The following is a 57,671-nucleotide window of genomic DNA, read 5'->3' as shown; positions in this document are numbered from 1 at the left end:
CCAGGTCTTGAAGAGTTGTATTTTGTCACAAATAACAGCAGCGACTTTGCGGTGAGCAAAAAAAATAAGCACCAGCTGGCCACAAATCTCATAGATGAAGTCAAGCTAATCAACAACAATCTTTCGGTGCATTTGGTTAATACCCTCGACGAATTCATTGCAAAGCTAGACCTAACACGACCTTCAACGGCAGAAGGAGCAGAGAATGCCCGGGACGCCAAATTCGATACCGATCTTGCAAACGCTATCGAGCGAGCAGCGGACGACGTGCTGTGGAGCGACTTCGATGTCCTATTGGAGGTTGCAGAAGCACTTGATGTCCAATTCCCCGAGTGGTTTGAGAGTCCAAAGATTGCGCATTTGGAGATCGACTTCGACACGCTGACCTATACAGAATCTGAAATCGGTGACTCCACGGATACGGTTCTGATTTGCGAAGTTGAGGCAGAAATTTCCGCTGAAAGTCCCGTATACAAAGGCGAGATGCACTCGATCCCGAACGAATACTGGGTTTCTGATGGCGACATGAACGACCACTACGGAGAGGTTCAGACCTCAGTGCACGGGAAGCTTCAGTTCAATGCTCTGGCGTCCCTAGATGGCTCTATTAGTTCTTGCACACTCATCGGACTCCTCCCTTCGCGATGAGAAATCGTTCCGATAGCTTTCAAGGAGCTGCAGTTGCCACGGATGTAGGGTGCACTCATGAAATAGTCGCCTATCTTGGTGGCCTCAGCGTAGGTGGCCGGTGGACTCAGGAGCACCAGGCCGCTTATGCGATGCTGCTGCCTGAGTCCACGGAGTACGAGTGGCATTCTCCCCACTTCGAAAACTGATCATGACTCCGGTAGCCTGCCCGCACCTCGGCGCTTAGCGTCAACTTGTCGGGGCCGGATTTTCCCCGTCGTCTTCCATGACTTTGACGCTGACGATGCGCATGATGCCGTCGGTTCCTCGCTGGTATTGGATGGAGCCGATGTCCTCAGCAGCAACGTTCCGGCAAAGATCAATAATACTTTCAACGGGAAAGAAGTAGAGATGCTTGTGGCGTTCGTTTTCTGAGGCGACGAACGCGCCGTCAAACAGGTCAGTATCTTCGGTTGCGCTGAGAAACCAGACGAAAGAGTGGATGAGTTGGTTGCACAGGTGTGGGATGGTGATGTGATCATCTACCCCATGCTCCAAGTCGTAGTGCTCCCATATCTTGTGTCGGTTCCAAAGGTCGGGAACGGATCCAATGAGTTTGTGCCGGATGACTGGGACTTTGGTCTTCGCCAAGTCGTCAGAAATTTTGCGGGCTTCGTTCAACCTCCGGATGGCGTAGGCACTCGTCATGAAGTCGCGTTCGACCAAAAAGCTGCTGCGTTCGGTCCACCGCTGTTGCTTGGACTTCTTTTCCAGCCGGTCGGCTACGCGCCAAAGTTCCTCGCGCCACGGGATCGAGTCAGAAATCATTCACTGGCGCCAAGTCTGCCGAAGTTCCATCCGAAATGCGCAGAAGGTCAGCGGCAAGCATGAAGCTCCAGATCACGCACTGCTCAGCTTCAGCAGCGGTGACATCACTGTGTACGCCTTTGTTCGCCATGGAGTCAAGATTGGTGATGCGCTTCCCATAGCTCGCTAGGGTGTCACCCATGACCTTGCCCTGTAGGCGTTTGCCGAGTTTCTCCTTAGCAAACTGTATTAACCGATTGCGGTATGCGTTGACACTCCCCCTTTTCAGCAGCGCGAGCTCCCCCTTTTGGTGTCACAAAAAAGAATTTCGATCTTGTTCAAGATAATGGCCAGGCCGTTCATGCAATCAAAGTAGCCCAACGGTCCCGGCCCAAGGGCTGTCTATCGGACTCCTACGGCCGGACCTCGTTGCAAACGATACTTAACGTCACCACAGGCCAGGGCCTGATGCCCGAGATCCCGCTGTTATCGGAACCCCAAAAAGCGTCTCATTCAAAAAAATCGTGAGCTCCAACGGGGTGGATGCAGGCAACCTGAATTCGCATCCAGGCCATAGCGCCGCACGAAGCGGTTGAGCTACCTTGCCTTCGTTGGGGACGCGAGGACCGCCCACGAAGGGGTAATAGAGCGCGCCTTGAATGGAGGTAAAGCTACCGCCAATCCTAGTGATTATGCAGCTTCCCGACTTGAATCATTGAATTTCTCCGCCTAATATATCGTTTTGCCTCTTCGTAGTCCTACGTTTCGGCGCAGATCCGCCAGGGATAGGTCGAGTCTGCCCAAGAATTGCGTGACGCGCAGCACTAGCACGAAGTGATGACTTCAGATCTGAAGTATTCCGCTGGCAGCCTCGCGGTGTGCCCGCCGGTTTCATGCCGTTCCCATAGCAGAGCTCGCCAACCTTCATCTGAGATCTCAAGGAGCTTGTTTGTGGCGGGGCGCCAGACTGCGTATCCACCAAGGTCCAACGGGTCTCTACTGACGAACCCAAACGCTAGTAGCGCATTGCTTGTTCTCAAGTCCCAGAGTCGAGCTGTGCCATCGTCCCCCGCCGTAGCAAGCAGGATCCCATCCGGGGAAAACGCGGCCGAACGAACCCCGCCTGTGTGGCCAATAAGGGCCACTCGCTCTGTCCCGGTGTCCGCCTCCCACAGCCGGACCGTGCCGTCGTCTCCTGCTGAGATCAACGTGGTCCCATCCGGGGAAAACGCGGCCGAACGAACCCCGCCTGTGTGGCCAATAAGGGCCACTCGCTCTGTCCCGGTGTCCGCCTCCCACAGCCGGACCGTGCCGTCGTCTCCTGCTGAGATCAACGTGGTCCCATCCGGGGAAAACGCGGCCGAACGAACCCAGCCAGTATGGCCAACAAAGACCCTGCGCTCCACCCCGGTGTCCGCCTCCCACAGCCGGACCGTGCCGTCATTCCCGGCCGTGGCCAACAAAGCCCCATTAGGGGAAAACGCGGCCGAACGAACCCAGCCAGTATGGCCAACAAAGACCCTTCGCTCCACCCCGGTGTCCGCCTCCCACAGCCGGACCGTGCCGTCTTCCCCAGCCGTGACCAGCAAAGCCCCGTCAGGGGAGAATCCTGCGGAAAGGACTCCGCTGGCATGGCCAATGAGGACGGTTCGCTTCGCCCCGGTGTCCGCCTCCCACAGCCGGACCGTGTCATCGTCCCCAGCCGTGACCAACAAAGCCCCATCTGGGGAAAACACGGCCGATCGAACCCACCCGGTATAGCCAGTGAGGACGGTTCGCTCCACCCCAGTATCGGTCTCCCAAAGTCGGGCAGTACCATCGTCCCCGGCCGTGGCCAACAGAGCGCCATCCGGGGAAAACACGGCCGAAAGCACCCAGCCCCCGTGTCCAATAAGTACGGTTCGCTCCACCCCATTTCCAGTCTCCCAAAGTCGGGCAGTACCGTCGTCCCCGGCCGTGGCCAACAGAGCGCCATCCGGGGAAAACACGGCCGAAAGTACCCAGCCCCCGTGTCCAATAAGTACGGTTCGCACCGCCCCTGTGCGGGTTTCGAGAAGCCGAACTATGCCATCGTCCCCTGCCGTGGCCAGCAGTGACCCATCAGGGGAAAACACGACCGAGCGAACCGCACCAATGTGGCCTTCGAAGACGGTTCGCTCCGCCCCTGTGCGGGTTTCGAGAAGCCGAACTGTGCCATCGTCCCCGGCCGTGGCCACCAGTGACCCATCAGGGGAAAAAACCGCCGAACGAACCCACCCGATGTGGCCCTCGAAGGCTGTTCGCTCCGCCCCGGAGCCGACCTCCCACAGCCGGACCGTTCCATCGTCCCCAGCCGTGGCTAGCAGTGACCCATCAGGGGAAAAAACGACCGAGCGAACCGTACCAGTGTGGCCTTCGAAGACGGTTCGCTCCGCCCCTGTGCGGGTTTCGAGAAGCCGAACTGTGCCATCATTCCCAGCCGTTGCCACCAGTGACCCATCAGGGGAAAACACCGCCGAACGAACCCACCCGGTGTGGCCCTCGAAGACTGTTCGCTCCGCCCCGGAGCCGACCTCCCACAGCCGGACCGTTCCATCATTCCCAGCCGTGGCCACCAGTGACCCATCAGGGGAAAACACCGCCGAACGAACCCACCCGGTGTGGCCCTCGGAGACTGTTCGCTCCGCCCCGGAGCCGACCTCCCACAGCCGGACCGTTCCATCGTTACCGGCAGTGGCCAATACAGTCCCATCTGGGGAAAACACGGCCAAGTTCGAATGGATCGCGTTCCAGCGGAGGCGATCCGAAGGCAATTGTGCTGCCGGAAATCGTGCAGGGGCTGCCAAGAAAGATGGGTTTGGATCGAGACACCGTAGCTGCTGGGCTCCTCGGATGTCCGAATCGTCAAACTCAGTGACCGTGAGAATGCAGTCACGAAACACTGTACTGACTAGGTCCGCAGCGACAAAGCGTGTCGAGTTGAGGGAGCATCTAAGGAAGTAGGCCTGAAACAGGTTGGCACCCTGAAAGTCCGCTCCGTCGAGATTCGCATTGTACAGTGCTGCATGTCGAAGCGACGCGCCTCGGAACTGCGCTCCGGACAGATCGAGGGGTGAGTGGAAAGTGCCAAATGCTGGGATCTTCAGGTTATCAAGTTGTGCCCCTCTCATGTCCAATCCGCGCAGGACTGGGACCGGCCATCCACGACCAATGGCTCTCACCGCGTAGGCCAGTAAGTTCTCACTGGCCTGGACCCGGTACGGTGCTGACCACGATGCAAGAGTGGTCAAGAGCTTGGGTTGCCTAGCCTCTGCCAGTAGTTGGCCGATGAAGTCGAGGGTCGCATAGCTCAGAGTTGGGAGCGCCCAATGTTCGGGGCGATTACTCCGGATTGCTTCTACGAGGTGCATGGCAAGGAAGTACTCCTGCAACGAGGTATGGGCAAAACGAAAAGTACTGCTTTCGTTTACGTCCGTTCGGGTGAGGAAAGTGGCAGCACGCAAGTCCTCCTCCAACCGATCTGGGTGGAAGTGTTCATATCGGCTTCGTAGTCCGGGCTCCAAGTCGAGCCATTCCCGGAACCACCGTTCAATGACACGGATAGGCAGGGATGTTTCGCGTTCCGCCCACATACGGGCTGCCAGCGTGGCAGTAAACATCTGCTTATCTTCGGCCCTAATCTGGTGCTTGCCGTCGTCACGCTCCAACCATGCATTTGCCGTACGTCTATACAGGGACACGCCGTACACCGTTTTGCCGGCTGCGCGGTCCAATTCGATCTCGGGCAGAAAGCGGGCGACGAGAGACAGCGTGTAAGGGCGCCGGGTGAGTTCGTCAAGGCCGTGGATACTGTGAATCGTCTCGAGAATCTTGTTCAAGTCCTGACCGGGGAAAACAGTACTGAGATAAGTGCGAACCTCTCCATCTTCGAAAGGGCGAAGAATTAGGACGCTGGAGGAGTCAGCCTGCATGTGCCCAGGTGGGCGGTGACCCGTGAAGTGGTTAAGCTGGTTGCTCAGCGTCCGGAAGTACTCGGTCCGGCAGGAGACCATTATCTTCAGACGGCCGCAACGTGCATCCCCAAGTCGCGGGGCCAGGCTGAGGAGAGTGCGGGTGAAGGTCTGCCCGTCACCAGCGGAGAGCTTCACCAGCACCTCGTCCAAACCGTCGAAAATCACGACCGCGGGTTGGCTGATCCAGCTCTCGAAATTCTCCATGGTGTATGCAGGAAGGTCGCCGTTCGGCCAGCTTCGCTTCATCACTTCAGTCACGATCTGGTCCAACGTAGGGACGCCGTGCTCAAGGCCAGTCACTTCTCGCAGGTCCAAGTACAACGACAGGGGTATCGTCGGGTCTTTGGGCCGGAGTTTGCGCAGGTGGCGCGCGAATCTCTGTAAGGTGACGGTCTTGCCCATGCCGTACTCCCCCAACAGGGCGAACGCGCTGGAGGAGGCTGGGGCATGGGCCCACGCCAGCAGGTGGTCCATGACGTCCACGCTGCCGGCTGTCCGAGTTGGCGCTGTGTCGCCGTCCACAGGACGACTGGTGTGGTCCCACGGTTAGGCACCCAAGGGCCGTCTGCGTCTATGAAGGGCGGCAGCCGAGGGGGTCCCACTGGCGCTGGGCGCCGAGCGTCGAGATTCGGCTGGTACAGCCCTTCCCCATCTAGGGCCATGTGCACGACGAGTGCAGCGTGCTTAGCGGCAAGTTTCTGATCACGCTCTTTCGACTCAGCGCCCTTGTTCCCATCTCCAAAGTCGCAGACCGCCTTGACAATAATCCAATGGACGTCGTGGAAAAGGGCCGATTCGTGCAGGCCACGCCCCTCCATCTCACCACCGATGACCTCGGTCCCAGCCAACTCGATCAAACTCTGGCGATAGTCAATGTTGTCGATCAGAGCGTTACCGGACAGGAGCACTCCCTCCTGTATCTTCGGGAAACCATCACTGCCGTCAGGCAAATACACGTGCTTCAGCCCGTTGAAGCGATCAACCAGCAAGGGCGATGCGGTGGGGTATGCCCTCGTGGAATGACAACGCCCAACTTGTTCACCTTCCGGAGTTCGTAGTCGTTGACAGCCGCGCTGACCAAGACGTCTCCAATGCTTTGCTTTTGCTCGTCTACTCCGAAAGCGATGCCGACGCCTATCAGGGCTTTGGGCGAGAATAGCCGAATGGATTCTTCCGCAGCCTGTTGGGCCGCCGCGCTTCCCTGGCGTGAGATACGCAGCATGACTCGGGCTCCACCGTGGCGGCCTAACTCGAAGTATGGACTCGCCGTAGCCACTGGCACCCGCTGATTTTGCACAAATTCTTTGAAGACGGCCTGAGTCTCGTGCTGGTTGAATGTCAACAGCATGATCACGGGGTCCCCCGTCACGGGGCCCTGCTGATCCACGACCAATCGCTCAGGGTGAATACTGTTCTGGTTTTCGCAATGCGATGGTCCCGGCATTTGTGAAGAGCCCTGGAACCAGACCCAGCGACTGATTACGCCAGCATTCTTGTACGCGGTGATGCGCGCCGTCAACTGCACACCAGAGCTTTCCGCTGCATCGTTGATCACTTGAACCAATTGACTTATCAAGTTGTCCGCCGCAGCATCGTCATGAAGTGGAAACAGCTCGGACTCCAGCGTCGAAACGCGCACCCTACCCTTTTCGTCGATCAGCTTCAGAAGCTGCCCGACCAAGCTTTGGTACTTGTCGTGCAAACTGATGTGACCGAACACGCGGAGCGTACTGTAGCGGTCGAGGTGTTGCTGCATGAAGGACTCCTTTAGGTCTTTTGAGCCTAGGCCCTCACTAAGGGTCGAACAATGGGCTAGACCAAAAAGCCGACTCGGCCACTCACGATTCAAATCCTGACTATCGGGCTGCACCGCGCACGGCCGACCTGCCGCACGTCAGCTCCAGTTCTCCATTGGATGATGGGTCCGATAAGTTTCGACATCTAAAGACAATTTTCTGTCCTGATGGAACAATCGACACATGAAGGTCATCATTTTCCTAGACGTCGATGGAGTCATAGATCCGCGGATACTTCGAGGTGGTTCAAACTATGGTGATGAGTTAGAGTTCGTCGTAGATTCTAGAATTGCTGAGTCCATACAAAGAATATCGAAGGCCGCTGACATCGTCTGGCTGACGGCGTGGCCATATGACCAAGTTGCGAGTCTTGGTGCCCAAATGGGAGTTGAAAGTCGAATAATTTCACTTGGAAGCCAAAATATTTATCATTCCAATACCGCAATTAAGTCCAATGAAATTAGCAGCTGGCTGAACAGAAGATGGGTAATGGAAAGACTATACTGGGATGCTATTGTATGGGTAGACGATGAATTAGGGCCCAAGGAAGCGAACTGGGCCGAATTTCAGATTCAGCCAACCTTACTAGTCCCGATTAGACCAAAGAGCGGCCTAGCAATCAAGCATGTCCAAAATATTCTCGAATTCTGCGCAGGATTCAAGTGAAATGGTAGCTAGAATGATTCATAACACCGTTTTAATAAAAACTACCAATCAACTGAGGTGGTAATTTCCGTGGAATATTATTTATATCGCAGTTCCACAAAAATTGACATGCTATATTCTCAGGTACCAGTGAAAATGCTGAAAAAAGTATCTACCGAGCTTAAACTGGATCTCAAATTGGCCTCATTATTAATAAAGAACAACGATATAACTGATTCAGAATATGCGAAAATAGTAATCGTTCGTGATGTGCTTACAAAAACCGGAACTGTCGGGACCATCCAGTTTCCGCAGACGTACGTGTCGGGTGACGAACTCGCTCAGTGGGCCTTGGTGGCCGGAGGAACAGTGATCTGGCTTGTCAAACGGGGTGCAACCCTGCTGGTAATGACCGGATCTGCCCAGTTTTTGGTCGGTGATAGACGGCCGGAACAAGAATTTGGCCTCCACTCATATGCATGGTCCGCGCTAAATAGAATGATGGAAGATCTGGACGTGACTTATGAAGGAGATCCAAGCAGCACGTCCAGAATGCTTGCGGGGGTTGCCCATGCCCAACGGCTATTGGCGCCGTTTCAACAGCGTATCTCCTTCCTAGCTGTCGCTCAGCAAGTTGTATTTCGAAAGTCAGCGGCGAATAAATCCCAACAATATTGGGATTCCTTCCCAAATATTGACTCGATCATATTGGGATCCCCTATTTATGTGTCTCTCGGCAGCACAAATGCCATTTGAGCAAGAGAGCAATTGAGCTCTACCTTGCTGTTACGCGTCGCCATTCTCTGGCGATGCATTAGTCATTGTGGGTGACGATGTTGCCACATTGGTTGGGGGTTCGTTGGCGACGTCATCGTGACGACCAGGCCTCTCATTCTGGTTGGCCTTGAGGCGTGCCGCGGCTATGTCGTCAAAGTGAATCTGTTCGGCCGTTCCGTGGTGGAGTGACTCGTCCGTTGCGGGTGGTCGATGTTCAACACGAGGTGGCCCCTTCCCAAGGACTCTGGATATGGGTCACAGTTGTTAGTGGCGGATCCCTACACCTACATGTCAGGCTGGGAAGATATCCAGTCCCGCTTCATCGCTCAGTCCAGGCTGCTTCGGATGCCGGCATGGCTCAAACCAATACTGCCTCGCACATATTTCACATCCTCGCCGGTCCGCGGCGGCACCGCATTGGGCGCTCGTTCCACATGCATAACTGCGTCACCGATTCCGTCGTGGCACGCCATGGCGAAATGAGTATCCATGGCCAGCGGTGAGACACATCGCCAAGGCCTACGGAATCTTAAGATGGCACGCCCGCCCTGCCTCACGATCAACATAACTAACCACATTGGATCCTACGCGCCTCTCATCAGCATTCGGCCGTTTCCTTGCAACCAGCGATCTACCTTGGGCGACCACAACGGAGCTCAGATCGCCGCGAATAATGCCGTGTCTCCCGACCCAACCGTAGTCGACGGCCTCTCAATCTGGGGCACCTGGCATCGCCTAGGTCCAAGTCAGAGGCGTAAAATGGTAGGAGAGGACAATGGCCCGCACCGCCTGAAGGTGGATCACTAATGAACCTGTTCACGCAGCTATTCGCAGTCGAAGCCCAAATGATGTCAAGGGACCCTGAGGAGGAACTCCCCTTTTACTCCCCCTTTTCAACCAAGAACTACGGCAATGCACGACATGCCACGGCCTTCGAAAACTATGAAGTACCGCGGAAACACGACGATTTTGGCAGTCAACGACAACAGGTAGAATCCAGGCGGCTAGATTCTCTTGGCCGCCGATTCGATTCCGGCCCGGGGTGTTAGCGGCCATGAAAAACTGCCCATAGGCGGCCACGAAAGTGCCCACTGCTGGCCAGCAGAAATGCCCATTGGTGGCCATGAGATCTGCCCACTCTTTTTACTAGCCTCGTCGTGTTCTTAACGGCGGGAGCCCCTTCCTGGGGTTTGATGTCGGTGTCTAGTCGCACCAAACCACACCAGGAAGAGGCTCTGTATGAAGTCTGACGGAGAAATCATGGAAATTCTTGAAGCGTACGATCTTACGAAGTCGTTTCGCGCCGCGGCAGTCCTCGCGGGTTGTTCGCACCACACCGTAGCCAAGCACGTCGCCGCCCGCACTGCCGGCAAGCCTTTGGCGGAACCAGTATCCAGGGAAAAGATCACTGATGAGTACCTGCCCAAGATCGAGGAACTCGTAGAAAAGACGCGTGGCCGGATCCGGGCTGATGTCGCCCACCAGAAACTGGTAGGCATGGGTTTCGAAGGGTCGGAGCGTTCCACCCGCCGCGCGATAGCCCAAGTCAAAGACGCGTGGAAGCTCGGCCGGGTACGCGTGCACCGCCCCTGGATCACAGAACCTGGCGGCTGGCTACAGTACGATTTCGGCGACGGCCCCTCCATCGATGGTGTGAAGACGGTGTTGTTCGTGGCGTGGCTGGCCTGGTCACGATTCCGGATCGTCATCGCGCTACGGGACCGGACAGCACCATCTGTGTTCGCTGCTCTCGATCGCTGTTTCCGCATTATTGGCGGGGCTCCGGTTTATATCCTCACTGACAACGAGAAGACGGTAACTGTCTCCCACGTGGCCGGGGTACCGGTGAGAAACCTGCAAACCGTGGATTTCGCCCGCTACTACGGGGTGACCGTGTTGACGTGTCAGCCGGCGGATCCTGCTTCCAAGGGCGGGGTGGAGAACGCGGTAAAGGTCGCTAAGGCTGACATCGTGCCCAAGGACACGAACCTGCGCGAGGCGTATGGTTCCTTCGCTGAGGTGGAGGCCGCGTGTGAGGAGTTCATGGCCCACATCAATGCTCGTGAGCACCGCAGCACCAAGCGTAAACCGGCGTTGATGCTTGCTGAGGAGGTGTTGCGCCTGCATCGGGTTCCCGATGACGCCCACACGGTCTCTTTTGGATTAGCACGCACCGTGCCACCGAACACGCCCATGGTCACGTTCAACAACGCCATGTATTCCGTGCCGTCCCACCTGTTGGGGCAGCGGGTGTTCGTTCGTTCCCACGGGGCTGGCCCGGATGAAAAGGTCGTCATCGTGCACCACGGCGTGAATGGCCCGGTGGAAGTCGCCCGCCACGGCAGTGCCAGACCAGGGAGCCCTGCAATCAATGACGATCACTTTCCCGGGTATGTGGAAAGGATCCCGGGCGATTACACACCCAGGGCCCGTACCGGGGCCGAGGCGGAGTTCCTGGCCATCGGTGGTGGTGCCGTTACCTGGCTCAAGGAAGCAGCCGCGGTTGGCACTCAACGGATCAACGTGAAAATGGCTGAGGCTGTTTCTCTGGCGAAGATCGCCGGTGTCATTGATGTTGACCGGGCCCTAGGGACTGCGGCGATTCATGGACGGTTCGCCCATGGAGATCTTTCCTCAATCCTGCAAGCAGGACGGGCCAACATCACCACCCACACCGCGAACGAGGGCACCTCCCTGACTCAGGGCACCGGCGCTTGGGCCGCGATCACCACAACAACCGCCACCGTCAGTGAGGTAAAGCAGTGAACCCGATCAACACCACCGCCCCGGCACTGCCACAGGACCTCGAGGCGATGATGCGTTCCTTGAAGATGCCCCACGCCCGCACCTTGGCGCCGGAACTCATCGCTACCGCCCGTGCCCAGCGCTGGGAACCAGTAGAGGTCATCAAAGCCCTCTTTGCCGAGGAAATCCGTGGCAGGGCCGCCTCGATGCTCGCCACCCGGCGCAAGGCGGCCGGGTTCCCGACCGGGAAAACTTTCGATGTGTGGGACCCGGCCGCTTCCTCGATCCCGGCCCCGACTCAGCAAGCCCTGCGGACTCTGGAATGGATTAGGCGTGGGGAAAACCTTGTCGTTTGCGGGCCCTCCGGTACCGGGAAAACGTTCTTCCTCGAGGCCCTGGGCCAGCAAGCCGTCGAAGAAGGTTTACGTGTGGTGTGGTTCCGGCTCGAGGACCTCGGTCAGCTCATCCGCGCCCACCGCACCGATGACAGTGTCACTAGAGCTATCACCCGGGTGCTGCGCGCTGATTTGGTGGTGGTTGACGATATTGGTTTGTTGCCCGTGGGTACTGATGCTTCCGAGGGACTTTACCGGGTCGTGGATGCCGCCTACGAGAAACGCTCCATCGCGATCTCTTCCAATCTGCACCCGGCCGGCTTCGACGAGCTCATGCCTAAAACCCTGGCGACAGCGACAGTTGACCGGCTCCTGCACCATGCCCATGTCTGCCAGACCAGTGGTGACTCCGTCAGGCTCACCCAAGCCCTGGCGGGGAAGGGAGTAACGAAACTGAGCTAAAACACTGGATCGGAATGGCCAACCACAAATCTAAAGTTGTGGGCAGATCTCATGGCCATATCCGGGCACTTTTGCTGGCCACCAGCGGGCAGAAAACCTGACCGCTGGTGGGCAGAAACTCATGGCCCTTGACACCGGGGCACAAAAGGGCCTCTGACCTGCGGTTATGCCCTGCAGAGTAGAGGATGTTGGATGCCGATTCCCCTGCCACTCCCCCAATTCAGCAAAGTTTTCTTCCAAGTTCACTCCCCCTTTCAGTACAACGAACTCCCCTTTTTGGTACCGAGACAATAAATTCGGGTAATCCGAGATGGTCGGTGGGCCGTTCAGGCAGTCAAAGTAGGCAAGTGCCCCTGCCCCAATCGCTGTCCCTCGAGTAGCTACGGCCGAACCTCCTGTGTTTCGGCAAGTAAGATACAGCAATTCGAGAGCTAAGAATCCAACCATATTGGCAGCGAATTCTGACAAATATTGGGGCTGAAATAGACAAGCCAAAGAAGCCAGGTCGACAGTCGCAGTCCAGTGCAGAATGTTCAGGGCCACCGCTGGACACCCGACTTGCCGCGCCAGCTACGGCGAGCATCGCTTCTTCAAGAGCCAGCAGGAAAACCTTCCTCCCGCGACCAGCCTCGCGCCCGCGGCCGCAAGTGCCGTTCATTCATGCCGGCCCATGATGCTGCTGAAGTTGCAGGAACCCAATAATTGGAGGACGCTCCCAGGCTGCGCATTGCGACCTGGCTGCCATTCTCGACAACGGAGAATTTCCAGAACCTGATAAATAGGGAACCGACCCGCAATCGGTGGACGACTAGGAGCTACGGACCACGGGGGACGAAATCGTTAGGGATTGCTTTCCCTGAACCCGGATTCATTCCCGCAACGTTGCAGAGGCTACCAGCATTGCTGAAGTACATCTGGAGCCACCCGCTTTCTGTTGAAGAATACCAATGAGTGACCTCGGCAATACTGCTCGCGAGAGTGTCGTCCTTGACCGTGTAGGTAACTGATTCACCGGGTTCCACGACAATAACACCACCGCTAGGGACTCCCGGTGAGGGCGCCCAGTCGTAGTCTCCGTAAAGCGCAATCGCTGACGTCTGTCCACGGGCGTTCAGTCCCTCAAGGTTTGGCACATCACGCTCGTTGACTTGGACCGCCGCACTCGTGCCGTTGTGAAGTGTCCCACGTCCCACGACTGTTACCTCGTTCGGAAGGGTAGAGTACGGAAATTCGAAGATAATAGAATCCAAGCTCGCTGAGACTGTACCGGACGGGCATGTATCCACAGGCGGTCGAGTCTCCGGGGCAGATACGAGCGGCGTGGCGGTCACGGCTTCAATAACTTCAGGGGCGATCGTGGCTATTGAGGGTGGCAACTCCTGAATAGACTCCGCTGGCGAAGGTGCAGGCGTTCTTACGGTCTCGGGGGCTCTAGTACGCGGGGGCTTGGCAACAAGTGTAGTAACGGACGGCGTCGGCTTAGCGGTAGGTATTTCTTGTATGGAGGTGGTACGTGAGTCGGTCATGTTCATGCCAACCGCAACCGCTACGGCAGCTATGGCACCTACCACGGCGGAAAACAAGACGATCAAGAGAATTTGATGGAGAGGTTCATCTTGCGCCAGGTCATACCGGAAGTGTACGCGTCAGCCACAATTTTTGCCGACGTCGTCACTTCAAGTGTCGCGTCAAACCCTTGGTAAGGGCGTGTATGCGTGGCAGCAGCAGACCAGGCGTCCCGACGGGCTGCCGGTGACGGGCATCCTGGAAGTTGTGGACATTATGCTGGCCACCGGCGCCCGCATCAGCCAGGCCCTTGCGATTTCACTGGACGGACGTAGACCTCGATGCAGTAAAGCCCACCTTGACGGTCAATGGGACCGTCATCATAATCAAAAGCACAAGTGGCCTGAAGATTCAAGACCATCCGAAGAGTTCCAACTCACGGCAGAGGTACTTCCTGCCGTCCTTCGCCGTTGAAATCCTCCGCAAGCGTCAATCCGACACTGCGCGAACCAACGACCTTGGCATGGTCTTTGCCTCCAGCGTGGGAACGATCCGTGATCCAAATAGCTTTCGCAAGCAATGGCGAGAGGTCAGAGAATCCCTTGGGTATGACTGGATCACGCCGCACACGTTCAGGAAGTCGGTCGGTACGATCCTTTCCAACACCCAGGGTATTGCCGCCGCCACGGCACAGCTCGGGCACTCAAACGAAAAGATCACCAGCAAGCACTACGTGCAGAAAACGCACGAAGCGCCCGACAACACAGAGGTACTGCAGGCTTTTGGCGACGGGTAAACCCAGTGGAACCTAATGGATCAGCACGTCGTCCCCGTCTACTCACGTCTGGGCTGGCATTCGCTGAGGCCGACCCAACTACAGAGCACTCACGGATTTCGATTGGTGATTCTGTGTTCGTTCTCTACCAGATCAAGAGCGTCTGTTCGATGGAATTCGCTCAGTGAGGGAATCGGCGACATCATCCCAAGGAAGGGAATGCCCGGCCCTGCGTGAATTGCTATTGCCCCTTCGATGTAGAGATGGTCTTGATGGGTGCTGACCAAGCTAAAATCAGCGGCGAAATGGGGCAAATCCTGAGGTCTAGGTCCGAAATGAAGGCTCAAGATCGCTTCAACGCCATAGCCCGATAAGTCGATTAGAAAAGCGTTCCTATCGCCTGACGTGAGGACTACTGGTTCGCCATCTTGTTGAGTTCCAACGCTCTCCGACGGAATTTTGTCACGATCATAAATAATGCCGCTCATGTACAAGGACTGAATACCGGGCGTGTCCAGAAAATAGACAATGTCACCTTGCCGCGGCCTATGATTCCATGGCAGATAATGGGGTAGCCGCGCGGCAAGCGAGAAGATCTGAACTCCATCCAACTCGTCCATTGAAGGTAGATGAATCGTCTGGCGGCCGTCACCTCTCTCAAACTTCACCGGCTGGACTGAGGACATGCCGGAGCGATGGTAGTGAAATTTTGGAGGGTTGTCAGGCCGGGTAGTCACGTAGCTCTCCCTGACTGGTAGCAATCCGTCAGACGGAGAGTGAGTGAGTCGCGAACAAGTTGTTTCTCCCCAGTTTTCTAAGTAGGGAGAAACCATCACCCCGCCATCGCGTTTGTTGACGTAGATTGACAGCAACTTTCGTGCGCAACCCTCAGTATTCATTTTCACGAATACACCCAGGCTCCTCTTCTTCGACAGCTTCTTCATTGTCGGCTTGTTACTGGAAATCTTGAATCCTTCTCCTTATTCGACGCTGTAGGGGCCGACGATGCAGCTCAACAGCATGCGGATGTCCTCAGCCTTCTACTGAGGTACTTGAATAGAATTGATGCTCTCGAGGGATTAGCTGTTCGTCAAAATAGCCAATCCGAAGCAACGGCTGGGGCCTACTCACGTCGTAGAGAATATGCCCACCTGTGATGCAAATTGCCTCTGACAATGTGTTTTCGCGAATGTTTCGCTCAACATCCTCCGGTATGAAGTGGCCTTCCTGCGGCCCCTTGTAGGTCCATCCTGGAAGACCCGTGGAACGTCCGTCCGGATCGGCTGCCCATTGGCGTTCCGCTAGCTTCGGCGAGACGAGGCGGGTCATCCAAACACCGTCGTTTCTCTTCGTCCAACCGCGATCTGGTCCATCGTTGTGGAAGGCGTCAAGCACATCATGCGCACGGGTGAAGAGATTTTCGTGACTACAGCGCATGCCTTGGTTGACGTATATTCTCTCTGTTCCGTCCTTTTCGATGCATAAGAGGCTGCACACTTCTGGTTTTTGAGCCAGTAGCACAGCATTCCAAGCACTTACAGTTCCCCTGAACTTCTCATAGACCAGCGGCGCCTTGGGCACAACAAATTCGTCAAGGGCAATCTCGAGGGCGAATCGTTGTCTTGTCATTGGATGTACGTCGAAATATGCAGCGAAGGCTCGATCCGTCCCCATGGCGTACGGGAGCTCCCATATCTTGCTAGGCATCGTGAGCAATTTCTTGGCATTTGCGATTGCTGTGGAAGGGTTTGGGATTTCACCGGCTAGCAGGTACACCTCACCGCCTGAAGCCCTGGGCAACCTAGCAACTAGTGAGAAGTCGCCTGTACTGCTCAACGCTGAAATGAGTGCACTGGGACCGGTTTTTTCTTCGGAGATGACTACAAGCATTAGCGTGCATTCACTGGCCTTCGATACTGGAACCCTGAAGCTCCCAGACTCAAGCGTTGGTCCATCACGAAGTTCTGCGTACGGGAAGTAGAGACCATAAGCGATTCTCCATTTTTCGCCGTTGTTGCTATCCCTCCATCGGTCCAAAGCGTGACGGTCAATCGAAGCCAATTGCCCTCGCATATTGGGCCCGAGGCCGAGTTGACTTTCACCCTTTGAATGCATGCTGATCTTCAGGGATTCACCGCAGTCTCTGGGAGCTAAGTAGACTTCATCTGACGGACGGCTGGATGCGTACGTCCACAGCTTCCACTCTCGCGATCGTCGCCCGCCTCCGTCCACAACAGCAAAACGTGCCGTACATAAGTCTTTCAACTTTTTGTTGCTCAACTTCTCCCCCTCATAGTCGCAGGTTCAATACAGATGTGGTGTACTAGGCCAGTTCTTGCTGCATTAGGTCCCAGACTTCTTGGCGCGCTACGGAGAGATCGAACTTCCCGCCGGACAGAAGCGAGGTGGCCCGCTCGAGTGGCCACTCGATCAGCGATCCGTAACGAGCCGAGTAAATGCCGAGCTGTTCGATGTTGTATTGATTGGAGTAATCCAGTAGCGCATAGCCCAGAAGCTGATAGACGCTATCGGGCTTAAGCACATCTGGACGAAGTCCTGCCCTGTTCTTGGGGGCAAGAATAGTCTTAATGTCCAGTAGTAGACCTCCTGCCACGAGGTCGGCTTCAGCTCCGATTCGCTGGGAAGCGCCGGGCTTGGAAAGTTCAAATGTTGGGCCAAGGCTAAACGGGCCAGCAAGTTTTGGAATCAGACGTAATTCGGCCAGTTTTTTCAATGCGAGTAGCTCGGCGACAGCGTTATCGTCGGCTTGCTCAAGCATCGTGTCGACGAAAAAGTTGCCGCTGTCCACCAAATCTGGATCAAGCGGAGCCCATGCAGGACCCGCCCGGTACGCATTGACGCAAAGGGCGAGTGCCCAGACGGCCCGAGTGGCCAGCTCTTCATCGTCTGACCGACCAGCGATGCTAGCCAGATCGTTCACAACCTAGTGATAGGTCGTGTTGAAGGGGTAGAGAGCGAGTGTTGACTTCGGGGTAACATCCGGTTTGATCATTAGACGAATGACTAGATCGAACGCAGTCCCAACGGTACCCGCGTTGGCGCCCATCGAGTCGACGACAAGACCGCCAGCAAGCTCCTTGTATTCAGTCTGTAGCGGCTTCATGTTAGGAAAGGTGACTCGGAGGTATTGACCAATTGAGGTCTTCGGGTCTTTGACGTCCTTGCTGAGGGTCCCTGTTGTGTTGTACATGGTTTGACCATACCTGGGAGGTGTGACATCGAAACGTTCACCTCCGCGCACAGTCCTGCACGAATCGTCAGTGTCTAGATCGCGATTGGCTTGGCAGCCTGGCTGTGGGTGTCTGTGGTCTTGCGTTGCCTGCCAGGGTCGGAGGGTAGTGGTGGATGGGTTCTTTGAAGTCATGGCGGGGCGGGACTTTGTTTCCGGCGTGGAATTGATGGTCTCAAGCGTTGAGGCTCTTCCATCAGACGGAGCGTCCGGTTATGGCGCAGCACCACCGATTATTAGCCGGTTAAAGCAACGACAACGCCCTGGCCGACACAGTAAACAACCATCACAAAACCGAGCTCGTCCGCGGCCTGGCAAGGTCCGGGCCGCAGAAGACAGTCGAGGACCTCGAACTCGCGAAGCCCGGATGGGCGCCCTGGTACAAAACGCAGTGCCTCAACGCCTACCTCGGCGACGTGCCACTTGCCGAGTTCGACGACACGTTCTGTGGTGTCTAGGCCGCCCGCGAAATAACCGGTCGGAATCGAATAACACGAGCTTCAATCAGACCCAGTGCGCCTCAGGCTAGATTGAGGTGTGTCAAGGATCTGGGACAGTTCTGGAGCCGTATTGGTGAAATGATCAACGCATGCTATTACCTACCGTTCCCAGCCCTTTGGGCCGTCTCGACACAACCGCCTCGGGTCGCGCCCTCTACAGTGAAGCCGCTCAAATCCACAGAATTCGCCACCTTTGGATCAAGTGGTGAGTACAAAATTCGAGGTGTTTCTCCATTCTCGCCACGTTGGTGTACTTTCCCGTTCCGATGCAGATCTGTCTTTTCAATACGACGCGGACGTCGTCTCTGAATACGGTGTAAACTCTCCCTGCCTGTCCTTGTCTCTTCCTGTCTCAGACATACCCATCGGCGGGCCGCAAGTATCTCTCTACTTTGACAAACTGTTGCCTGGGGATATTGCCCGATCTAAGCCAACAATAGGTATCACCGGGGCCGTCCAGGTGCGCCCCGCTGGTGAGTTCGCCGAGGCGCTTCCCGAATCGCTCACGTTGACAGATCAGGACCTCGCGATCGCAATCGAGTCCACCGTTATGTTGAGGCGAAATGGAGACGAATGGGCGCTGCCTGGTAACAACTTGCCGGCAACCCATCTCGTCAAGACCGTCAGGCCGTCAGACTACACTGGCCCTCATCTGCTTCCCTCTGAGGAATGGGCCCTTCGAGTTGCCCGAACCGCAGGTCTAAGAGCTGCGGAGGCTTACATTGAGACCCTTGCTGGGCGTGAAGCGCTGATCGTAACGCGATTCGACTTATCCCCCGGCGGCGAAGTCCTGCACAGTGAAGACTTCTTCCAGGCGCTTGCACTTGACGAAGTCGATGTTTTTGAAGAAAGTCAGGCCGGATTACCGTCCCGCCTGACCCGGCTGGTGACCATAGCAGCACCTCACAGCATTGACGAGGAAGAGTTCAAACGCGACTTACTTCGAGCCGTGACCTTCAACTTGTTAATTGGAAACGGGGACGCACACTCAAAAAACTACTCGATCGGGACTGCCCCGGGTTTCATTGACTCTCGGGGTTTAGTGTTTCTAGGCGGCTTCGAGGCCGGTATTCATTGTCTCAAACTCGATCGGTGTTAGCCGGCCAAGTCGTCGTTGTCGGCGTTTCCGGTGGTAGGTTTTCTCGATCCAGGTCACGATTGCCAGCCGCAGTTCCTGCCGCGTGGACCAGCGCTGCCGGTCCAGAACGTTCTTCTGCAGCAGCGCAAAAAATGACTCCATGGCGGCATTGTCAGCACACGCACCCACCCGCCCCATCGACCCAGTCAGCCCGTTGCTCTTCAGGGTCCGGACGAAGGCGTTGGAACGAAATTGAGAGCCACGATCCGAATGCACCACCGCCCCCTGTGGCGACCTTAGCGACACCGCGTTGCGCAGAGCTGCAACGGCCAGAGACGCCTTCATGCGTGAATCAATCGAGTAGCCGACAATTCGATTCGAATGCACGTCCTTGATTGCGCACAGGTACAGCTTGCCCTCATCGGTGCGGTGCTCGGTGATGTCCGTCAACCACAGCCGGTTGGGTGCCGTTGCGGTGAAGTCCCGCTTGACCAGGTCGTCATGGACGGGCGGGCCCGCTTTGCGCGTCAGGCCGCGTTTCTTGGCGAACACGGACCAGATTCGCTGGCTGCTGCACAGGCGCTGGACCCGGTTCTCACCCGCAGCCAGTCCCTGGTCCTTCAACTCGTCAGCAATGAACCGGTACCCGAACGCCGGGTCGTCGCGATGGACATCTAGCGCGGCGTTGATCAGATGCGCATCAGCCCAATCCCGGTCCGTCACCGGAGCCGCCTTCCATGCGTAGAAGGCTTGCTTGGAGAAGCCGAGCACCCGGCAGGCCACCGCGACGGGGACTCCGTCCGCGGCAAGATCAAGGACCAGCGGGAACGTCATTTTGGGGGCAGCTCCCGGGCGAAGAACGCTGCGGCCCGACGCAGGATCTCATTCTCCTGCTCCAGCAGCCGGATGCGTTTCTTCACATCCCGCAGCTCGGCCGCCTCAACAGCGCTTACACCCGGGCGGGTGCCGTCCTCGATATCGGCTTTCTTGAGCCAGTTATGCAGAGTGGCCTCGGAGATCCCGAAATCCCTAGCGATCTGAGCGATCGGTGCTTCATGCTTGCGAGCCACGGAAACAACATCGCGGCGGAACTCGGCGGGAAAAGGCTTAGGCATATCAATATCCTTGCTGCAAGGAACGTATCCTCACAAGTCAGGAGTCAAGCAAAGCCGGGGCAGTCCCATCCTCATCGGCAAGGGCGGGGAAATTATGCTATCCCCGCTCTACGATACGGCACCGACATTTCTACTATTCGAAGCCACGACCAACGCGGGCCATGCCCTCGATGGACAGAGCTCCCTGACGAAGCTGACTCTTGAGCACGTTATCCTCGAAGGCGTCGCATGGGGACTGAACCATGAAGACGCCAGGGAAACGGCTGTAGCTGTCCTTGAATCGGCAGCGGAGGCCGCGGCGACACAGCCGGCTCATGCCCAGGCTGCTGAGCTTGAGCCGCTTTCTACCCGGGTCACCTTCCTTGACCCGCCCGGCACCGAGATGTACGAGTCTGTGAAGCTTTGGAGAGAGTGGGGTGTCCCATTCACTGACGCAAGTGCAAGAACCGTTCAATCCGGAGGCCCGTTCGCCGGCGAAGTCAACGAAGAGTCGCTGTTGAGTGTCATGCTCGCGGAGGGCTCTCGTCGCCCGGACCTCCTTCTTCGAGTCGTCGACACCGACGGAGCGACCAAAATTTCGATTCCACTTACTGGAGTCACTGCGACGAGTGGGGCGTCAACAGGCTGGATGCGACTGCATGCAACCACGCCTGCACAACTACTTACATTCGAGTTGCGGGACGACAAGAATGGCAAAAACCCCAAGGTTAATTTCGCAGTCGGCAATGTCGACGGAAACGATCCAGCAGACGTGCTCGCCGAGATTGAGTTGATTTCTTCTATCGATCCTGCTGACAGCTTCTTCATTGAGATGATGACCGGCGCGCAGATGCTGAAGGGAGGAGGCCTGACGACTCCCTCGTCACTCTTGACTCACTATCGACCAGTCGCGGCGGGTCTGGTCTCCCTCCAGGCGAGTGCCACGATGAATCTTGTCATGCCCGACATTATGGAAATGCTACTTGGCCAGTTCGCACGTTTCGAGTCCTTCGTCGCCATTTATGGAGGAAAAGCGCACATCGGTAAGTGGCAGGAGATTTCGATGACCATTCCTGAAGACGCTACCCCCGAACAGATCGAGGCGGCAAAGAGTGAAATTCGAGCAGTCTCTCGCGGCGAACACTCTCCAGTCGCGATCGAACAACCGACAATCTCGTTGGCGGACCGGTCATTCGTCCTCGCTCGACCGATCGTTACTAGCCGAGTTTCTTTCACGCCGGTCGACGACGCGGTCATCGATGCACTTGGCCCAGGCGGAACCGTAGTAGTAACTCCGGGTGCGGATGATTCAGTAATCACGGCAGCAGTGGCCGGCTGGACCCCTGATACGCAGATCCGCGACCTGCCGTTGAATCCCGAAGTCCCCTGAACGAGGAACCATCAAGCAATCTCATATTCGTGGTTTAGACGTTTCGCCGCAGTGAACATTTGGCATCACCTTGTCCCGGCCTTGAGGCGTAAAATGGTGAGAACAGTTGGCGGCGTACGCTGCGTCGTGGCCAAACTTTGACAAGCCTCTTTCTACGACAATGGGCGCCAATTCCAAAAAGAATATCGGGAGCGAAAAGTCTCCACTCCCCTTTTACTCCCCCTTTTCAACCAAGAACTACGGCAATACGCGACATGCCATAGCCTTCGGAAACAACGAAGTACCGCGGAAACACGCGGATTTTGGCAATCAGCGATAACAGGCAAAATCCAGATGGCTAGATTCTCTTGGTCGCTGGTTCGATTCCAGTCCGGGGCACAAAAAGAACCTCTGACCTGCGGTTTTACTGTTTCAACAGGGCGCGGCGAGGGATAGAATCACGTTCTATTCACGTTTTTGATCGAAAAGTTGCTCACGCTTTTGGCTTACTTAGGGCCGATTCAGCCTCCGATTGTCGTCACGTTTTTCAATCTACGGGCAGAATAATCGCGGGAATCCGCGGTTTTTCAAGGCCAGTCCTGCTTTGGCCGGAGGCTCCTAAATATTGGCCCTCCGATCGTCCTACTCCCGGCACTGACGACCATCGGTTAGCCAAGAACTTCCCTCGAGACTGCAAGCATCCCAGCGCGGCAGATTCGATCATCCAGCTCTCGCAATTCGGCGATACTGCCGTGGACCACCAGCCCAACGACGTGCTGTGGCAGATCCATCCCAACGCAATTGCCTTCCCGCCAGCCAGACTCTCAACTCGTCCTACAAGGGGAACTTTGGGCTCTGCGGGACGCCTCTCAACAATCCGAAAGCGGATCCTCTGCAGTGCGCTAATACACCATCGAGCGTTCGCAAAGTACGAAGCGATCAAATCCTCACTTAGACGACCTTTATCGCTGTTCGATCTCGTCCCGAAGGACCGGCAGTCCACTCACAGCTATGAAGGTGCCGAACCCGATCGGCCCCGGCCTACCCTCAAGAGCCTGTCGTCCTTGGCCGGGCTCCATGAATTTGGCTGAGGATGGATGGATCCGTGATCCTGTGGTCGTTCATGAGCATGAAGGCCTTGGATAGGATCGTTCCCAATCTCCCAGCCCTTTCCTCGAAGGGCAGGAAGATGCGTTCGGACCGCGCTCTGGGCGCTTGCACGATGCATAGATACGAATCGTCAGGTTCCATCAGGATGTTCCCCGATCCGAGATGGATCTTGTACGAGCGATAGGTGCCGCGCACGATGAGATGGCGGTCGGTCAGCTGGCAGCATGCGGACAAAATCGTGTGGGGAAGGATTTTGCTTAGATACTCATGGCGCACCTGCGCGGATTCCGAGAGTGCCGCTGTGTGCGAAGCGCTCCAGTATTCCCTGACTTGGCCGTTCGGATGGTCGGTCCAGTCCGGGTCCGGTGCGATTGCAGCCACTGAGGTAAATAGGTCAACGTCACGCATCGCTTCGCTGAATGCCCCACGCGGTACATCATTCAGGTCTACGGACTCCCAAGTGTCCGGGGCAATGAGTCGCTCGAACCATAACCTGTTGGTTGAGCACAGGGATGCGCGGTCTTCGTCGAGCTCGAGAAGTTCGATACTGAACCCCGCCCTGAGCCGCTCATCGGCGAACTCAACATACAGCTGGGTGTCCTGCCCGCCGTCCCAAGGTCCCAGTTGTGTGCCATGCCAGCCGCGCTCCTTCACAATGGCCTGCATCCGCGGATAATCAAGGACGTGTGCCGCGAACCGGTTGGAGTACTGTCTGGTCTCTCGCTCAGCGGGCGTCAGCAAATAGAGTTCCCGGTATACCTGCCTGAACGGTTGCCTTAGCCGGTGCTCGATGAGATATGAGCGCCAGGAGCGCACTTCCCCGGTACTCCGTTCCCAAGGTTTCCAAAGCACGACGACGGCGTCGTCGGCGATACGGTGTGCCTTGCCTTCCGCATCAACCAGTTCCCAGCTGATAGCGCCGTCTGCACGCCGAGGGTACCCAGAATTTTCGCTTTCCTGCGAGGTGATGGTCCACAGCAGGCCGCGCGCGATGGTTCCAACGACAGGGTGTTCCAGGTAGCGGCTCCGGAAGTCGGCGCCTGTCCACACTCGGTCGTAAGCCATGAGCCGTTCGATCCGGCGACACTGGCTGGCCAAGACATTCCTTGCTTCGCTTATCGCCCGTTTTACAGTGTCCCGCTCCGGGGTGTTCTTTAGCTTGGCCGGCTCCGGCACTGGTTCGTCACCCACAGTGAACCAGGTCAGAGCTACTGCGGGCCCCCTTGCTCCCTGAGTGAGCGCAACCCTTGCCGTGTACCCGTCGATTGCGAAGGTTTTGGCGCCCTCCGAATCCAGTCCCAGATCAGGAACGGCTGTTTCCAGCAGCTCCGAGGGAGTGATACCTCGTTCAGCGGAGAGCTGGTCGACGACTTTGACAAGGCGTTTGTGCAGGTTCTTGTTTTTGACCACATCCCGGATCCGGGTCAGAGCGCCGACGACTTCCGTGGTGGCGTCCACATGGCTCCTGGCGATCTCCAGCAGCACTTCCACCCCGGCGTTGGCCCCGGTTGTGGAACGGCAGAGTCCGTTCCTGCCGTTGTGGCCGGCCCCCAAGTAGGCGGCCGCATCACGAATGAGGCTGATATCTGCGGGCGCATCCGGCTGGAGGGCAAGCAGCCAGAGGGATGCGCGCAGGATTGCCCCGGAGTGCGGGGTAAGGCATGAGATCTCGCCACGGTCCGCCGTCGGTGTCCGGTCCGCAGCCAAGCCGACCAGAGCGCGGGCGACCAGCAGTACCGCGGGCTGCTGCGCGACGTGCGTTTCCGCGGCTCGTTTCCACTTCATCGTGGGCTTCGGGCCGGTCAGCTCGCTCATGAAGAGAAGCAGGTGGGCGGATTGGTATTCGGGCATGATAGGCCGGATGACCATGCTTACCTGCGGGCCGATGTCGTCCCTATCTGTCACGTATTGCAGCGGGATGCGGCCGTCTTCTTTGTCGTCCTCAAGCAGCAGTTCATTGAATTTTCGGACTTCCAGATGGAGCCCTGGCCCTTCAGGGAAGTCAACGAGCAGCATTTCTTCCATCCGGCGGGTCGCCGTTGGGATTTTCCGGCGTTCAGCGGGCTCCAGCGAGGCGATCGGCCCGTGAAAAGCATTGCGCCAAGACGGAAAAATGTAGCGGGAGTAAGGCACGTGGGACAGCATCCAGTCGAGCTCCTCGGCGTCCCAGCCCAGCGGCGCGAGCCCCGAAAGGACAAGTAGTGCTTGCACGATCGGCGGCGGCATGTGCTTAAGGCCGTCGGGGATCCCCAGCGGTTCGTAGTATCTTTCAGCGATGCCATATCTGTGCTCGTGCACATGATTGAAGGTGAGCGCGAATGCACACTTAAGGCCGATTGGTTCGAGCTGCTCTAGGTAGCGAGCGAACCGCTGCTGGTACTCGTCTCGGTCCAGACCTCCCGGGATCCAATCCGAATACCGAGCCTCAAGGAATCCCACCAACTGATCACGTTGCTCCTCTGCAAGCATGCGCAGGCTTTCGGGCATTGCAATGCGCCCCATTGCTTCGGCCATGCCGCTCATCCGCCGACCAGTGGTATGAGCTTGATGAAGGTGGCTTCGGTAGCCTTCAGGACGTCAATCTCATCCGAGAGGTTGCAAACTTGCCGGTCGTCCACCAGCACGAAGAATGCATTCCGTTCGAAACCCCTCACCGCTGTGTCAGCCTGCTGCTCCCAGTTCACGGCCTTTCGGCTGGAGTCATGTCGGCCGTGAGCGTTGAACTCGCGCTCAGTGGCGGAGAGTTCGATCAGTCTGCCGAATTTAGCAGTGCCGTGCGCGTTGTGGCGTGCGACTTCCTCACGCACGCGCCACCGAATCAGTTCCTCCATTGTGATGACGTCCGGCAGGCCGGACAGCTCAGGCAGCTCCGACGCCCCAGCTCCGGGCAGTCTCTCATCACACATTCGCAATGTAGCCATAAAGGTCCTCACCGTTCGACTGGGTATTTTCTGCATTCTATGGGACGGGTGAGACAGGCCAGAAATATACCCGCTTCTGGTGATCCTTCGCGAACCCAGCCCCACCTGCAGGCGTCCGTATTCACTCGGCTCCGCCCACGAAGAAATGTGACGGGTACACCTCTGACGGAGATCCGTTGGAGAGCAGAACACGTCCCGCCTGATAGCAAAGGCGGGGCAACGTCAGGAAACTGATGAGCTTGCTACTATTCCGAGCTTCTACTGATCGATCGTTATTCTTCGGCCCAATCGCACCAAGTGCGCCGTTCCGTGGTCCTCGGCTGCCGCTGCCCGCAAGCAGGTCCCTCACCAGACAATTTGTGCCCTGACCTCCTCTTTTGATTTAGCAGCTCACGGAGTGTCCGTTTGGCCCGTCCGGTGACCTGTCCCGGTGAACGGGCGAGATACGAAACGGTTCTTGCCTCTCACGGATTCGCGTTCCGCGAACCTATTTTGAGTTCGCAGTTTAACGTCTCAAATCGATCGCATTTCATACGGCCTCTACTCTATTGTCGGTTCCGCTAACAGGGTGAATTTGACCGACTTTCCATCCATTCGTAACCAGTGACATGCCAACGACCATGCCGATGAACCTGCAAACCGCCGTCAGACAGCAGCTCCGGCGCTACGCTGCAAGGCCTCGTCACGTTTTACTCACGTTTTTGAACGAAAGACACCCGCAGATCATGGCATATCGAAGGACTCCACTGGCCTGAATTTCCCCAGAAATTGGAGGTTTTTGGCGACTACCGATGTCTGTCGGCATGAGAATCCTGAGTTTCTCTTGGCCGCCGGTTCGAGTCCGGCCCGGGGCACAAAAGAAGTGGCTTTGACCTGCGGTTTTACTGTTTCTGCCAAGCCAGGCCATTGAACTGAAGTCCTCTGGGAACTAACGGTTTTTGACGGTCATCGGGGGCTTTTGGCATGAGAGTCCTGAGTTTCTAACGACACCCGCAAGCAAACCTACTACCATATAAGTGATACCAAAGCCAATTTCCAACCATTGCCAGAATAGAGAATCACATGGGTGGCTTGCTTAGCGCTGCTTCATCCTCGATCAACCCTGGAACCTATCTTGACTGGGGGGATGTGAGCATCCAGTTGGGTAACTTGATCGTCATTGTGGTAATGCTCGTCCTGTTCGGCTTGGCGCTGATGCTGCCGTTTCCCGGAGGACGGGAAAGGAAATGAACGCCCACCAGAACCCCTCGCCAGATCCGGAAGTGGAGGGGACCGGGGCCTACACATGGACCGGCAAATCCCGACGCTGGTTCCTGAAGCATCTTCCCCCGGACAAACTGTTGCCGGAGGACCAACCGAGCTACGTCGCCTCCTGGGCCTACGTCTTCGGGATGGGCGCCGTTGCCGGGCTGGTCTTCATCATCGGCTCCGGGGTAGTGCTCAGCCTCAACGGACCCCAGTGGTACCACGTCTCCTCCCTGGGTCACTTTGTGAACAGCGTGCACCTGTGGAGCGTCGAACTGTTCTTCATGTTCATGGTCGTCCACCTGTGGATCAAGTTCTGGATGGCGGCCTGGCGTGGAGGGCGCTTGCTGACCTGGATCACCGGCATGGTGGCATTCCTTGTCTCCATCGTGACAGCGTTTACCGGCTACCTGCTGCAGACGAACTTCGACTCCCAGTGGATTGCCTTTGAAGCGAAAGACGCCCTGAATTCCGTCGGCATCGGGGCATGGTTCAACGTAGCCAACCTGGGCCAGATCTTCATGTGGCACATCATGCTGCTGCCCCTGGCTGTCGGCGCCGTGGTCGCACTGCACGTCGTGATGGTGCGAGCCCATGGTGTGGTCCCTCCCTTGGATGCGGCCGAAACCGACGCGCAGCTGCGAGACGCAACCACCGGTGGTACTGACACGGAGGTGAAACAGCCATGACCAGGACCCCATCCCCGATGTCGTGGCGGAAAGGCGACAACATCGCCGGGCGGCCTTGGCACGGACGTGTCCGGGACTACGACCTGTTCAAGGAACTCACCATTGGCCTCGTCGTCGTTGGCCTTATGGTGGTCTGCCTCTCGGCAATTTTCAGTTCCCCGGACGATCCGGGGGTGACATTGAAATCATGGGCCACGGCGGCGCCGTCGGACTTCGTCGCGACCGCAACCGCCGAATTGGGCGGGACCAGCGACACGGCAGGCTACGGCCCGCCCTACAACGCGACGCCCGATGCCACACAAAAGCTCGGGTTCATCGACCTGCAGGCCCTCTCCGGCGTGCGCCTTCCAATTGACACGGCCAACGACTTCGTCATCAATCCACTCAAGACCCTGCCCAGCCCACCGCCGGCTCTGACTGTCTGGACCACCGCCACCGCCGATCAACAGGCAAAATGGACGGCCGATTACACCACCGCACTGGCCGCCTCACCCAACGGCGACCCGGCACACGTCGCCAGAGGCAACTACGGGCCCGTCCCTGCCTTGACAGGGGCATTGCTGGCCATGGCCAGCAAGGGAAATCTTGACGGAGTCCTTCAAAATGGGGGGCAGCCGTACAATCTGGACTACACACCCACCATCCTGTTCCTCGGCGACGGCGGCTATTTTTCCAATCTGGCCACCACAGCGCACCTGACGGGAGACCAATGGGGGGTAATGAATGAAACAGGGAACACCCCGGGGCAGTCTTGGCTGTGGCTCTTCTCGTTCTTTTACCAGATCCAGCCATTCAAGTCCTCACCCAATGCCGACATCCTGGTGGTCTCAGTCATGCTGATCCTCTCGCTGGCGCTGACCGTGCTGCCGTTCATTCCCGGGCTGCGTTCCATTCCCCGCAAGATCCCCGTCCACCGCCTCATCTGGAAGGACTACTACCGGAACCGGTGAAACGGGGCGCGAACGGGGCTCGGCAAGGTGTGCACGGTGCATCGTGCATAAGGTTCTTTGGGAACGCTCAGTTTGCTGGCAAGCCGACTGCGTGCATCGACCGTATCTGCAATTAGAGGACAGGGTATTACCAAGGTTTGCTTGACATCGGATTTGTACGGCCAATAGCAAACCAACCAGTCGCGAATCGTTCCACGTAGAAGACTTCTATCCGTTCGCTGTTTAGATCACGAAAATGATCCAAATTCACGCCGACCGGAACGACAAATCGGAGACATACCGTCGTCAGAATTGTTGATATTCACACTCATACCCCGCCCACACACAAACGGACCACAAGCACGTTTCACGGCCGCCACCGGCCGGACTGAAACCTCGGCCAAGACAACATAGATTTTGCAACCCGACAGTGTGGGAGTCCGACCACTGTTCTTGGCCGTAAGCGAAACACCAATTGGAATCCAAAAGGTGTCACACGGTCACCGGCAACTTGCCCAGACAACGGTTTCGCAATCCCAAGGAACGGGCATCCCTCGACTCAATCCTGAGGCATAAAATTGTGAGAACAGCTGCCGGCAGGCGCCGCTCCATGGCAATGCTCTGGCAAGCCTGTTTTTACGGAATTGGACGCCCAAACCAAAAGTCCGTCGGGAGCGAAAAGCATGCACTCCCCTTTTCTACCAAGAACTATGGCAAAGAACGACATACCACGACCTTCGGAAACACCGATGTAGCGGGGAAACACGCGGATTTTGGCAGCCAACGGAAACAGGCAGAATCCAGAGGGTGAGATTCTCTTGGCCGTGGACTCAATTCCTGCCCGGGGCACCGCCCGGGGCACAAAATGTGGCTCTGATCTGCGGTTTTACTATTTTGCCGGGTGCACCGAAGTGTCATATCACGTTCTACTCACGTTTTTGGGCGAAAATTTGGTCATTGTTTTGGCATGTTCGGGGTGGATTACGACTCCATTTGACGTCACGTTTTTCAATCCGCGGACTGGAACCTGCCGACAGTGGTTACGACGATATCCGTGAGAAGTACGGAACATTTGATCGCCATGTCTGTCGTCGCGCATTCACATGCGTCTGTCGTCGGCGTCGATACTCACGCCCAGCATCCAACTCCACGTCCATGTCATCTCTGCACCAACAGCGCCTGCGGACAGAATGTCGCACCAATAGCCAAGGACAGGTTAGTCAGACAGCCGACAAGCTGTGGCCCCCGAAACATCGCGCTTCATGAAAGCTCGAGGCCAGATGACACTTATGTCATAAACGGCACGTCTTGGACATCGACGGGTGCACACTCTTCACATAGATCCCGCAATCCAGCGCACCGTCTGTTAGGGGAACCATCATGCAACCATCTGTCAGCCACCCCCTCCGTCAGGCCCCGAGGAGGCGCTTGGCCCGGCCGGCCATCATCGCGACGCTCGCCCTGCTGGTCAGCATCATCGGACCGTTGGGAGGGATGAACAAGAGCTCCAGCCCCGATGTCGCTGCGGCCGCGGTCCCCTCGAGCGCCACCGACGTGACGAAGGTGCCGCACTACTTCGGCCCCTACCCCAACTGGGCGAACAGCCCGCAGACGTTGGCTGACGCGATGGTGAAGATCAGCGTCGGGACACCGACCCCGGTCCTGTACGGCAACCCGCTGACCAAGCGCACGTACGCGACCGACTATGCGAAGCCCACTGGTGAAATAGGTCCGGTGCTGGTGGTGCTTGACCATACCAAGCTACCCGCCGGAACCCTCAACGACTTCCAGAGCTGGAACCAGGGCATCGCCGGTGCGAGTCCCACCCCCTCTGCGGGCAACATCTTCCACGCGCTGGTGCTGCGACCAACCGGCACCGCGGGTGAATACACGGTCGTCTACGCCAGCGACGAGCTGAAGGTGCCGACACCAACCGTGGAGAGCGGAGAGGTTCAGACCTATGCCGCACCAGCTGTCACGGTCCAGAAAGACGATGTGATCGGCTTTTACGGACAGGGCATACCGGTCGACACAGACGTCCCCGCCAACGGCGACACCTTGAGCACTCCGGCAAGCGGGGACACGACGCTGGCCACCAACGTCGCGCCTGCCAAGGACAGTACTGTCAAGCTCGGTGCATCCAACTATCCGGACTTCTCCCACGACCGCACCTACTCCTTTGGGGCGGACGTCACACCGACCGTCACCGACCCGGGCACAGGCGCGGAAGCTACTGCCTCAGTCGATCCAAAGACGGGGGCCATCTCCGGTGTCACCGTAACCAGCCCCGGTGCCGGCTACGCAGTTCCCCCGACGGTGGAGATCACCACCGGCGGAGTCACCCCCACCACGGTGGCCAAGGCCACCGCAAAGATCGCCACCGGCGTCATCACCGGCATCGACGTCAATGAAACAGGCTACGGATTCACCGCTCCCGCCGTGACCCTAGCGGGCGGGAACCCCACGGCAGGCTCCGAGGCGCATGCACTGGCCAGCGGGACCGTCGACAACCTGAAGCTGACCGACGGCGGCAACGGCTACCAGTCCCAGCCGCTGGTAAACATCTCCAAGCCTGACCTTGCCGACGGCGTGCAGGCCACTGCCAGTGCGGCGATGGACGCCAACGGTGTGGTCACCGGCGTCGACATTGCCAACGCCGGTAGCGGGTACACCACCGCCCCGACCGTGACCGTCACCGATGCCAGCAAGACCGCTCCCACCCAAGCGGCCAAGGTTGAGGCCACCATCGGCGTCACCCGCATCGATGTCACCGACGGCGGTGCCGGCTACGACTCGGCACCGACCGTGACGATCGCCGACACAGTAGGCACGGCCGACAAGGGCGCCAGCGCCACCGCCAGGGTGGCAGTCAAGGGCTCGGTCACCGACATTGTGGTCACCACCCCCGGAGCGGGCTACCTGACGCCGGGGATCAAGAAGTTCGTCGACACCCTTCCCGGCCAGGGCGAAGCCAACGCCAACGACTTGGGCCAGTACATCCCGGTTGCAGTGCCCGACACCACCACCTACCCCGGCACCGACTACTACGAGATCGCGGTTGTGCAGTATCGGATGAAGTTCCACCGCGACCTGCCGGCCACCCTGCTTCGCGGGTACGTCCAGCTCTCGACCGGTGTCGTCCCTGGCAAGAAAGTTGCCCTCGGCAACGCCAACCTCGACCCGTCCCTGCCCGACAGCCCGATCAGCTTCACCGGTGTGGACAAGCCGCACTACCTGGGCCCTACGATCGTTGCCACGAAAAACAAGCCCGTCCGAGTGCTGTTCCGCAACCTGCTGCCAACTGGTGTGGATGGCGATCTATTCCTCCCCGTCGACACCACGGTGATGGGTGCCGGCGCCGGCCCCGAGATGATGACGCTTGATCCCGTCACCAAGGTCCCTGTGGACATGGCGGCGGACGAGAAGAGCGTCCTAGACGGCGTGCGCAACCCGATGTGTGGCGAGACGCCGAAGCCGACAACCTGCTACTCGGAGAACCGTGCCACATTGCACCTGCACGGTGGCATCACCCCGTGGATCAGCGACGGCACACCGCACCAGTGGGTCACCCCGACCGGTGAGAACACCGCGTACCCGAAGGGTGTCAGCGTCAGCAACGTCCCGGACATGCCGGACCCCGGTCCCGGAGCAGAGACGTTCTTCTACACGAACCAGCAGAGTGCGCGGATGATGTTCTACCACGACCACTCGTGGGGTATCACGCGGCTCAACGTATACGCCGGCGAGGAAGCCGGGTACATGATCACCGACGAAACGGAGCAGAAGCTGATGGCTCCCGGTGGAGCCCTGGAAGGGCTCGGCATGGGGACCTCGCTCACCATCCAGGACAAGACCTTTGTGCCGAGCGCGACTCGGATGGCCCAGCTCGACCCGACCTGGGACGCGAAGAAGTGGGGCGGTGAGGGGAACCTCTGGCAGCCGCACGTCTACATGCCCGCGCAGAACCCCGGTGACCCCAGCGGCATGAGCGCGTTTGGCCGCTGGTTCTACGGCCCCTGGTTCTGGCCGCCGGCCAAGGACGCCAAGTACCCGCCCATGGCCAACCCCTACTACGACCCCGCTTGCGACGCGAATGTGGCTGACTTCTGCGAGCCGGCCCTGATCCCGTCGACACCGAACAATTCGGTCGGCATGGAGGCGTTTCACGACACGCCGATCGTGAACGGCACCGCCTACCCAACGACGACCATGGACCCAAAGTCGTACCGGTTCCGGATCCTCAACGGCTCTGACGACCGGTTCTGGAACCTTTCCTGGTACGTCGCCGATCCCGCCACCGGCACCGAGGTCGCGCTGAAGTCCAGCGAGGTCGCCATGGCGCAAACCGACCCGGTCGTCACACCAACACCGGACACCGCCAAGAGCCCCAAGGGCCCCAACTGGATTCAGATCGGCAACGAGAGCGGCTTCCTGCCAACCCCGGCAGTGGTCCCCGCCCATGAGACAACATGGATCACCGACGCGACCAGGTTCGACGTCGGCAACGTGGACCAGCATTCGCTGCTGCTCGCGCCGGCCGAACGGGCCGACGTGATCGTAGACTTCTCCGCCTACAAGGGGAAGACGTTGATCCTGTACAACGACGCACCGGCGGCGTTCCCGGGCCGGATTCCCGGCTACGACTACTACACCGGAGGACCGGATATGTCCCCTGGTGGCGCTCCCACAACCCTGCCCGGCTATGGGCCCGACACCCGGTCAGTCATGCAGGTCAAGGTTGCCAACACCGCACCGGCGCTGGCCTTCGACCGGCCCAACACAACAGCTGACCAGATGGGCAAGCTGATGGCTGCGTTTGACCACCACACCGACGCCGCCGGCAAGCCCGCCGGGGTCTTCGAGTCCAGCCAAAATCCGATCGTGGTCGGCCAGTCCGCCTACAACCAAGCTTACGGAACGAGCTTCGTCGGCAATGGGTACTGCAATACGGCCACCAACCCCGCAGCCAAATGCGACGGCTTCGCACGGATCGCCGAACAAGGAGGAGACAAATTCAAGTTCGACACACTCTCGGGCTCCCAGCTCAGCATTCCCATCGAGGGCAAGAGCGTGCACGACGAGATGAACTCAGCGAACTTCGACGAGTGGGGACGGATGAGCGGCAACATCGGATTGGAGGCGCCAGGAGCAACCCCGCTGCTGCAAAACGTGATCCTCTATCCGTTCGTCAACCCTGCCACGGAACTGTTGGACGGCACCAAGGGGACCAACAGCCTCAACGTGACCCCAATCTCCACCAGCGCTGACGGCACACAGATCTGGAAGATCACCCACAACGGCGTTGACACCCACCCGCTGCACTTCCACCTCAACGACGTCCAGCTGTTGAATAGGGTCACCTGGGACAACATCATCATCCCGCCCGAACCTAACGAACTCGGCTGGAAAGATACAGTGCGCGTCAGTCCCTTGGAGGACACGATCGTGGCGGTCCGGCCCATCCTGCCGAAACTCCCGTTCGCCATCCCAGACAGCAATCGGCCGCTAAACCCCATGATGCCGCTGGGCGCCAAGGGCTCCACGACTGGACCGAACGGGTCCGAAGCCGGCTTCAACAACACCGACACCAACGGCAACCCGATCACCCCGATCAGCAACAACATGACCAACTTCGGCTGGGAGTATGTGTGGCATTGCCACATTCTCAGCCACGAGGAGATGGACATGATGCGGCCCATCTCGGTCAGCACACCCCGCACACTGCCAGACGCCCCGGTGGTTAGCTTCACCCGAGCTACAAGTGAGGTGATGCTGAGTTGGACCGACGGGACCCCGGTTTCGATCACCAATCCCGCCACCTGGGGCAGTGCAAAGAACGAGATCGGCTACAAGATCGAGCGTGCACCCCTGACCAACGGCACGGTCGGGGCCTACGCCCAGTTCGCCACCACACTGGCAAACGTCACCACCTACACCGACAAGACCGCCGGGACCGGGCAGTATGCCTACAGGGTCACGGCGTGGAATGCGGCCGGGAACACGGTGTCCGCACCTCTGCTCACCGCATCCACCACACCGAAGGTGACCGGCAACAGCCCCGCACCCGGAGCAACCGGGGTGGCGGGCAATGTACGGCCGACTGTCACGTTCAATGAAGCCGTCACCGGTATCAGCAACACTACGTTCACGTTGAAGCAAGGCACCACGGTAGTTCCGGCGTCGGTGGCCTACAGCACGGCGACGCGGACGGCCACCCTCACCCCCACGGCGGCACTGGCGGCGGACAAGACCTATACGCTCTCGTTGACCACGGCCATCAAGAGCGTCTCGGGCGGCCCGCTCGCGGCGACGGCCTGGACCTTCATCACCGGTCCTGTGCCGACGGTCACCACCACCAACCCCGCTGCCGGAGCCACCGGCGTCGGGCTGGGAACGGCCACCACGCGGACCCCACTGAGTGCAACATTCAGCGAAGCCGTGACGGGCCTGCCCACCACCGCAGCCAGCACACCCAACTTCACCCTGAAGCTGGGGACGGCCACCATCGGGTCGAAGGTGAGCTACAACGCAACCACCCGGGTCGCCACGCTCACACCGGACGCCCCGCTGGTCAGTGACAGGACCTACACCCTGACCCTGAGCAGCGCAGTCAAGGACGTGGCCGGCAACCCGCTGGCCGCCAAGACCTGGACGTTCGTCACCGGACCCATCCCAGTCGTCACGGCTCGCACCCCGGCGGTCAACGCCACCAGGGTCAGCCGGACGGCGAACATCACCGCAACATTCAGCGAGGCTGTCACCGGCCTGCCAAGCGCGGCCGCGGCGAGCGGGAACTTCACCATCAAGCGCACGTCGACCGGAGCCGCGTTCACCTCAGTGGTCAGCTACTCCGGCACCACCAGAGTGGCAACGCTCAACCCGACCGGCACCCTGCTGGCCAACACCCAGTACACCGTCACCCTCAGCAGCGGAATCAAGGACACCGCTGGCAACCCGCTAGTACCCGTCACCTGGAGCTTCACGACAGGCAACTAGCATCCACCGCACCATGCAACGCCGCCCGGCCCTGTGGCCAGGCGGCGTTGCATCCTGATTAGCTCGTGCGCTGTCACACCGAATGAGGAGGCGATCGTGACCAGAACATCCCCCCGGATCAGCGGCCGGCATCCCCGTGTCCATGGAATCATCGCGCGCCGGTTCCTCGGATTGATTTTCGCAGCACTAGCGATAGGGCTGATGCTGCCTGCAACCCCGGCAGTGGCCCACGCTTCGCTGCTGCATTCGACGCCGACCGAGGGCGCGGTGCTACCCCAGGCTCCTGGCGTGGTGGAGCTGGTCTTCGGCGAACCAGTTGCCCTGGCCCCCGATGGCTTTCAGCTTTACGACGACACCGGTGGCCATCGCACCATGCCTGCCGAGCAGCTGGACGCGACTGTGACTGTCTCCCTGCCGTCGAACCTCCCAGAAGGCGGCTATACGCTCGGTTGGCGAGTGGTTTCCGATGACTCCCATCCTATTTCCGGCATGCTCTCATTTACTGTGGGGCTATCCAGAGCTTCAGTGCCCACAACCGTCCAGATCGACACGGCGTCTGTTGACGCCCTGTACGTGGTGCTCAACGCTCTTGGCTATTTGGGCCTGTTCTGTCTTGTGGGCCTGACGGCGTTCGACCTGTTCGTTGCCCGAATCCCAACGGCCGATCGACGGCTGCACAAGGTGGCCGCACTAGTTGCCGTGAGCGCCTATCTCGTGCTTGTGCCACTCACTGCGGCGCGTGAAAGAGGTGCCGGCCTCCGCGCGCTGTTCGATCCGGGGGTTGCCGTCACTGGATGGTCGGGGGGAGCCGCGTTGACGTTTGTCCTCGCTTTTTCCGGAGCAGTCCTCATGGTGATTCGTGGACGTCTGCCGCGCCAGGCGGGCTTCTGGGTTGGCACTGTAGGTGCAGTGATTGCGCTCGCCTCGGTCCTGCCCGTGGGCCACACGCGGACCTTCGGGCCCGCGTGGCTCATGATGGGCGCCGACCTGACCCACGCCGCGACGGCTGCGGTCTGGTTGGGTGGACTCCTAGCCCTGATCCTGCACGTTACCCGTGCACGACGGCGCAACGGAGACCCCGCCGAGACCGCCGCGGCCCTCGGCAGGTTCTCCACCCTGGCCGGTGGCGTCGTCTTTTTGTTGGGCATCACCGGGACGGTCATGGCGGTCGTGATGGTCGGCTCCGTGACAGTCCTCCTGGGCAGTTCCTATGGGCAGTTGCTGCTGGTCAAGCTCGCCATGGTCGCGGCAATTGGCGGGCTGGCGGCGTGGAACCGATTCGGTCTGGTCCCCCGCTTGGCGCGCGAGGGAATCAAGGGCACTGCTTGGAGCCGGCTGGCCTTGGCCATCCGGCTGGAGGCGGTTGGGCTGGTGATCGTCATCGGGCTCACCTCGGTCCTGACGCTGCAAAACCCACGCGTGAGCGAGGCTCCCGCTGCAGGTGGCACACCGGTACTCGTCGAGCTTGGCACCGGCCACCTGACCGGCCGGTTCGGCCCGGGAACAGTGGGGACCAACGTCATCACCTTCGAGCTCACAGACGCTGGTGGCGCCCCCATTGTGCCGATCAGCATGCCGCAAGTAAGTGCGGCTGAGCCCAATCTGAGTCTCGGACCGCTGGCTGCCAAGATCGAACCCGGAGGGAAGCCGGGAAGCTACCGTTCCGAGATGACGCTACCCGTTGCGGGACAATGGAAGATCACCGTAGCCGTCCGGGTCAACGAGCTGGAGCAGCCCGCCGCCGTCGTCGAAGTCGTGGTCGTCGTCGGCTGAGCCTCGCCGGTTCCAAGTCGATCAACGAGGCCTGAAGCCTGGCAGCTGAACCCGGCGGGGTGGACATGTCAGCTGCCGACCCCGGCAGGTTCGTTGAGTGGACCACGGTCCGCCGAATCGGAAGGGAATGCGGGTGGGATCGGCGGCGCGGTCCGCAGCGGGAATCGGAGGGTGAAGGTGGTGCCCCGGCCGAGCGAACTGGCAACCGAGACGGTGCCGCCACGTGCCTCAGCGACGGCCTTGACGATGGCCAGGCCCAGCCCGCTCCCGGCTCGCTCGCCTGCAGTCGCCCCGGTCCGGAAGGTATCGAAAATGGTGTCCAGATCGGCGGCGGGGATGCCTGCCCCGGTGTCTCGAACGACCAGCACTAGCTCGCCGCCCTCAGCGTCGGCCGTCATCGCGATGGTGTCCCCTGGACCAGTGAACTTGACCGCATTCTCAAGCAGGCAGTCCAGTATTGCCTCGAGTCGCTCACTATCGCCCTGAAGGGTGCCGACCGTACTCCGGGCGTTCCAGATCCGGTCGGCAGTGACCGACCATCGGCGCAGGATCTCGGCCAGCAGTTGGTCGACGTCGACAGGTTCGGGGGCCGACGGCTCCACGACCCGGACCAAGGTGAGCAGGTTGGTCGCCAATGCTGACGCCTTGATGAGTTCGGCCACCACCAGTTCGGCGTCCTCTCGCACCGTCGGCTCGGCCGACTGGTCAGCGATGAGTTGCGCGTAGCCCCTCGCGATCGTCAGCCGTGTGCGCACCTCGTGCGAACCGAACCGGGCGGCGTTTTCCCGCTGCTCACTACGGTGGCGGTCGGCTTCCTGCAGTGCTCGCAGCCGGGCTTGGGCGGCCCATTGCCGGTTCACGTGCCAGATCAAAATCGATATGATGGTGCCCATCAGGACGATCTCGGTGCACTCTTCCCATTCGATGGTCCCCGCCATCGCGTGGCGGACCAGGGCAACACCGGTCACCATTGTGATCACTGCGACGACAACCAAGGTGGCACGGCGGGGCCACGGGCATAGTCCGTAGACCAGCGCGAAACTGGCCCATACGAGGTGAAAAGGGATGGTCTCCCTGCCGGGCAGCGAGAAAGTCAGGTAGCAGTTCACGGCCGCGAAAACTGCCCAGGTAGCGGCGAGAACTATCTTAAATCGCGATCCGATATCCGACATTTCGCACCGTTTCGATTTTATCGTTCGACAGTTTGGATCGCAGCCGACGCACACAGACGTCGACGATGTTCGTGCCGCTGTCGAATGTCGTCCCCCAGAAGCGCTCGAGCAGCTCGGCCCGGGTACACGGCTCGGGCGCCCGCTGGAGGAGAAAAGCCAGGAGCACGAACTCCCGCTGCGTCAACGAGATGCGGCGCCCGTCCACCACGAGTTCCCGTTGTTGAACATCGACCTCGACACCGGCCCTGCGGAGGTAGCGGGGCACAGACACGGTCGATGCTGGCGCCCGGAGGCGGGCGTTGATCCGGGCCAACAGCTCGGCGTTGGCGAACGGTTTGGCCAGGAAATCCACCGCACCGCCCTCCAAGACGCCCACCCTGGTCGCCACCTGCGTCATCGATGACAGCACCAGGACCCGACTCGAGGGGCGGAACCGCATCAGTTCGACCAAGACGTCCTCGCCACGTCCGTCCGGCAGCACGAGATCCAGGACGATCAGGTCCGGGTCGACAGCGCGTATCAGGGTCAAACCGCCAGCCACCGAGCCGGCCACCGTGACCGTATGGCCGGCACCACTTAGGATCCGCTCGAGGAGCCGGGCGAGGATGGGTTCGTCCTCGATGACCGCGATGCGACTCACATCGGTGTCCGTTCCCTGATCCAGGCCTGCGTACCGGTGGACTCCGTCGCAGCCGGCATGATGGAGGACGGCGCAATATGGTCTCTCATGCGACAACCCCAATTCATTGGCGTATATTTTCCACATCCACGAGGCTCTGCCGATCACGGGAGTGTCCGGATGGGCTCATCGTAAGCTGCTGCACCACAGCTGTCAACGACTTAGCTTCCCGGAGGTATTGCTATGAGGCAACAGGCGACTCATAACTGGCCTACGCGATGCTTGGCTTGTCTAACCCGCGTCAAAGCAAACGGTCCCTTAACCTCCTGCGATGAAGTGTTCATTGCGTTCGCAGTTTGGCTCACGAAAATGATCCAAATTCGGTCCGGCCGGAACCACAATTCGGAGGCAATTACCCTTCACATTGAGGCAATTGAGGTTCCACTCCCCCACCAAAAAGCCGCCAAATTCCATCTTTCGCAGTGGCAACTGGTGCTTGGCAGGCCAGACCAAAACCCGCCACGAACACCGCACGCCGATGGCGCACGACGGTCGTCCTTTCATAACCAGTGACATGCCGTCCCCCGTGCCGATGAACCCACGAACGGCCATCAGACTGCTGGCCGGGCGATTTGGCAGGTCCACGTCACGTTTTACTCACGTTGTTCAACGAAAACCTATGGTAATCCTTGGCATGCCAAAGGGAACCCGTTGTCCCGCGCTCCCCCGCGAACACGGGGTTTTTGATGGACGACGGCGGCTGCCGGCAGGAGTCTCCTGAGTTTCTAGACCACGCGACCATTGTGGAATGGACGGGGAACCCCACGGACCTGCCTGTAGCTGGTCTCGAACTGGCTCTCAGGATAGTTACTGGCTGTTCCACCCCTTAAATACGACTCTCTACGAGACCGACTCTGATGGTGTCATTGAATCGACTTGTCAGACCCACTGGGGTGGGTGGCCAGCAACCGCGCGGCCCAAATCGGTCGCTGAATTAGAACTTTACTGCCGTCGAATGATGATTAGATGGAAGGATGACGTCGCACTTCTACCGCCCAGCAGAGGGCCACCGGCTTCCGCATGATCCGTTCAATGCAATTGTGGGGCCGCGTCCGATCGGTTGGATTGGCACGCTTTCCCCTACTGGTGTTCGGAATCTCGCACCGTACAGCTTCTTCAATGCCTTCTCATACACGCCGCCACTCATTGGCTTCTCATCTACGGTCCGCAAGCACACCGCACGCAACGCTGAGCTGAGCGGTGAGTTCACCTGGAACCTTGTCACGCGCGTCCTCGCGGAGCAGATGAACGCAACGTCGACGACGGCCGACCTCGACGAATTCGCCGCATCCGGCTTGGAAGCCGCTGATTCGGTCGATATCAGTGCGCCCCGCGTCGCGGCCTCTCCCGTGAGCTTCGAGTGCCGGGTCAGTGACATCATCACCTTGCGAGGCGCAGACGGGAACCCGTCCACCGGCGTGCTTACAATCGGGGAAGTCGTCGCGGTGCACATCGATGAGTCCGTGATTCCCGAGGGGATTTATCAGACGGCTCTCGCCCAACCAATCTTGCGCGCGGGTGGGCCAAGCACCTACTTCGAGATCCTTGCCGAGGGCCGCTTTGATCTCGTGAGGCCACGCTAGAACATCATGTAAGCAGATCAGCCCAGACCGTTGCTGTGATGCTCATAGCACCATGGGACCACCGCTAGTCGAAGCCAAGCACTTCGCCCACACTGGGAACTCTGAGTGGGAAGAGCTACACGGTGAAGCCGGAAGAATTCAGAGTCCAGAGGGAAAATAGCAACTGCGGCGACACCTAGCGCCGCCATAAGCCATTGCTTTTCTGCGGCGCAGAGCAGGGTCCGTGACGGCCAAAAATGCCTAAAAGGGCGAAGTCAGTTCTAAATTAGCTCACAGAAATCGGGCGATCACCATGCGGCTGGCTTTGACCGTCCTCAATGGCACCGTCACGATGTTAACTTGGCATGAGTTCCGCAGGCACCAGCGGCAAAACGCAACCATTTTCCGGCGTCCAGTCACCCATGACTCGACCCTGCCCCGGCACCCGCTGGGCGCAAATTCCCGAATTTTATGGATGTATTCCGGAGACGCGGACCTCCTCCGAGGCGGCCGATACACCGACGGCACGGCCGCGGCGGATACCCCGGGCCACGGTCAGCAACAGGTATACGGCCGCCCCCACCAGCACACCCCAGAACGGGGCAACCACACCAAATGGCGCAATGCCGGAGGCGGTGATGATCAAGGTGACAACGGCCGCCTCGACGGCCGCCGGTCCATGCGGGCCAGCATCGAGCATGTCCATCATCGCCCCCTGAAGGGCGCCGAGCAGGGCCACCCCGGCCATCGCAATGATCAGCTCGCCCGGAACTGCGGCAAATAGGTCAAGGATCGTGGAACTGAAGAGCCCGAAGAGAATGAAGAACGCACCACCGGCGGCACCAGCGATATAGCGCTTGGCCGGATCCTCGTGGGCTTCGCGGCCGCAGCAGATGCCCGCGGTGATAGCCGCGAGGTTGATGGCGTGGGATCCGAACGGGGCAAAGAGCACGCTCGCCACGGAACATCCCGTCAACAGCAGCCGGGCATTGGGCGAATAGCCGCTGGTCCGCATCATCACCAGGCCCGGGCCGTTCTGCCCGGCCATGGTCACAATCAGAAGCGGGATGGAAATGCCCATGATGGCCTGGATCGAGAACGTGGGCATGGTGAACACCGGGCTGGTCAGAGCCAGCGTCACGTCCAGGCTGTTTGCCTGTCCGGCGACTAACGTCAACAGCACGCCGGCAACCAGGGCACCGGGCACCGCAAATTTGAGGAACAGTCGGCGACCTACGAAATACGCCACGACCAGTCCCCCGGCAACCAGTGGAGATGCCAGAACGGCATGGGTGACATTCAGGACAAAGGGTAGCAGCACACCGGCCAGGACCGCGGCGAGGATCGGGCGGGGAACGGCGGCAAGCAGCCGGCCAAACAGCCCGCTCAGGCTCAGCACGAGCCCCAGCAGGCCAGCAACGATATACGCTCCGACGGCCTCTGAAAAGGCGTAATTCCCCAGCACAGTCAATAGCAACGCCGAGCCCGGCACCGACCAGGCCACCACGACCGGTTGGCGGGTAAACAGGCTCAAAACTAACCCGACGATCCCGCTGCCCACTGACACCGCCCACACCCAGGACGCGGACTGGGCACGGTTCAAGCCGGCACCTTCCGCGGCCTGGAGGATGACCAGCATCGGGCCCGCATAGGACACCGCAACCGCGATGAATCCGGAGCAGATGGCACTGACTGAGACGTCACCCAGCATCCCTGGTAACCGGTAGTTCCGCCTGCGGGGCGCATTTCCGGCGTGGGGGTGTTCCCTCACGATAAGCCGCCTTTCAGCTGTGGGACGTTTGCCGCCGCCCGGCGTCGAGGCATCGAGGCATCGGGCGGTGAACCATTTTCGCCCCAACGCTACGGCGCCTCGACCCGACGGACAAATACCCAAAAAAGTGTGATTGATATGCCAGACCACCCAATGAATTCCACCCTTGGTCAAGCCTAGGCAAATGTCTAGTGTGAGGTGCCACACACCTTGACATGGTGTAGATCATGGTTCGCCACCCAACGGGTGGTCCCATGGCCCTAGGGCCCCTACAAAGGATGGAGCACACCTTGACTGACACACTGAATACCGTCGCAGCCCTGCTTGACGATGCACTCGTCGACAGCCCGGAGACAGGGGTCTTCCGCGCGAACCGGAACATCTTCACCGACGAAGAAGTTTTCGAGCTCGAAATGAAGCACATCTGGGAGGGCAACTGGGTCTATCTGGCCCACGAATCTCAGGTCCCGAACGTCGGCGACTACTTCACCACTAACATCGGCCGCCAGCCCATCGTGATATCGCGCAACAAGGAAGGCGTGCTCAACGCCCTCATCAATGCGTGCAGCCACCGCGGTGCCATGCTCTGCCGCCGCAAGACGGACAATCGGACCACTTTCACCTGCCCGTTCCACGGCTGGACGTTCAACAACTCCGGCAAGCTGCTCAAGGTCAAGGATTCCCGCGGCGCCGGCTACCCGGAGGGCTTCAACAAGGACGGCTCACACGACCTGACTAAGGTGGCGCGCTTCGAGTCCTACCGCGGCTTCCTTTTCGGCTCGCTGAACGCGAACGTCTTGCCCCTGACCGAGCACCTGGGCGAATCCACGAAGATCATCGACATGATCGTGGACCAGTCACCCGATGGCCTTGAGGTCCTGCGCGGCTCCTCTACCTACACCTATGACGGCAACTGGAAACTTCAGGCCGAAAACGGCGCCGACGGCTACCACGTCTCTGCCACCCACTGGAACTACGCCGCCACCCAGGCCCGCCGCACCTCCGGCGAATCGTCCAACGAAACCAAGACCATGGACGCCGGCGGCTGGGACAAGCAGGAAGGTGGCTACTACTCCTTCGAGAACGGTCACCTGCTGCTGTGGACCGAATGGCTGGACGCGGCCAACCGCCCGCTGGCAGAGAAGCGCGACGAGCTCGTCGCCGCCCACGGCGAGGCCAAGGCCGACTGGATGATCGGGGTCTCTCGCAACCTCTGCCTGTACCCGAATGTCTACCTGATGGACCAATTCTCCTCTCAGATCCGCGTCTTCCGCCCGGTCGCTGTGGACAAGACCGAGGTCACCATCTACTGCATCGCACCGGTCGGCGAGTCCGACGAGGCCCGCGCCAACCGCATCCGCCAGTACGAGGACTTCTTCAACGCCTCCGGCATGGCTACCCCGGATGACCTGGAGGAATTCCGTTCCTGCCAGAAGACCTACATGGCCACCTCCGCCAAGTGGAACGACCTCTCCCGCGGTGCCACACACCAGATCACCGGTGCCGACGACAACGCCAAGAAGATTGGCCTGTTGCCGATCTCCTCCGGCGCTCGCACCGAGGACGAGGGCCTCTACCCTATCCAGCATGGCTATTGGCTCAACTCGATGCGTAAGGCCGTTGCCGCAGAAGCTGCATCCGCCGCCAACGGCACCACCGGCACCACCGAACAGGGGAACAACCATGACTGCAATCACTAATCCCATCGTTACCACGGTTCAGACCGGCGCCGGGGAGAAGGGGCTCGAGGAGATCAAGCAGTTCCTCTACCGTGAGGCCAGGTTCCTCGATGACCGCGACTTCGACCGCTGGATCGATTGCTACCACCCCGAGGCCACCTTCTGGATGCCTGCCTGGGCCGATGACGACCAGCTGACGGAAGACCCGCAGCGCGAGATCTCACTGATCTACTACGCAAACCGCGGCGGCCTGGAAGACCGCGTCTTCCGTATCAAGACCGACCGCTCCTCGGCCACATCTTTACCTGAGCCGCGCACCGGCCACAACATCACCAACGTTGAGATCGTGTCCGTCGACGGCGACCAGGTCGAGGTGCGCTTCAACTGGTTCACGCTGTACTACCGCTACCAGAACGTGGACACCTACTTCGGCACTTCCTTCTACACCATCGACTACTCCGGCACCCAGCCGGTGATCATGGCCAAGAAGGTCGTATTGAAGAACGACTACATCCACCACATCGTGGACATTTACCACATCTGATCTTCGATAAGTCCCTCCTGGCCCGACCGATCGGCGTGCGGGGGCGATTGAGCCCCCGCACCACCTTCTGAACCATCGCACTATTTTGAAAAGAGCACCCCTCATGACTCACCAGGTAGCCCTCGCCTTTGAGGACGGAATCACCCGATTCATCAAGGTTGGACCCCGTGAAACCGTCGCCGACGCCTCCTACAAGGCCCGGATCAACATCCCGCTCGACTGCCGCGACGGCGCGTGCGGTACCTGCAAGTCATTCTGCGAATCCGGGAAGTTCGACGGCGGCGACTACATCGAGGAGGCGCTGACCGACGAGGAGGCGGCACAGGGCTACTGCCTGCCCTGCCAGATGATCCCCGAGTCCGATCTGGTGCTCCAGATCCCCACTACCTCTGCCGTCGCCAAGACCGCCGCTTCCGTCTTTTCCTCAACGCTGACCGAGATCCGCCGCATCTCCGAGACCACCTACGCCTTCAGCCTCGAGGTCGAGAACCGCGATGACCTGAACTACCTTCCCGGCCAGTACGTGAACATCGAGGTTCCCGGCTCCGGCGGCCAGACGCGTTCCTACTCCTTCAGCTCGGGCCCGAAAGTAGCTACCGTTTCCTTCCTGATCCGCATCACCGACGGCGGACTGATGTCCACCTATATGCGCGATGTGGCGCAGGTCGGGGACAAGCTCACCTTCACCGGCCCGATGGGCAGCTTCTTCCTGCGCGAACCGAAGCGTCAGGCATTACTGCTGGCCGGCGGCACCGGCCTGGCGCCACTGCTCTCCATCTTGGAAAAGCTCTCCGAGAGTACCAACCCGAACTCCGTGCACCTGATCTACGGCGTCAACACCGACACCGACTTGGTCGAGCTCGAGACTCTGGAAGACTACAAGGCACGCATCGACGGGTTCACCTTCGATACCGTTGTTGGAGACCCGGCCAGCAACGCGGCCAAGAAGGGCTACGTCACCAACCACTTCGAGCCGCACCACCTGGCCGAGGGCGACGTGGACATCTACCTCTGCGGTCCCCCGCCGATGGTCGAAGGCGTCCGCCGCCACCTGGAAGCCGAAGGCATCAAGCCGCAGAACTTCTACTTCGAGAAGTTCGCCCTAGCTGTGCTCCCGGACACCGTCACGGCACCGGCGCCCGAAGCAGCAGCCGCCCCCGCCGAGGCCCCCGCAGCACTGCCGGCCTACGAGATCGGCGAAGAACACGCAACCTTCGAGGCGCAGTTTGACGCACGCATGGCACTTGAACTGGCCATCGTGGAACTGACCATGGGCAAGCTGACTCCCGAGCAGCTGGTGGAGTTCAGGGTGCTGGCCGAATTGGCCGGCAAGACCCTAAACAAGGAGGCGTTCGTCAACTCCGAGGAATTCACCGTCACCAACGATGCCTTCCACGAGTTCCTCTTCAGTTGCGTCGGCAACGAGCACCTGCACCAGGCCTACACACGCCTGGAAATCCCCGCCCTGATGGCTAAGGTATTGCGCAAGGAGCACTGGATCAACGGGGACGTGGACGCAGACCACCTCGAAATCGTCTCCGCCTTTGAGAACCAGAACCGGGATGATGCCCGCAAGGCGATCATCAACCACAACGATCATGCTAAGGCCACCATGGCAGCAGCATCACGGAATCCAGTCGCATGAGTACCGCAGAGAATGCCGTGAACCTGACGGCCGAGGCAGGATTGCCCGAGTCCTTCCACGCAGGGCGCTTCGCCTCCAAGGTAGTGCTCATCACCGGTGCCGCACAGGGCATCGGATGGGCAGTGGCCAGGCGTATTGCCGCCGAGGGCGGAGAGCTGGTTCTGGTGGATCGCTCCCCGTTGGTCCACGATGTTGCCGAGGGTTTGCGTACCCACGGCGTCAAGGCACTGAGTGTGACCGCCGACCTCGAGGTCTTTGAGGGCGCGCTGGCAGCCGTGACCGCGGCGGTGACCGAATACGGCCGCATAGATGTGCTGATCAACAACGTTGGCGGCACTATCTGGGCCAAGCCGTTTGAGCACTACTCCCCGGAGGAAATCGGCAAAGAGATTCAGCGTTCACTCTTCCCGACCCTGTGGATGTGCCGCGCGGCGTTCCCGGAAATGATCAAGGCCGGATCCGGCACCATCGTAAACGTTTCCTCGGTGGCAACCCGCGGGCTCAACCGCGTCCCGTACGCGGGTGCTAAAGGTGGGGTCAAGGCCGTCACTTCTGCGCTGGCTATGGAGGGCTCCGCCCACGGAATCCGCGTAGTCGCCACTGCGCCCGGCGGCACCGAGGCGCCGGAACGCCAGGTCAAGCGCGGGCCCTCCCCCGAGGGTGAACAGGAAAAAGCCTGGTACCAGCAGATCGTGGACCAGACCATCGATTCATCGTTGATGAAGCGTTACGGAACCCTCGACGAACAGGCCGGACCCATCGCGTTCCTGGCCTCCGACGAGGCTTCATACATCACCGGCAGTACGCTGCCGGTGGCCGGCGGGGACCTCGGCTAACAAAACTACCCCGCATTACCTGGGGCGGCCAGGCGCCGCCCCAGGCGCACTTTCCGCACCCCACCATTCCACGGCCTGCCACCCGATTCTTTCTCGGGCCACGGCGTCCAAGCCGCAGGCACAAACCTGTGGACTTGTTCATGCCCTGACACCCGCACAATGTCGTGCGCCCGGGGCCCATGAATCAACGGAGCTAATCGTGAAATCACCGGAACAAAGCACCACCAAGAAGCAACAAAACACCGTCCACTGGGTGGTGACGATCGCCGCCATCGCCCTGATCTTCGATGGATACGACCTCGTGGTCTACGGAACCATCGTTCCCACTCTCCTGAACGATCCCACCCAACTTGGCCAAATCGGTCCGGCCACCGCCGGGGTGCTGGGTAGCTGGGCTCTCCTCGGAGTCATGGTCGGCGCCTTGGTCACCGGCGCGATCGGGGACTACCTCGGCCGCCGGAAGATCATGATCACCGGCATCATCTGGTTCTCCGTATTCATGGGCCTGACTGCCCTGGCCCCGAACATCGTGGCGTTCGGCGCCCTACGTTTCGCAACCGGGCTCGGTGTCGGCGCGCTGGTGGCCACCGCCGGTGCAGTCGTGGCAGAGTTCGCCCCCAAAGGCAAGCGCAACTACTACAACGCCATCGTCTACTCCGGTGTACCGGTGGGTGGCGTCCTGGCATCAGTACTGGCCATCGTCCTGATGGACCACATCGGCTGGCGCGGGCTCTTCTTCATCGGCGCCACTCCACTACTGTTCCTGCTGCCCATGGCGCTTGTGAAGCTGCCCGAGTCCCCCGAATGGCTCATGGCCCGCGGCCGCACCGAAGAAGCCCAGCGCGCCTCGCTCCGCACCGGCGTCCCGATCGCCGCACCGGCCCCGACGCAGGTCACCAACGCACTTGAAACCGAACCCGCCAACACCAAGATCGGTTTCCGTGCACTGGCCTCCAGGAAGTACGCCCTGCCCACCCTCTTGCTGGGCCTGATGAGCTTCGCCGGACTAATGCTGACCTACGGCCTCAACACCTGGCTGCCGCAGATCATGTCCCAGTTTGGCTACGGCAAGTCCTACTCGCTCGTCTTCCTGTTGGTACTCAACGCCGGCGCCGTCGTAGGCGGGTTGATCGCCTCTGTCGGCGCCGACCGCATCGGGGCCAAACGTGTGGTCTCCACGACGTTCTTCCTTGCAGCGGTGGCCATGATCCTGCTGACCATGCACCTTCCCTTCGGAATCCTGCTCGCGCTCGTCGCGGTGGCCGGAGTGGGAACCATCGGAACGCAGGTGCTGATCTACGGGTTCGTCTCCAACTACTACAACAGCGCCGCCCGCGGCGCCGGGGTAGCCTGGTGCGCTGGGTTCGGCCGGCTGGGCGGCATCTTCGGCCCGTTGATCGGCGGACTGCTCATCGCAGCAGGCGTGCAGAACCACGTCGCCTTCTACGTCTTCGCCGCAGTTGCTATCGTTGGTGCCATGGTGACCGCCTTTGTTCCCTTGCGCAACTCCGAGACCCAGCTGCCGGCGAGCCCCTCGGCACGGACCCTGATCGCTAAGTAACCATAGGCCGGGTGGACAACCGGTCGCTGGGGCTGCGTGAACAACGGTGTTCATGCGGCCCCCATCTTTTTCCTTGAAAGGTTGGCTGCGGCGAATCTATGCATCAACAACGAACTATGGCACTTCTGGGACGGCTGCTGCATATGGCCGAGGCCGGTGCTGCCCAGCTGGTGGTTGTCAGCGGCCCTGCAGGGTGCGGAAAAAGCACCTTGGTTCGGCGCTTCATGGATAACAACAAACACATTGCCTCTTGGATTTCCGCCGGGGCACGGTGGGAAAAGGACATCCCCGGATCAGCCCTGCAGGAATTGCTTGGCCCAAGCGATGCGGCAAGTCAGACGCCGCTGCCCGAACGCCTGCTAGCCTTCATCCAAACCGCAGGCAAACACAGCGCAATCCTCCTACTGGAAAACCTGCAGTGGACCGATGCCCAGTCCCTCGCCGCGCTCCTGTATGCCTGGCGACGGCTCCATACGGAACAGGTTCTGATCCTCATCACCCTCCGCCAGGAGGAAGCCGCATTCCTTCCGCCCGGGGCTCGTGAACTCCTTGAGGCACCGCACAGCACCACCATCGAACTGGACCCCCCAACCGCCGCGGACCTGAAGGAAATTTCCATTGCCAGGCTCGGCGTGGAGCTTTCGGCAGCCGCGGCCGACCAGCTGACCACCTACACCGCGGGCAACATCCACACCGCATTGGAACTGATCCGGGAAAACCCCGACGAATCCTGGAACCACCTGAACCATCGGTTCCCGGCGCCACAGGCCGTGTCTGCAGGAGTTGCCGAACGGCTTCAGGCCCTGTCGACGCAGGCCCGATCCGTCATCGAGGCCGCCGCCATCCTGGGCAATGGGTCCCGGCTGGATGCGGTCGTCACCCTGGCCGAGGTCGACGAACCGTTGCCCCTGGTGGAAGAATGCGTGGCTTCTACCCTGGTGGAGGTGGCCGGCAGCGGCGGAAACCTCCACCTGATGTTCACCGGGAACATCAAGCACATGGCTGTTTACCACCTGATTCCCCTATCTCGGCGTTTGGCACTGCACACCGCCGCTGCCGCCCTGGACGAATGCGCGGGTGACGCCCTGGCCCACCGCGCCGATGCCACATTGCTTTCCGATCCTGCGCTGTCGCACCAGCTGGAACTCTTCGCAGAGAACCAGGCGGGCAAGGGCGAGTGGTCCTCCGCAGCAGCCGCCCTGCACCGGGCTGCCCACCTCGCAACCAACGCGGCCCAACGCGAGCCGCTGTTACTCAAGGCCGTCGATGCCACGGTGGCAGCCGGCGAGCTGCCCCTCGCGCTGGCCTATTCCGAGGAACTGGCTTCCCTGGCAGCCAGCCCCGAGAGCGACCTGCTCTCCGGGTATATTGCCATCCTCCAAGGCCAGGCGCTGACCGCGGACCGGTGGCTCTCCCGCGCGTGGACGGGCGCCGAGGACGCACGGCAAACCAAGATCATGGCGACCGTTTCCCAGCGCCGGGTCCTTGACTCGTTGGGCCGGCTGGATGGGCTCAGGCTCGTGGAGTGGGCCGAACGGACGCTGGAGCTGGCCGACGAGGGAAGCCCTGTCGCCGTGGAATCATCGGCCATCCAGGGCCTGGGACTGGGCATGCTCGGGCGGGGTCTCGAGGGCGAGAAGATCCTGGACCGGATGCTCGCCACCCTACCCACAGGCGCCCAGCGCCAGCGCGCCGAAATGGCCATGGGCTGGCTGCATGTGGCCGGGGACCAGATTGAACTGGCCCGGCACGAACTCACGATTTCCAGTTCCACTGACTACACCGAAGGCTCCCACCGGATTGCCCTATGGGCAAGGGCGTGGCTGGCCCGGGCTGAATACTCCGCCGGGGACTGGGACCAGGCACTGGAAACCGTGCGGGCAGGCATCGCACTGCAGGAAAGGTCAGGCATCGAGCTGGTTCGCCCACTGCTGCACTACACCGCGGTGCAGATCCACGCCATGCGCGGCGAGCACGAGGATGTCGAGGCCCATCTGGCCAAGGCCTGGGCCAGGACCGGCAGCTACGAGGTGATGCAGGTGCCCTATCGGATGGCCAGGGCGGCGGCGGCCCGGGCCCGCGCCGACTACGACGAGGTCATTCTGGCGTTGGAGCCTTTGTTGCTGCTGGACCGATCGCGCGGGATCGACGAGCCGGGATTCTGGCCGTGGCACGATATGTACGCCGATGCCTTGGTACGCAAGGAACGCTTCGACGAGGCCCAGGAATTCATGGAACCGCTCATGGCCGCAGCCCGCAAGCGGAAGCACCGTTCGACCACTGCACGCTTCCTGGTGGTGCGCGGGCAGGTACTGGGTACGCACGGTGATCTAGAGGGATCGCGCGATGCCTTCGAAGACGCACTGGCCCAGTTGCGGGGCCTCACGCTGCCGGTCCTGCGGGCAAATATTGAGTATGCCTACGGGCAGTCATTGCGGCGAGCCGGGAAGCGCGGCGAATCCGCCGGTCCGCTGACCAGGGCGCTGGCAGGTTACACCCAGTTGGGCGCAACGATCTACATCGAGCGCTGCAACCGCGAGCTGCAGGCCACCGGCATCAGTGTCCCGCGCCGGGACGCAGCGGACTGGTCCTCGCTCACCTCCCAGGAAAAGGCGGTGGCCTCGCTGGTCTGTGCGGGGGCCAGCAACAAGAAGACCGCCGAGGAGCTTTTCATCGGCTCCAAGACGGTCCAGTATCACCTGACCCGGATCTACTCGAAGCTTGGCGTGACCTCGCGCACCGAGCTTGCCGCCCGGTACCGGGACACCGAGCGCTGAGCATATGCAGGCTGGTTTCCCCGGCGTAGCCTGAAGCCATGGGATCCGAGGTCAGGAAACGCTGGCTCACCACTGGCTTCGAGGTGCCGTGTTTGATCGACGGCGACCCGGATGCCAAACCGCTGATGTTGTTGCATGCGAAACGGGGAATCATTCGAAAGCTTTGACCGCGTGGCACCCCTGCTGGCCGGATTCAGGTTCTACGCGCCAGATCTTCGTGGCCAGGGAGGCGCGGGCAATCCCTGGGATGGATACTCGTTGGCAGAACAGGCCGCGGATGTCTCCGCGATCTTTCAGGCCCTCACGGATCCCGTCGGTGTGGCGTGGGTCAGGCAATCGCTGTCCTGGTTTCCCCTGTTGCACAAAGTTCCCGCATGGTTCATCGATGACCGGGTGGACGACGGCACCAGGATGCCCGGGCACGTGTGGAAATCCATTCTTGGCGGTTTGTGCTCAGCCACGCCGCCCACAGAATCGGGAACCATTGATGCATCCACGCTGATCCTGTGAGGCGGCCACGACCACCTGCTTTCACTGGCGGATAAGGAGGTCCTGACCGTACGCATCGAGGGGTCTGTCCTGACGATCTATCCGGACGTGGGGCATCTGGTCCTGTGGGAATACCCGGAGCGGGTGGCGGCAGACGACACGGCATTTCTTCGTGCCCTCGGTTGAGCTTCAGCGGTGCGACACAGGGTGAGATCCGGTTCGGTAGTTACGGGCACGTCGTGTCGGACCGTCGTATCTCCCCCACGTGCGGCTCGGACATTGGGCAAGCACGCGAGAGGCCCTAGACAGCGTCGTTGCTGTCTAGGGCCTCTCGCAAGTGTTCGTGCTGTTCGGTGGACTGCAGTCCAGGCTGGGACAGCTCGCGTTCAGATACGGGCTTCCACCCGGTCCAGGCCCAGTGGTTCAGCTCCTGCGCGGCTCAGTGTTCCTGCGGGACAATCGGCTGGAAGAACTTGGCGCCGGCGAACCAGCTGTCATCCTGCCCGTCCCCGAGCCGTCCACCGATTTGGTGGAACGCGCCCTCGTGGAAAAGTAGCGGGTCCGCGTCTCCCACCGTCAGCGAGCGAACTTCGCCAACCACGATGATGTGGTCGCCGCCGTCGTAGTTGTTCCACGCGCGGCATTCCAGCGTGGCGGCGTTGCCCACCAGCACCGGGACATCTCCGCTGAGGACACACTCGGGTTCACAGTCACTCGGCTGCCCTGAGAAGTGTCGGGCAACTTCCACCTGGTCTGCAGAGAGAACGTTGATGGCGAATGACGACCCGTCCAGGTGCTTGGCTGCCTTAGAGCTGCGGGTCAAGGTTATCTGGGCCAGGGGCGGGTCCTCCGACACAGCGGCGAATGCCGTCACCATGGCGCCATACGCCTTGCCGTCTGTCCCCTGTGTGGTGACCACCGTGACACCGGTGGCGAATTGGCCAAATGCCCTCCGCAGTTGGCTCGCATCCACCGAGTTCAATACCGCTTCCTGGGACATGGTTGGTTCTCTTTCACATGGAATTGCCGGCATACGAACGTGGTCTTGGTGTTGTCTGGCTACTCGGCGGCGACGCCGCGAGTGGCCTCCCGCAAAGTGCGGTGGTACGGCAACGGCGGGGTCCCTCGGAATGGCTTCCGAAGAGCCCCGCCGTGACGAGGTGGGTGCAGGAATCTACTTGGCTTCGGGGTCAAGCACGAAGTCGTAGGTGGTCTGCACGCCGGAACCGTCGGTGGCCGGTTGGATGTCGAGCAGCAGTTCCGGCTTCACCGCGGTGGCGATGTCGTCGTCGTTGTGCACGTCGCCCGGGAAGTACAGCTGGGCGGTGAGCAGTTCGTGGCCCGGTGCCGAGACCTTTAGGTGCAGGTGGGCCGGACGCCATGCGTGCCAGCCGGCGGCGGCGATCATCTGACCGCAGGCGCCGTCGGTTGGGATCTGGTACGGCGCAGGCTGCATGGTGCTGATCTGGAAGTTGCCGTCCGCGTCGGCGATGAAGGTGCCGCGCAGGTTCCAGTCCGGGATGTTTGGGGCGAACTGCGAGTAGAAGCCCTCTTCGTCGGCGTGCCACAGTTCGATCTTGGCGTTGGACAGTGCCGAACCATCGGTGGAACGGATTTGGCCCTGGAAGAGCAGTGGGGTTCCCTTCTCGTCGTCGCGCATGGAGATCTTGGCCGGGGACTTCTGCTCCGGGGACTCAGGGATGTAGTACGGGCCCTCGATGGAACCCTTGTTGCCCTCGCGGTGGTCGGTGGCGACTTCCTCGACGGAGTGCTCGAGCCACACGTCCATGAACAACGGCCATTCGCCGTCTTCGCCGACCTTGATCAGCCATGCCTTGAGGGCGTTGAACTCGTCGTAGCTCACGCGCTCTTCGAGGACGATGTCATTGGCAGCCTTGATCAACTTGCTGGCCAGCAAGTTGACGCGCTCGATGTCAGCCACGACGGCGGAGGTCTTGCCTGACTGGCGGAAACGGTCGGTGGCTGCGTTACCTGAGGCGGCTGCGCTGGCGGTGGTTTCGGTGCTCACGAGTTACTCCTTCGATTCTCCTGTTGGAGGGGGTGTTGATGCGCTGCTTCGACATCACATGGTGCAGTGACTGCTGTCACAGCGACTTTGCATGCCTTCAATGTATGCCGCTTATTGAGAAGAGAGAAATACTTTTTTCACCTCGATTCATATGGCAAACATATTTATCGGTACCCAATGGACGCCGCGCCCCTGCAACGGCAGATCCGACGTGGAGTTCAAGGTCCGCAGGGAGCTGGGAACGACTATGGGCCGCATCGTAATGACACGGCCCACCGGCGTTGTGTTCTGGCGGCGATCATGTCGCCGATCCGCCTAACGGATCGAGTTCGGGTGCTTGGCCAACGGCGTGACCTTGATCTTCATGTAGGCGTACATCGGGAAACCACTGAGAATCTGGTGCAGCTCGTCGTTGGACTCAACGTCAAAGATCGAGTGGTTGGCATATTCGCCGACGATGCGCCAGATGCCGGCCATCTTGCCGCTGCGCTGTAGGGCACCGGAGTACTCCTTCTCGCGAGCTGTGAAATCGACGATCTGCTCCTGGGTCAAGTGAGCCGGGAAGGATACGTCCATACGGGCGAGGAATATCATGGTGCCTCCTGTGAGTGCTTTGGGGTAGGAATTTCTAGTTCTGGCGGTAACGGGCGAGCTTCTCTTCATCGACGGCAGCGCCAACACCGGGCACGTTGCGCACCGAAATGCGGCCGCCGTTGATGCGGATGGGTTCGGCCATTAAGTCATCAGCCATGTCCAAGAAGTTGGACAGCTCACCGGCACGGCGCGTGGTGGCCTCGTGAGCGGCGCCAAAGGTGACGGTGGCCAACGATCCAATCTGCGTGTCGATCTGGTTGCCCATGGTCACATCGACTCCAAGTCCGGTACATAATCCCAGGATCTCGGTGGCCTCGGTGAATCCACTGCGGGCGGTCTTGATGCAGATCGCGTTCGAGCCGCCGGAGAGCAGTTCGCGCGAAACGTCTCCCGCGGTGGGCACAGATTCGTCTCCCACGATGGGGATCGGGGATTTTTCCACGAGCCGACGGCGGCTCATGGCCTCTTTCGCGTCGCAGGGTTCTTCCAGCGCTGTCAACCCTAGGCCTTCAGTGCGGCGCAGGACCTCCATGGCCTCGTTGGCACTCCAGCCGCGGTTGGCATCCAGATAGAGTTCTACATCTTCACCAAGTCCGGCGCGCAGTACGTGGCAGGCCTCGATGTCCAGGGCCAGCGGGCGGCGCCCCACCTTTAGCTTGAAGGTGGTGATCCCGTATTCTTCGCCAAAACGCAGTGCTTCATCGAGTAATTCTTGGGCCGGTCGGAAGCCAAGCATGTGTGAGACGCGCATCGAATCGGTGTAGCCGCCCAGCAGCTTGTGCACCGGGGTGCCAAGCGCTTTGCCCATCAAGTCCCATAGCGCGATGTCCAGCGCACCCTTGGCCACTTGGTTATGAATGGTGCGGGCCATGATTTCGTGGATCTTGCCGCGGTCGAAGGGGTCGAGCCCGATAATTTGCGGGGCAAAGATGTTTTCGATGATGGTGACGATCGATGCTTGGGTTTCGCCATAGGTGTACGGGCGCGGTGGTGCGTCGGCCTCACCGATGAGTCCCTGGTCGGTGTGGATGCGCACCAGAACGTGTTCAGCGTCCGTGACCTGGCCGCTGGCGAATTTAAGCGGATGGGTATAGGGAATCGAATAGGGGATCGCTTCGATGCGCAGGATCTTCACGCCGGGTTTCCTTCCGTGGGGGCTGGACTCTCAAAGAGGTCCAAGAACTTTTTCAGCAGAGCGGTTTCGGTATCTGTTTTCCAGGCGACGGCAAGATCGACCGCGGGCGCGTTGCGCAGTTGGCGGAAGACAATGCCCTGCAGCGCGAACATGCGCCGGGCGGTGGGGACCAATGCCACACCCATCCCTGCAGCAACAAATGACAGCAGGGTCGAGGTTTCTTGGGTTTCCTGAACAACGTGGGGGCTGAAACCCGCCTGGCGGCAGGCCTCTGTGGCGATCGTATTGACCGCGGAGGTCTCAGGGTAGGTAATAAAGGGTTCCTCGGCGAGGTCCGTGAGGTCGAGCAATCCGCGTGAGGCCAGTGCATGGTCTTCTGGCAGGGCCACAACCAGTTCGTCTTTTTCCAGGAACTTCAGGCTCAGTTGGTTTGAACGGATAGGTGGGCGCAACACTGCGACATCCACACGTTGTTCTTCCAAGGCGATTTCCATTTCGGGGGTGAGCATCTCCCCCTGAACGCTCAGGCGCAATCCGGGCATATGGACCCGTGCTGCTTGAACGATCATGGGCATCAACCTGTACGTTGCGGTGCCGGAAACTCCGATCCGCAGCACGCCGCTTGCACCCTGGCCCACGAGCTTGACGTCTTGTTCGAGCTTTTCGATCTCGGCCAGCAGCAGCCGGGCCCGGGCCAGCAGCAATTCGCCGGCCGCTGTGAGATCAACCTTCCGGGTGGTGCGAACCAGCAACTGGGTACCCAATTGTTCTTCGAGTCCCTTGATCTGCTGGGAGAGCGGGGGCTGCGCCATGTGCAGGCGTTGAGCCGCACGGCCGAAGTGTTTTTCCTCAGCCACCGCAATGAAGTACCGCATCTGGCGCACTTCCACGACGTCCACCCTTCGGTTACCGGGAACGGATACGCTCCCATGCCAGATTAGGACGCAAAGATTACTTATGGGAAATACACATTTCAGCAGGATTCATATTCTATGGATATGAATCTTTGGCATAGACGTCCCTCAATGCGGTCCATGGCACTGCTTGGCGCCGCGGGCCGCCGGTGGCTGGCAGCGGCGCAAAGCAGTTCCGGCAGTAAACGGCGCAGCTCGAAAACGAGGGACGCGTCGGGTTTTCCCTGCCGTCGAACACGGGAGAACTATTCGCTTCGGTGACCCCGGCCCCCTGGTTGCCAGGACCGGGAACTGCAACCCGGTCGAGCAGAGCTTCCCGACCTCCTTGCCTGCCTGGGATCCGCGCACAGGCCCACCACCATAGCCCCTGGCGCAGTTTCCAACCATCGGGAACCGTTGAAGGCTGGCCCCTGGCGCGAACAGCGAGGCATGCCACCTCTCCTGGCGCCAAATTGCCGGGTCGAAATGGACCCGCCGCTTCATCATTTGTTCGGCATGTGAACTATTGTACAAAGAGCGAACTTCTGCTGTACCGTCACTTACGTCACCAACACGACCACCGGCGAGGAACCATTCAAGCCCTGGAGGTCAACTTCAAAGGAGCAGGCCATGAATGACATGACAGAAAACGGGACCGTCGTGACAACGCACGCACCCACCGTCAAGGCCGTGCTGCTGTCGCCACAGCGCCCGCTGGGAAACCGGCCGCTGCTGGTGGTGGGCTGCTCCCTCGGAACCTCTTCCGTGCTCTGGGAAGAAGTGGGCAGGCTCCTGGGCGCCGACGCGGATGGGACAGAGATGGACGTGGTGGCCTGGGACCTGCCCGGCCATGGAGCCTCCCCCGCATCACAGGCACCGTTTAC

At 59.9% G+C, this 57,671-nt stretch carries 42 protein-coding genes and 1 pseudogene (2 of these 43 cut by a window edge); 23 read left to right on the top strand and 20 right to left on the bottom strand.

All coding sequences use genetic code 11. The annotated features are described in order from the left end of the window. Positions 1-648: the 3' portion of a PIN domain-containing protein gene (locus AS189_RS09400; protein ID WP_062287928.1), read on the top strand. Its footprint begins 459 nt before the window's first position; 648 of the gene's 1,107 nt are visible here — the last part of the coding sequence; its start codon lies beyond the left edge, outside the window; its stop codon occupies positions 646-648. Positions 649-876: 228 nt separating this feature from the next. Here AS189_RS09400 and AS189_RS09395 read toward each other — a convergent pair whose 3' ends face one another. The 4 genes from AS189_RS09395 to AS189_RS09380 form a co-directional block, all read right to left on the bottom strand. Then, positions 877-1,455, bottom strand: coding sequence for a hypothetical protein (locus AS189_RS09395; RefSeq protein WP_062287925.1), 579 nt, complete (start codon positions 1,453-1,455; stop codon positions 877-879). Next, positions 1,445-1,636, bottom strand: a complete 192-nt coding sequence (locus tag AS189_RS09390; protein WP_062287922.1) for a hypothetical protein — start codon at positions 1,634-1,636, stop codon at positions 1,445-1,447. Before AS189_RS09390 ends, AS189_RS09395 begins: the two co-directional genes overlap by 11 nt. Before the next feature lie 622 nt (positions 1,637-2,258). Continuing rightward, positions 2,259-5,948 (bottom strand): NACHT and WD40 repeat domain-containing protein, encoded by a 3,690-nt coding sequence (locus AS189_RS09385; protein WP_160320810.1) that lies wholly within the window; start codon positions 5,946-5,948, stop codon positions 2,259-2,261. Positions 5,949-6,387: 439 nt separating this feature from the next. Then, positions 6,388-7,182, bottom strand: a complete 795-nt coding sequence (locus AS189_RS09380; protein WP_062287915.1) for a hypothetical protein — start codon at positions 7,180-7,182, stop codon at positions 6,388-6,390. Positions 7,183-7,405: 223 nt separating this feature from the next. On the opposite strand from AS189_RS09380, the gene AS189_RS09375 reads away from it, so the two are divergent. Continuing rightward, entirely contained in the window at positions 7,406-7,888 is a 483-nt protein-coding gene (locus AS189_RS09375) for an HAD domain-containing protein (RefSeq protein WP_062287911.1), read from the top strand. 69 nt (positions 7,889-7,957) lie between these two features. Continuing rightward, positions 7,958-8,623: a DUF7019 family protein gene (locus AS189_RS09370; RefSeq protein ID WP_129587220.1), complete on the top strand. Its 666-nt coding sequence runs from the start codon at positions 7,958-7,960 to the stop codon at positions 8,621-8,623. A gap of 347 nt (positions 8,624-8,970) precedes the next feature. Here the strand turns inward: AS189_RS09370 and AS189_RS20215 are convergent, their stop codons facing one another. After that, positions 8,971-9,135: a hypothetical protein gene (locus AS189_RS20215; protein WP_160320809.1), complete on the bottom strand. Its 165-nt coding sequence runs from the start codon at positions 9,133-9,135 to the stop codon at positions 8,971-8,973. 748 nt (positions 9,136-9,883) lie between these two features. Here AS189_RS20215 and istA point away from each other — a divergent pair. The 3 genes from istA to AS189_RS09355 all read left to right on the top strand — a co-directional run bounded on the left by istA (position 9,884) and on the right by AS189_RS09355 (position 14,488). Then, positions 9,884-11,410 carry an IS21 family transposase gene (gene istA / locus AS189_RS09365; protein ID WP_062286435.1) on the top strand — a complete coding sequence of 509 codons (1,527 nt, stop codon included), beginning with the start codon at positions 9,884-9,886 and terminating at the stop codon, positions 11,408-11,410. Beyond that, positions 11,407-12,186, top strand: coding sequence for an IS21-like element helper ATPase IstB (gene istB, locus AS189_RS09360; RefSeq protein ID WP_272946725.1), 780 nt, complete (start codon positions 11,407-11,409; stop codon positions 12,184-12,186). The genes istA and istB overlap by 4 nt, the downstream gene beginning before the upstream one ends. Positions 12,187-14,050: 1,864 nt before the next feature. Then, complete coding sequence (locus AS189_RS09355) at positions 14,051-14,488, top strand: tyrosine-type recombinase/integrase (protein ID WP_062287905.1); 438 nt, start codon at positions 14,051-14,053, stop codon at positions 14,486-14,488. 89 nt (positions 14,489-14,577) lie between these two features. Here AS189_RS09355 and AS189_RS09350 read toward each other — a convergent pair whose 3' ends face one another. The 4 genes from AS189_RS09350 to AS189_RS09335 form a co-directional block, all read right to left on the bottom strand. Then, complete coding sequence (locus AS189_RS09350; protein WP_062287901.1) at positions 14,578-15,411, bottom strand: hypothetical protein; 834 nt, start codon at positions 15,409-15,411, stop codon at positions 14,578-14,580. A gap of 88 nt (positions 15,412-15,499) precedes the next feature. Next, complete coding sequence (locus AS189_RS09345; RefSeq protein ID WP_129587219.1) at positions 15,500-16,747, bottom strand: hypothetical protein; 1,248 nt, start codon at positions 16,745-16,747, stop codon at positions 15,500-15,502. A 43-nt stretch (positions 16,748-16,790) separates the two neighbouring features. After that, complete coding sequence (locus tag AS189_RS09340) at positions 16,791-17,408, bottom strand: hypothetical protein (RefSeq protein ID WP_062287894.1); 618 nt, start codon at positions 17,406-17,408, stop codon at positions 16,791-16,793. Between the two features lie 3 nt (positions 17,409-17,411). Further along, positions 17,412-17,678 carry a hypothetical protein gene (locus AS189_RS09335; protein WP_062287891.1) on the bottom strand — a complete coding sequence of 89 codons (267 nt, stop codon included), beginning with the start codon at positions 17,676-17,678 and terminating at the stop codon, positions 17,412-17,414. A 287-nt stretch (positions 17,679-17,965) separates the two neighbouring features. Here AS189_RS09335 and AS189_RS20690 point away from each other — a divergent pair. Next, positions 17,966-18,175, top strand: a pseudogene (locus tag AS189_RS20690) (IS3 family transposase); the annotation flags it as partial. 247 nt (positions 18,176-18,422) lie between these two features. Continuing rightward, positions 18,423-19,316 (top strand): type II toxin-antitoxin system HipA family toxin, encoded by an 894-nt coding sequence (locus AS189_RS09330; protein ID WP_062287887.1) that lies wholly within the window; start codon positions 18,423-18,425, stop codon positions 19,314-19,316. On the opposite strand, the gene AS189_RS09325 is transcribed toward AS189_RS09330, so the two are convergent. Then, positions 19,266-20,410, bottom strand: a protein-coding gene (locus tag AS189_RS09325; protein ID WP_129587218.1) for an IS3 family transposase whose coding sequence is annotated in 2 segments (ribosomal slippage) — positions 19,266-20,137 and positions 20,137-20,410 — 1,146 coding nt in all. Because the reading frame shifts where the segments join, the coding sequence is not laid out codon by codon here. The genes AS189_RS09330 and AS189_RS09325 overlap by 51 nt on opposite strands. A gap of 10 nt (positions 20,411-20,420) precedes the next feature. On the opposite strand from AS189_RS09325, the gene AS189_RS09315 reads away from it, so the two are divergent. After that, positions 20,421-21,779 (top strand): hypothetical protein, encoded by a 1,359-nt coding sequence (locus tag AS189_RS09315; protein ID WP_062287881.1) that lies wholly within the window; start codon positions 20,421-20,423, stop codon positions 21,777-21,779. A gap of 1,026 nt (positions 21,780-22,805) precedes the next feature. Here AS189_RS09315 and AS189_RS09310 read toward each other — a convergent pair. Beyond that, positions 22,806-25,391 carry a DUF4132 domain-containing protein gene (locus AS189_RS09310; RefSeq protein WP_082634189.1) on the bottom strand — a complete coding sequence of 862 codons (2,586 nt, stop codon included), beginning with the start codon at positions 25,389-25,391 and terminating at the stop codon, positions 22,806-22,808. Next, positions 25,388-25,789, bottom strand: a complete 402-nt coding sequence (locus AS189_RS09305; protein ID WP_082634188.1) for a hypothetical protein — start codon at positions 25,787-25,789, stop codon at positions 25,388-25,390. The genes AS189_RS09310 and AS189_RS09305 overlap by 4 nt, the downstream gene beginning before the upstream one ends. 1,062 nt (positions 25,790-26,851) lie before the next feature. Between AS189_RS09305 and AS189_RS20210 the strand changes: the two genes are divergently transcribed. From AS189_RS20210 to AS189_RS09285, 5 genes are all read left to right on the top strand, one after another. Continuing rightward, complete coding sequence (locus AS189_RS20210; RefSeq protein WP_160320808.1) at positions 26,852-27,019, top strand: hypothetical protein; 168 nt, start codon at positions 26,852-26,854, stop codon at positions 27,017-27,019. Then, positions 27,016-27,723: a cytochrome b N-terminal domain-containing protein gene (locus tag AS189_RS09300; RefSeq protein ID WP_062287871.1), complete on the top strand. Its 708-nt coding sequence runs from the start codon at positions 27,016-27,018 to the stop codon at positions 27,721-27,723. The genes AS189_RS20210 and AS189_RS09300 overlap by 4 nt, the downstream gene beginning before the upstream one ends. Then, complete coding sequence (locus AS189_RS09295; RefSeq protein ID WP_237760025.1) at positions 27,720-28,673, top strand: hypothetical protein; 954 nt, start codon at positions 27,720-27,722, stop codon at positions 28,671-28,673. The genes AS189_RS09300 and AS189_RS09295 overlap by 4 nt, the downstream gene beginning before the upstream one ends. A 1,407-nt stretch (positions 28,674-30,080) precedes the next feature. Next, positions 30,081-35,648 (top strand): Ig-like domain-containing protein, encoded by a 5,568-nt coding sequence (locus tag AS189_RS09290; protein ID WP_062287865.1) that lies wholly within the window; start codon positions 30,081-30,083, stop codon positions 35,646-35,648. 96 nt (positions 35,649-35,744) lie between these two features. Further along, positions 35,745-37,421, top strand: coding sequence for a copper resistance protein CopC (locus tag AS189_RS09285; RefSeq protein WP_129587217.1), 1,677 nt, complete (start codon positions 35,745-35,747; stop codon positions 37,419-37,421). A gap of 68 nt (positions 37,422-37,489) precedes the next feature. Here the strand turns inward: AS189_RS09285 and AS189_RS09280 are convergent, their stop codons facing one another. Continuing rightward, a complete protein-coding gene (locus AS189_RS09280; protein ID WP_160320807.1) occupies positions 37,490-38,281 on the bottom strand; it encodes a sensor histidine kinase in 792 nt (263 codons plus the stop codon). A gap of 286 nt (positions 38,282-38,567) precedes the next feature. After that, complete coding sequence (locus AS189_RS09275) at positions 38,568-39,233, bottom strand: response regulator transcription factor (RefSeq protein WP_202814120.1); 666 nt, start codon at positions 39,231-39,233, stop codon at positions 38,568-38,570. Between the two features lie 1,013 nt (positions 39,234-40,246). On the opposite strand from AS189_RS09275, the gene AS189_RS09265 reads away from it, so the two are divergent. Next, positions 40,247-40,855, top strand: coding sequence for a flavin reductase family protein (locus tag AS189_RS09265; protein WP_062287856.1), 609 nt, complete (start codon positions 40,247-40,249; stop codon positions 40,853-40,855). A gap of 448 nt (positions 40,856-41,303) precedes the next feature. Here AS189_RS09265 and AS189_RS09260 read toward each other — a convergent pair whose 3' ends face one another. Further along, entirely contained in the window at positions 41,304-42,605 is a 1,302-nt protein-coding gene (locus AS189_RS09260) for a benzoate/H(+) symporter BenE family transporter (protein ID WP_237760024.1), read from the bottom strand. Positions 42,606-42,895: 290 nt separating this feature from the next. Between AS189_RS09260 and benA the strand changes: the two genes are divergently transcribed. From benA to AS189_RS20685, 7 genes are all read left to right on the top strand, one after another. Further along, a complete protein-coding gene (benA, locus tag AS189_RS09255; RefSeq protein ID WP_062287852.1) occupies positions 42,896-44,305 on the top strand; it encodes a benzoate 1,2-dioxygenase large subunit in 1,410 nt (469 codons plus the stop codon). After that, positions 44,289-44,828 carry a benzoate 1,2-dioxygenase small subunit gene (gene benB, locus AS189_RS09250; RefSeq protein WP_062287848.1) on the top strand — a complete coding sequence of 180 codons (540 nt, stop codon included), beginning with the start codon at positions 44,289-44,291 and terminating at the stop codon, positions 44,826-44,828. The genes benA and benB overlap by 17 nt, the downstream gene beginning before the upstream one ends. 103 nt (positions 44,829-44,931) lie before the next feature. Beyond that, positions 44,932-46,473: a benzoate 1,2-dioxygenase electron transfer component BenC gene (gene benC, locus AS189_RS09245; RefSeq protein WP_062287844.1), complete on the top strand. Its 1,542-nt coding sequence runs from the start codon at positions 44,932-44,934 to the stop codon at positions 46,471-46,473. After that, the gene (locus AS189_RS09240) at positions 46,470-47,309 is read left to right on the top strand and encodes a 1,6-dihydroxycyclohexa-2,4-diene-1-carboxylate dehydrogenase (RefSeq protein WP_082634185.1); all 840 of its coding nucleotides are present in this window, start codon (positions 46,470-46,472) and stop codon (positions 47,307-47,309) included. Before benC ends, AS189_RS09240 begins: the two co-directional genes overlap by 4 nt. 199 nt (positions 47,310-47,508) lie before the next feature. Further along, on the top strand, positions 47,509-48,870 hold the full coding sequence (locus AS189_RS09235; protein WP_062287841.1) for an MFS transporter: 1,362 nt from the start codon (positions 47,509-47,511) through the stop codon (positions 48,868-48,870). Between the two features lie 116 nt (positions 48,871-48,986). Then, complete coding sequence (locus tag AS189_RS09230; RefSeq protein WP_062287837.1) at positions 48,987-51,647, top strand: helix-turn-helix transcriptional regulator; 2,661 nt, start codon at positions 48,987-48,989, stop codon at positions 51,645-51,647. A gap of 171 nt (positions 51,648-51,818) precedes the next feature. Further along, on the top strand, positions 51,819-52,157 hold the full coding sequence (locus AS189_RS20685) for an alpha/beta fold hydrolase (RefSeq protein WP_237760023.1): 339 nt from the start codon (positions 51,819-51,821) through the stop codon (positions 52,155-52,157). Positions 52,158-52,575: 418 nt separating this feature from the next. On the opposite strand, the gene AS189_RS09220 is transcribed toward AS189_RS20685, so the two are convergent. The 5 genes from AS189_RS09220 to AS189_RS09200 form a co-directional block, all read right to left on the bottom strand. Continuing rightward, positions 52,576-53,136, bottom strand: a complete 561-nt coding sequence (locus AS189_RS09220) for a flavin reductase family protein (RefSeq protein ID WP_062287830.1) — start codon at positions 53,134-53,136, stop codon at positions 52,576-52,578. Positions 53,137-53,310: 174 nt separating this feature from the next. After that, positions 53,311-54,165 carry a catechol 1,2-dioxygenase gene (gene catA, locus AS189_RS09215; protein WP_062287826.1) on the bottom strand — a complete coding sequence of 285 codons (855 nt, stop codon included), beginning with the start codon at positions 54,163-54,165 and terminating at the stop codon, positions 53,311-53,313. A gap of 315 nt (positions 54,166-54,480) precedes the next feature. Next, positions 54,481-54,759: a muconolactone Delta-isomerase gene (gene catC / locus AS189_RS09210; RefSeq protein ID WP_062287823.1), complete on the bottom strand. Its 279-nt coding sequence runs from the start codon at positions 54,757-54,759 to the stop codon at positions 54,481-54,483. A 34-nt stretch (positions 54,760-54,793) separates the two neighbouring features. After that, positions 54,794-55,894: an enolase C-terminal domain-like protein gene (locus tag AS189_RS09205; RefSeq protein WP_062287822.1), complete on the bottom strand. Its 1,101-nt coding sequence runs from the start codon at positions 55,892-55,894 to the stop codon at positions 54,794-54,796. Beyond that, positions 55,891-56,784, bottom strand: coding sequence for a LysR substrate-binding domain-containing protein (locus tag AS189_RS09200; protein ID WP_062293335.1), 894 nt, complete (start codon positions 56,782-56,784; stop codon positions 55,891-55,893). The genes AS189_RS09205 and AS189_RS09200 overlap by 4 nt, the downstream gene beginning before the upstream one ends. Positions 56,785-57,417: 633 nt before the next feature. Between AS189_RS09200 and AS189_RS09195 the strand changes: the two genes are divergently transcribed. Further along, positions 57,418-57,671, top strand: the 5' end (the start) of a protein-coding gene (locus AS189_RS09195) for an alpha/beta fold hydrolase (protein WP_237760022.1). Its footprint extends 637 nt past the window's final position; 254 of the gene's 891 nt are visible here — the first part of the coding sequence; it begins with the start codon at positions 57,418-57,420; its stop codon lies off the right edge, out of view.

The organism is Arthrobacter alpinus (assembly GCF_001445575.1).
Classification (GTDB): domain Bacteria; phylum Actinomycetota; class Actinomycetes; order Actinomycetales; family Micrococcaceae; genus Specibacter; species Specibacter alpinus_C.
Note: the sequence above shows the minus strand (reverse complement) of the source record. Positions and strands in the feature narration are given on the sequence as shown.

Excerpts from the sequence above, each read along its gene's own strand:
- AS189_RS09295 (WP_237760025.1), top strand. The coding sequence starts at position 27,720 with ATGACCAGGACCCCATCCCCGATGTCGTGGCGGAAAGGCGACAACATC.
- AS189_RS09350 (WP_062287901.1), bottom strand. The coding sequence starts at position 15,411 with ATGAAGAAGCTGTCGAAGAAGAGGAGCCTGGGTGTATTCGTGAAAATG.
- AS189_RS09230 (WP_062287837.1), top strand. The coding sequence starts at position 48,987 with ATGGCACTTCTGGGACGGCTGCTGCATATGGCCGAGGCCGGTGCTGCC.
- AS189_RS09335 (WP_062287891.1), bottom strand. The coding sequence starts at position 17,678 with ATGTACAACACAACAGGGACCCTCAGCAAGGACGTCAAAGACCCGAAG.
- benB (WP_062287848.1), top strand. The coding sequence starts at position 44,289 with ATGACTGCAATCACTAATCCCATCGTTACCACGGTTCAGACCGGCGCC.
- catC (WP_062287823.1), bottom strand. The coding sequence starts at position 54,759 with ATGATATTCCTCGCCCGTATGGACGTATCCTTCCCGGCTCACTTGACC.
- AS189_RS09220 (WP_062287830.1), bottom strand. The coding sequence starts at position 53,136 with ATGTCCCAGGAAGCGGTATTGAACTCGGTGGATGCGAGCCAACTGCGG.
- AS189_RS09380 (WP_062287915.1), bottom strand. The coding sequence starts at position 7,182 with ATGCAGCAACACCTCGACCGCTACAGTACGCTCCGCGTGTTCGGTCAC.
- AS189_RS09310 (WP_082634189.1), bottom strand. The coding sequence starts at position 25,391 with ATGAGCGGCATGGCCGAAGCAATGGGGCGCATTGCAATGCCCGAAAGC.
- AS189_RS09240 (WP_082634185.1), top strand. The coding sequence starts at position 46,470 with ATGAGTACCGCAGAGAATGCCGTGAACCTGACGGCCGAGGCAGGATTG.
- AS189_RS09395 (WP_062287925.1), bottom strand. The coding sequence starts at position 1,455 with ATGATTTCTGACTCGATCCCGTGGCGCGAGGAACTTTGGCGCGTAGCC.
- AS189_RS09305 (WP_082634188.1), bottom strand. The coding sequence starts at position 25,789 with ATGGCTACATTGCGAATGTGTGATGAGAGACTGCCCGGAGCTGGGGCG.
- AS189_RS09375 (WP_062287911.1), top strand. The coding sequence starts at position 7,406 with ATGAAGGTCATCATTTTCCTAGACGTCGATGGAGTCATAGATCCGCGG.
- AS189_RS09390 (WP_062287922.1), bottom strand. The coding sequence starts at position 1,636 with ATGGGTGACACCCTAGCGAGCTATGGGAAGCGCATCACCAATCTTGAC.
- benC (WP_062287844.1), top strand. The coding sequence starts at position 44,932 with ATGACTCACCAGGTAGCCCTCGCCTTTGAGGACGGAATCACCCGATTC.
- istA (WP_062286435.1), top strand. The coding sequence starts at position 9,884 with ATGAAGTCTGACGGAGAAATCATGGAAATTCTTGAAGCGTACGATCTT.
- AS189_RS09300 (WP_062287871.1), top strand. The coding sequence starts at position 27,016 with ATGAACGCCCACCAGAACCCCTCGCCAGATCCGGAAGTGGAGGGGACC.
- AS189_RS20210 (WP_160320808.1), top strand. The coding sequence starts at position 26,852 with ATGGGTGGCTTGCTTAGCGCTGCTTCATCCTCGATCAACCCTGGAACC.
- AS189_RS20215 (WP_160320809.1), bottom strand. The coding sequence starts at position 9,135 with ATGGATACTCATTTCGCCATGGCGTGCCACGACGGAATCGGTGACGCA.
- AS189_RS09265 (WP_062287856.1), top strand. The coding sequence starts at position 40,247 with ATGACGTCGCACTTCTACCGCCCAGCAGAGGGCCACCGGCTTCCGCAT.